Origin of the sequence: Flavobacterium tibetense, from assembly GCF_003293845.1 — a bacterium.
Lineage (GTDB): Bacteria > Bacteroidota > Bacteroidia > Flavobacteriales > Flavobacteriaceae > Flavobacterium > Flavobacterium tibetense.
The window spans coordinates 115,344-173,014 of record NZ_QLST01000002.1 but is presented as its reverse complement, the minus strand read 5'-3'; the positions used below and the strand labels follow the sequence as shown (position 1 = coordinate 173,014).

Below are 57,671 nucleotides of genomic sequence, written 5' to 3'. Positions count from 1 at the left end.
TTGATAATGAATAACGAACTTTCGCCCATTTCAAACAATCGGTCTTCGGCTTCTAACATTTGAGTAAAATTAGAAACTAATTGATTGTTGATTGCCATTTGTTTTGTAAATGAATTAATTTCCTGCTGTTGGGCATTAATTTTATTATTCAAACTTTGGGTTTCAAAATCCAATCCCAATTCGCTATCTTGAATTTTCAGTTTGGCCAACTTCAATTCGGCACGTTCTTTTCGAAGAAATAGCGGAAAATAGAAATTCACCCCAACTTTATAGTCCTGAAAACGATAATTTTCGAATGCACTGGGTTCTGAAAGATAGTTGTAACTCAAATCCACTTTGGGTAATAAACTATTGGCTTTCAGTTTTTGTTCTATTTTAAGCATGTCGATTTTAGTTAACATTGCATTGATTTTGGGATGATTTTCCAAAGAAATGTTTTCTAAATCCAATAGATTAAGCGTAGTTAAAAAAGTAGCTTTTAGCTTTTGCTCTGGAAAAAGTCTGTCTTCCAATTCTAATGGAATGTTGTCTTCGGTCCATAAGAAATTAGATAACTCTAATTTGGCTTTAAGCAATTTTAATTCTGAATTTTCTAGATTTAAAGCTCTTGTTCTAACTGTAATTCCTGCTTCAATGCTATCGATTGCTGGTTTATCGCCAAATTCAATCGATTTAATTACACCATCATAACGAATTTGCGCATTTTCCAGAAATTCTTTATACAACGCAACTTCGTCATAACTTCTTTTCCAATGAATGTAGCGGTTGCTAGCTTGAAATAACACTTCGGTAAGCATTAAATTTCTTTCGGCTTCATTCAGTTTTTGGAATAATTTAGCTTTTCTAATTCCAGCCATTCTTTCGTTAATCCAAAGTCCTTGACCAATTGGCACGGCAATTCCCACAGAAGTTAATCCTTGATTGGGTAACGTATTTTCTGGATTGATGTAAATTCCTTCGTTGTTGTCAAAAGCGGCTTTAATTTCGATTCCATACCAAGTTGGGATTTTAAAACTTCCATCAAAAATAGAGTAGTAGTTGGCATCTCCGTATTGTTTTTCGTTATAATTGGCTTCTAATTTTGGGTCAAAAGCACCACGCGCTTTCATCAATTCCGCTTGTGCTTCTGTGATTTTCAAGTTGGCTTGTTTGACCAGAGGATGAAATTTTTTCACATAGCCCAAATATTCTTCGAAAGTGAATTCATTTGGGTTGTTTTGAGCTCCAATCAAAACTGGAAATAACGCAATGAGATAAAATACATATTTCATTTCAATTATTTTTTAGCTGTTGCTGTTTGTGGTTGGTAGAAATTTGGTGGGAAACCGTTTAATGTTCGCCAAATTTCGAACCAAATTGGCACATCTTCTAAAAGTGCAATCGACTGTGTTCCAGCGCCAATGCTTAATTGTTCTGGCCATTTTTTATCTTCGGGATCTGGAGCTACTAGAATTCGGTATTTGCCATTTTCACTGATGAAATTTTCTTTAGCTACAATTACACCACCAAAAGTTCCATAAGAAACACCAGGCCATCCGCTGAAAACGATAGTTGGCCATCCATCAAACCAAACGCGTACTTTTTCTCCTTTATTAATTAATGGAAAATCAACTGGATCCACATAGGTTTCTACTGCAATTTCGAAATCTGCTGGCATGATACTCACCACAGGAGTTCCTTCTTTGATAGTTTCTCCCAAACCTGATTGTAATGCACGGTTTACGTAGCCATCTTGTGGAGCTGTAATATAGTACATGCCGTTTCTGATTTGGTAATTGGCATATTGATTTTTTAGTTTGTTTACTTGAGCCTCTGTGTCATATTGTGTACTTAGTGCTGTTTGTTTGTCGCTATTGGCTTTGGCTGATTTTTCTGCGTATTCGGCTGTAATTCTGTTGAGCTCCATAGTGGCATTTAAAACTTCATTTTTGCTAGTTAAATAGCTATTTTCTTGTGTAATGATTTTGGCTTGCATTTGTTGCAATTTTACACGTTTTTCTTCCACATCAGTCATTGGTTTTAAACCTTCTTTGTTTAAACTAACGGAACGATTGTATTGTGTTTCAGCAATTCGTAATTGTGTGGTAACAGCTTGCAAGTCGATACTATCACTTTGAACTTTTAAATACGCTTGTTTTAATTTGTTTTGGGCTTGTCTGAATTTTAAACTTTTCTCGCTTTCAATAGCAAAAAGCTGACTCTCTAAAGCAATTACTTTTTGTTCATAGGATTCAACTGCATTTTCCTTTGCCTTTACTTGATTTCCTGTATTTTCAACAAGATTTGGGTCGAAATAGTCATCCTTTACTTCCGACAAGAAGATGATGGTGTCGCCTTTTTTTACAAAATCACCTTCATTCACGTACCATTTTTCGATTCTACCAGCAATAGTAGTGTGAATGGTTTGTGGTCTTTGGTTGGGTTTCAATGTTGTGACAAATCCTGAACCTGGAATATTTTGCGTCCATGGGAGAAACAAAAAGATTAAGATTAAAATAGCAAAGGCCCAAATAAACTTTCGGATGGCTTTATATTGCTTGTTTTCAGCAAATATCTGAGTGGATTTGTATTTGTCTAAATCTACCCATTGATCGATTCTATTTTTAGTTATGTTTAGCATGTGTTTTTATTTTTTTGAAATGATTTCTCCTTTTTCTAAAACTATTTTCTTGTTTGATTTGGTTTCCCAATAGGAGTGATTTGAAATTACCACTAAGGTCCAATCATGAGCTTTGTTGGTTAAGTAATCAATAATTTTACTTGCCTGAACAGGATCTACTTTTTCTAAAGGTTCTTCTAAAAATAAAATTTTAGGATCATTAATAATACATCTCGCTAATAATATTTTTTGAATAATGGAAGAGTTTATTTGTTTTCCTTCAGCATATATTCTTGTGTCAAAACCAGCAGGTAAAGATTTGATATAATTTGTTAAATCTAATTTATCTAATACTTCGCTTAATTTTTGATTGGTTATTTTCTGATTTTTACAAGTTATGTTTTCTAAAATGGTTCCTTCAAATAATGTATCATTTACGGTTATTATTCCAATTTTGGACTGGTAATCTTCAGTTGTAAATTTCTTGTAATTTACATCGTTCACAAACACACTTCCTGCAGTTGGTTCTAATAATTTACTTAAAATTCGTAAAAGAGTTGTTTTGCCTGAACCATTTTTCCCTTGAATTAAAATGCAATCATTAGGTTCAATTTTAAGATTTATATTTTGTAGAACGGGGAATTCACTATCTGGAAATTTGAAACAAACATTGTTGGTTTCAATTATTAATTTATCGTCATTTAATTGGTAATTAGGATTTGATTTTTCGGTTTCAATTTCCATATCCACAACTGTTCCCAATTTTTCTAATGAAGTTAAGACATCATAAAATAATTCCAGACCTGAAAATAATTTTTCTACTGCAGTAATTATGGATAAGATGATAATTTCTGCCGCAACAAATTGACCAATATTCATTTGTTGGTTTAGTACTAAAACGCCACCAACAATCAATAATCCTGCAGTAATTAAAACCTTGAATCCAGTAAGTTGAATAAACTGCCTGCGTAATATAGTAAAGTGATTTTCACGTTGCTGCAAATATTTGGTAACAATTTTATCGTTTTTTCTTAACGAAAACTCAAAAACGCTTTTACTCTTAAAACTTAAATGATTTCTTGCAATTTCTTGAATCCAATGCGCTACTCGGTATTTGTATTTGGACTCTTTTAAGCTAGTTTCTAATCCAGCTAAAAAATTAATTTTGAAAATAAAATACAGTAATGACAGTAAAATAATCCCGAAAAATATAAAAAATGAATGGTAGAGCGATAGTAAAATAATACCAAATAAAATTTGTAAAATGGCTCCTGAAATATCCAAAAGTAGTTTGGAAAATCCTTTTTGTACGGTTAATGTATCAAAAAAGCGATTAGCTAATTCTGGTGCAGAAGAATTATACAATTGGTTGAATTTTATTTTTGGAAAACGATAAGCAAATTCGAAAGAAGATCGAACAAATATTTTTTGTTGTAAGTTTTCCGTAATTCGATATTGCATGATTTTTAATGTACCAACAAAAGCAACTCCAATAACTACCATTATAACTAGTACAATCCATGATGTACTAACTTTTCCGGCTTGTAAAAAGTTTACAATAGATTGAATACCAAGTGGTAATGACAAACTGATAACTCCAGCAAGAATAGAGTATAAAAAGATTTGATAAATGTCTTTTTTATCAATTTCAATTAAATTTTTAAATCGTTTTAGTGGTGTCATTATTGCAATGTTTTTTGAATCAGGTTACTGTAAAATTCTGAGATGCAATTGCTTTCAGAAGCATTGGTTATGGTTTTGAAATGCTCACTTAAAAAGTGCTGATGTAAAGCCCCTTCAACTACCGTAGATGCTAAACTTTTTGCATATAGATAGTTTGGATTTACTTCATTAATCATTTCAATAATTCTGTTGATTACTCTTTTATAAACTAAAAAATAACCTTGTTTATTTTCTTCGTCAACTTCTTTTGTTAAAAATGTCTTTGAAAATTCAGCTATAATAATTTTACTTAAGATAGATTCATTAATGTGTTTGGTTGTTAAATCATCTTCAATAGGTTGAGTTACAATTACAATGGCTTTTTCTAATTTTTCTATAGGATTAGAAATGTTTACAGTAGAAAAAACTAATTTGTATTCCATCCAGGACCAGTACCACGAAGACAGATATAACAGCAGTTTATGCTTGTTTTCAAAATAGCGATAAATAGAACTTTCATTGGATTTAATTCTCTCGCCTAGTTTCTTAAAAGTAAAAGCATCAAACCCAATTTCATCAATAAGAAGGATACTTTGCTCTATTATTTTTTTACCCAAATCAGAAGTTTCTGGGTTTTTAACATAGAGTTTTTCGTTAATGACAATATTGAAGTTGTTAAGTAAATTTTGCATTTTATAAAAATTACACTTGCAAATATAATAGTATTACTATTAATTCAAAATAGTTTAACTTTTAATTAATAATTGTTATGAAAAAAGGCTACTTAAAAAGTAGCCTTATAAATTATCTAATTAAGGAAAAATGTCCTCGAAATTCTTTAGAAATATTATTAATTTGATATTTCACAGTAAACCAGTAATCTGTTGATGGTAATGGCGTGTCATTAAATAAGCCATCCCATTCATCCGTTTGTGGATTCATGACTTTTAATAGTTTTCCGTATCTGTCAAATATTGAAACGGAAATAAAATCTACAATTGAGCTGCCTTTTAGTTTCCAAGTGTCGTTGTATCCATCCCCATTTGGTGTGAAAAATCTTGGATAATCTAAGATAATAAAGTTTTCACTTAAGTTTCCACAGCCAAATTTATTGGTAACTGTTAAGGTGTATTCTCCTTCAGGAATATTGGTAAAAACATTACTTTCTTGCCAATAAATACCGTCAATAGAGTATAAATAGTCATTTGATGGAGGTGATACTGTCGCAGAAATTGTGTTTTCAACTTCAAAAGCTATTAATTCGGAAGGATTTAATGTTAGGATTTCTGGAATTAATGATGTTTGAGCAGTAAAATTAAAAATACTACTACATAAAGCAGCATTGCTAATATTTGTAACTTTTACTGAATATTCTCCAACAGTAGAAGTGATAAATGAATTATTTGTTTCTCCAGCAATTTCATTTCCGCTTATTCCGTCAAATCCTGTGTACCAAGTGAAAGAATAGTCAGAACTATTTAAAAGTGTTTTTATTTCAACCGGATAAACAATATTATTACTTTGATCAATACAAATTGTATAAGGTTGGCTTAGTAAATTATTTTCAGGGAAAGGCCTTACATATAAATCAAGTTCTAAAATTTTAAAGCAAGCGAGCCCAGTTTCACTATCAATATTTGTTCGGCTGTTTAAACGAACATAAATTTTTTGAAAATTAATAGTTGTGTTAAGATAGTTTGATGGGTTAGTTATTCTATTGTTATTATTAGCTAATGCATCATTAAGTTCTCTGTAGTATATAAATTCAATTGTGCTTAATGGAGTTGCTCCTGCCATTTGACTTTCTCTAATTGTTAAGTCGAATTGTTCAAATCCAGAGTCGTTACATAATTCAATTGGTGTTGGATTGCTATTACTGCCAGGTAAACTCATTACCACTAAACTTAATGTTGTAAATGCTTCACAAGAATTATTTGTAGCATCAACAACCTTGCAAATAATAGTTGTTGAAGTACTTGTATAATTATCTGGGTTAGTTATTGGATTATCTATTAATAAATCAGCATTATTTGCATAGAAAGTAACTTGGTAATTTGCATTTCCATTTGTGATTTGAGTAATTCTACTGTTTAAATTGAAAGTTGCAGTAGTTTCTCCACACAATCGTATTGCTAAAGGCTGTGTCAAAACAGGATTTGGAAAAATACTTATATCAAAATCCACAATTGAACTACATTGAGTTAATGAATCAAATAATCGAACATAAATTCTACGTGTTCCCAAAGTTAATAGCAATGGGATATTTTTGTTAATTGCGAAAACATTATCTCGAGCATTTTCGAATGAATTAAAATAGGAAGCCACAACGGTTGGACTTTGTCCAGATAATACTTCAGCATCTTTAGTATTTAATAAATACGAATCTTGAAGACATATTAACTCTTCATTAATAACATTTTGTAAAGGTGCTTGAGTAACCGTTACTTCAAAAGTTCCAATTCCTTCACAATTTTGCGTTGCATTGGAAATAACTCGGGTGTAAATAGTTGTAGTTCCTACAGGAAGTTGACTTGCATTTGATAATGCATTTAAACCAGTAGAAGCATCTGATGTGTTTATATGAAACGAAATTGTAACATCTGAACTAGGAAAGAACATATTCTTAATCAAAACACGCTGCGCATCAAAATTTATAAAACCGAAATTTTGATTGATTTCTGGACAAACCGCAGCTATATTTGGGTAATTAGCAACACTTGTTGGGTTTATTCTAAGCGTAAAGCTTCCAGTGTTTTCAGAAGTACAATTAGGCGTAATATTTTCGTTGACTAACTTAACATATATGGTTTGGAAAAATGGAGAAGTTGTATTTATATAATTACTAGGATTTGTTATAAGCTGGGTTAAACCAATATCGGAATAAAAATATAAGGTTAATCCAGAAGTAGTATTTGTAAAGTAATTATAAAGTTGTAATAAATTAGTTTCTGCAATTCCGTCTAAAGTATTGTCAATATAATCACATTGTTCTAATGTAGTTGGAACAGTATTGATTATTGGCAAAGCATTAATGGTTATTGCAACACTATTTGAAATGTTTGTACAAGTGCCTTGTTCGGTAGTTTCTAAATAATATTGTGAAGTTGTGTTTACAGTATGATTGAATTTATTAACTAAAAGGGAAGCACTACTAGCTCCTGCAATTGCAATACCATCTTTATACCACTGGTAAGTTAAATTAGTATTTAAACTAGCATTAGAATTGTTTGAAGTAATAGTAAAAGAATCATTTTCACAAAACACATTGTCTGATGCAATTTGTATATTTGGACTTACAATTATTCTTATTGTATTGGATGTTCTAGCCGAGCAAGGAGCGTTAGTTACAATTACATAATAATCTCCTGGTAAAGTTGGAGTGAAAGTTGGATTTGTAGCTCCGTTTATTGGGTTGTTATTTATATACCATTGGTAGTTTAAAACATCTACTAATGGTGCCATATCGGTAAGGTTTGAAATTGCGGAAGTTAAAACAGGATTCGAATTTAAACAAACAGTATTTGAGTTAGAAATACTAACTTCAGGCTCTATATGAAATTTAAGTTCAATTGTTGCTTCACTTTCTCTTAATCCGGTTGTATCACCTGATGGATTTATTGAAATATCATAAACGGTAACAATTACTTTGTATACGCCACTTTCATTAGCATTTATTGTATTACTTGATAATAGTGAGTTATTCTCAGATTGAACTAATATGTCATCTTTATACCAAGAATAGTTAAAACGCAAGTCACTTGGTTGTCCAGGGAAATCCGTTATATCTACTAATGCTTTGATTTCTTTGATAAAAGGTTTGCAATAATCAAGTTGATTGATGGGGGTGTTGTTTGGTTCAACAATACTTACTGAGGATAAAAAATCACAATTTGTAGTTCCAGTTCCACCTGTTTGAGTAACTGTAATACTTCCAGGTTGACCTGCGTAATTGTCAATTAGTAAAACATATAAATCACCAACATTGCTATTTGGAATTGAAACTGTTTCTATAGCTGCTGGAGAATAACTACAATCAACTTCATTGGTGGTGTTAAGTTGGCTACAAATAGAATTAAGATTGCTAAATGGTCCCCATAGAACAAAATCCACATCAGTGCCAAAGCCAGCATTGTTGACTTGACTGATTTGCAGTATTACTGTTCCAGGATCTTTAATTTCTATAAAAAACCATGTTGGACCAACAAAGCTGGTTGGGATGCAAGTAGTGGTGTATGATTCACCGTTGCCTCCTGTAGAATTCGCAAAAGGTATACTTGTTGCACACGATTGATATTCACTAGGGTTAGCTTGAAGTATAGCACATGACGGTGCTCCTCCTTGACCAAAGGAAACCCAACTTGTGAAAAATAATAAAATGGTATAAAATGTAGTTTTTTTCATAACTTTATGATTGGGGACTAAAAGAATGATTTGCGTTCTAAACGAAAATTTGTTAAAATTATTATAACAATGAAAGTCTTGTCATCACAGCTGGTTTTTCAATTCCCATTAAATCTAGAATAGTTGGAGCAATGTCGCTCAAAACACCATCTTTAATTAAAGGTAATTCTTTGTCAATTAAAATAATCGGAACAGGATTTGTGGTGTGTGCTGTATTAGGAGAACCATCTTCATTTATCATCGTTTCACAATTTCCGTGGTCAGCTATTAATAATGTAGTATAATTGTTCGCTAAAGCAGTTTCAACAATTTCTTTCACGCAAATATCTACCGCTTCACAAGCTTTAATTGCGGCTTCCATAACTCCAGTATGACCAACCATATCGCCATTGGCAAAGTTTAGACATACAAAATCAACTTCTCCTTTTTGCAATTCTGGAAGTAAGGCGTCTTTTAATTCAAAGGCACTCATTTCGGGTTTTAAATCGTAAGTGGCAACTTTTGGTGAATTTCTCATAATACGAGTTTCTCCTTCAAAAGGCATTTCTCGTCCACCAGAAAAGAAAAAAGTTACGTGCGGATATTTCTCTGTTTCAGCAATTCGAATTTGTTTTTTGCCATGTTTTTCTAAAACTTCTCCCAATGTTTCGGTGATATTGTCTTTGTCGTAAATAACGTGAATGTTTTCAAAAGTATCGTCGTAATTGGTCATCGTTACGTAGTACAAATTCAACTTGTGCATATTAAATTCATGAAAATCACGTTGCGAAAGCACTTCTGTTAATTCTCTACCTCTATCGGTTCTAAAGTTGAAGAAAATAACTACATCACCTTCTTTTATAGTTGCAACTGGATTTTCATTTACATCGACCATGCAAATTGGTTTGATGAATTCATCGGTTATTTCAGCTTCGTAACTTTCTAAAATGCTTTTGCAAGCATCTTCGCTTTTGGTTCCCAATCCATTTACCACTAAGTCATAAGCTAATTTTACTCTTTCCCAGCGTTTGTCACGATCCATAGCATAATATCTTCCAATTACTGATGCTAATTTGGCATTGGTACTTTTGAAGAAAACGATTAAATCGTTAATGTAGCCTAAACTTGATTTTGGATCAACATCCCTACCATCTGTAAAAGCGTGAACAAACATATTTTGTACGCCTTTTTCTTGTGCCACTTCAATTAATCCTTTCAGATGCGAAGTATGTGAATGCACGCCACCATCAGAAACTAATCCTAAAAAATGAACATTTTTATTATTCTGTATAGCATAATCAAAAGCATCAGTCAATGATTTTTCGAATTTCATGGTTTTGTGTTCCACAGCTAAATTGATTTTAGCCAAATCTTGATATACAATTCTACCAGCTCCCAAATTCATATGACCCACTTCAGAATTTCCCATTTGACCTTCAGGTAAACCTACATTTAACCCATCTGTTCGTAATTGTGCATTTGGGTATTTTTGGTACAAACTATCAATAAAAGGGGTATGTGCTTGGTCAATAGCAGAAACTTTTGGGTCGGGAGATTTTCCCCAACCGTCCAAAATCATCAGAATTACTTTTTTGTTCATCTTTCAAAAATTTAAGCAAAGATAAACATTGGAAGAAGTAAAAAAGGTATAAAAACGGATTTTAAACTTTTTTAATCCAATTTTTTGCTTGGTTGTAATCGATAAAATAACGAATGCTAACTGAAAAAACGTGATTCAAATTGTCACCAATCAAAGTATTGAAGTTGCTTCCAAAATCGCGATTGATTTCTCTTGTGAACGTTCCAGCATTGTTTCGGTATAAAACAGAAAGCTGACTTCCAGGAGCAAACCACCATGAATATGTTAAATCCATGTTCCAAGTACTAAAATTGGAATTCCGATTGTTAGTATATGTTGAGGTTTCATTGAAAGTTCCGTCTTCGTTTAAAGTTAAAATGGTATTATTTTCTGCATAAGACCAATAATGACGCACGAGAAGATTAAAATTCATATCACTATTAATCGAGAATTTACTCGTGATACTATTGGTATAAGTATCTCTATCACGTTGTGCGAAATAAATAGAACTCACATCTCTGTCGATATAACCAATTTCATTGTTTTGTTTCGAATAATTGAAACGATAAATCATCGAAAATTTGTCACTAAAGCGGTATCTCGGACTCACACTGAACGCGTAATTGTATCGGTCTTTTTCGTAAGTATTCGTGAAACTCGGATTTAAATCTAAGGCGAATTTGTTGTTGTAATTAGAAGAAAAATAAACAAAACCGCCATAAGTTTGCGGATAAATCGCATATCTTCCAATGCTTCTTGGTTCGTAATAATCGTATGTTTCAAAAGGATTAAAATTCAGTCCAGCCCCGTAATAGTGGTTTTTTTTGTCAGTAGAGTTTAGGTTTAAATTGAAATTATTGGATTGAATTCTCCCTGTCTCGTTATTAAATTCTGAATATGAATTAAAATTCAATCGGAAGGTGTTGAATATTTTTGTTGGATTTAAAATACGATAACTGGCATTGGTGTAAACCGAACTAAAATTGGTTAAAAAATTGATTCCTAAATCGTTATTGTCAAAATCTTTTGAAACATAATTCCCGCCAATTCCAAAGCGAACTTTTCCGCTAGTTTCTGCGAAATATAAGGAAGTATTGATGCCACTTTTTACCGTTTCGCCATAAATACTACTCATTTTCATGTCGCCAGATAGATTGTAGGTGTTTTTTTTCGTGTTTAAATCGAATAACAAACCAGTAACATTAGCATCTCTAAAACTTCCATCTCTAGTTACATTGGTATTGATTAAAGTAACCGAAGAATTTTGATTGAAACGTTGATCAAATACAGTTACGTTGTAATTAGTAAGTGGAGAAACTACAACTTCTCTCGATTCGCCTGTTATTTCGTCTACTGCAGTTGCTGAAGTTCTCTCAGAAATAGCATTTAGAATCCCAATTCCTAAACCGTCTTTATCTCTACCAGAAACTTTTAAAGCATTTAAAAGATTAATACTGCCAGGATAATTAGTAAAAGATTCATTTTCTTCTAGAGGAATGTTTAATCTCGGTGTTTCACCAATTCTTCTAGAATATAAAAGATTTCCTTTATTGAATAAATCGGTTCCTTCAGTGAAAAAAGGTCTGTTTTCGTTGAATTGCTGTTCGAATGGACCTAAGTTTAAAATTACATCATCAAAACGCGTTTGACCAAAATCAGGAATTAAAATAGCGTCAAGCGTGTAAGCATCGTTGATGCCGTATTTAATATCTAATCCGCCTTTAAATTCTTTGGTAGTTTCGTTATTGTTGTGATTTACATAACTCGAAGCATAGGGAATTATGAACAATCGAGTTGGGGTTTTAATTTCGTTGATTCCTTTTAAAATTCCAGCCTGTTGAATAATTGCACCAATATTAGCATTTACAGGATTCCATGTATAAACTTGTCGGTCTCTTCTAAGTTCACGAACAAAGTTTAATCCCCAAGTTTGATTTTTTTCTTCCGAAAATCGCAAGGCCGCATAAGGAACCTTCATTTCTACAACCCAACCAAAATCAGTAATTTTTGCTTTGCTTTCCCAAATGGCGTTCCATGAAAAATCTTCACCTGTTTGTTCGGTTGCTACACAATCTAATTGTCCGCCAGCCGCAGTAACAAAAAACCGAAAATCTTGTTGGCCATCATTATACCCGTTAATAAAAATTCCGAAAACATCACTTACGCCAAAATTATCTCTTTCGGCTAGTTCTTTTAAAATTTTGTTTGGTTCATTATCGTATAAAATTGCTCCAACATAAATAGCATCGTTGTCATATAAAATTTTCACTTCTGTTCTCTTTTCAAAAGCAATTGGTCTGCCATTGTCTGGTTCAAACATAACGAAATCAGTAGCGGGTTGAACAGAAAGCCATTCGCTCTCATTCAATTGTCCGTCAATTGTCATAGTGCTAGAAATTCGCTGAGTAGTGATTTCTTTTTTTGGATAAGTTTGTAATTTATTGTCTACTTGTGCGTTAACAAAAAGGGTATTAGTTAAAACTGTTAGTAAAACAATTAAATTTCTAGACATAGATTTTGATTTTATGCAAATGTACATTTTTCAATGTAGTACAAAAATTTATTAGAAAATGTTTAACTTTTGTAGGGAATCACCGATTAAATGCATTTTTTTTCGATAAAATACATAAAAAAATTTGTTTCATAAATTTATTTAAATATATTTGGCAAACATAAAACAACAAATAACTACAAGATTAACAATGATTTACAAATTTTTGCCCCTAATTTTACTGGTTTCACTTTCATTCGTAGGAAAAGACACTTCATCTGAAACGGTTGAAGTAAAGTCAATAACTACGGATCCAAAATTAGTTGCAGAGAATTCTAAAGTTTCATTTGCAGCAAAATGTAAATCGTTTTATCAAGAATTGGTGGCAGAAGATTATTCACTTCCAAATTTTGAGAGTTTCTCTAAAGCATTTGAGGGTTATGAGCAACTGAAAAATCAAGGAAAAATTGAAAATGATATTTTAACCATTGTAGATTTTAGTTTACCTTCTACTGAAGAGCGCATGTGGGTTATTGATATGAAAACCAAAACCATTCTATTACAATCTTTAGTAGCTCATGGAAGAAATTCGGGAGATAATGTAGCTACAAGTTTTTCTAATGTTTCTGAATCTTTTCAAAGCAGTTTAGGTTTTTACACTACTGGCGAAGTTTACCAAGGAAAACACGGATTTTCGCTTCGATTAGATGGTTTAGAGAAAGGAATCAACGACAATGCTAGAAATAGAGCAGTTGTGATTCATGGAGCAGATTATGTTTCAAAAAGTTTCATTAAACAACACGGAAGATTAGGAAGAAGTCAAGGTTGTCCTGCTGTTCCTTATGAAGTTCATGAAACGCTAATTAACACGATAAAAAACAAATCTTGTTTGTTTATTTATCATTCTTCTAGAAATTATGTAGTAAAATCTAAGTTAGTTTCTTAGTTTGTTGAATACTTCTTTGTCTAAATTATAGCAATCTTCATAGAAAATTAATTGGTTTTTATCTAATGTGTTTGTCCAATAAAGTAGATGGACTTTTACGTCACTTTTTATTGGAACTAATTTGCTGTTTTTTTTAGCGATAATTTCATCAATTTTTTCCAATGACCAATCGTTATCCTCTTTTTTCATGATTTTTTTTGCCAATCGCAACGGATTTTCCACACGAACACATCCTGAACTCACTGCCCGATTTTCTCTAGTAAAATAACCGCGATTATTGGTATCGTGCAAATAAACCGAATGACGATTAGAGAAATTGAATTTAACTAATCCCAAAGAATTATCACTTCCTGGTCGTTGTACATAACGATACGAACGCGCATTTTCTGGTGACCAATCTTCAGCTGAAATAATTTCTCCTTTGTTGTTGTAAATGGTAATTCTGTTTTTTTCGAAGTAGCCACTACTTTTGCTCGCTGCCGGTGTTAAGTCTTCTTTTAAAATGGTTGGTGGTACGGTCCAAGTAGGATTAAAAACAAAATTCGTTAATTTGGAAGTTAAAATAGGCGTTTTTCTACTAGCTTTTCCAATAATGATGCGTTCAGTGGTTATTGTATCTTTGTTAACCACATAACTTAATTTATATTCGGGTAAATTCACTAGTAAATACGTTTCTCCAAAATCATTCGGAAACCATTTCCAACGTTCTAAATTGGCAATGATTTGTTCTCTTCTTTCATTTTTGGAGTAATTAAGTGCTTTTATGGTACCCAAACCAATAACGCCATCAGCTGCTAAATTATGTCGCCTTTGAAATCTTTTTACGGCCAAAACAGTTAAGCTATCATATACATTAGTAATAATGCTGTCACGATTTTGGTAATCTTTCCAATAAGCTAATCGTTTTTTTATATCTATGATTACATCAGTTGTGTCATTGACAACAATTTTATTTTTTAATGAAATTTTTCCAAACTTATAATCTGGATACTTTTCTAAAACCAATAAGCTTTTCTTGATTTTTCGATAAATTTCATCTTGAGGTTTGATGTTTTTGAACAAAGTAGCAACTTTATTTTCTTTTATGGCGTTTTCAAGTTTTTGGGATAAAGCAATTTCTTTTTTTTCTAAATCCCAATCCGAATAAAGTTTTTTTGGATTTAATTTTCCTGCATGAAGGTGATTGGCTAATTTTTCGAAATTGGTTGTTAGTAAAATGTCGTAGGCAATTATTTCATCATCCGTTAACTTTTCTCTTTTTTCTTCTAGTTTTTCAATCTCTTCTAAGTTGTAATCGCTTGGGTTCAATCCTTCTCTATAGCACAATTTAATCTCATTTATTAAATCTTTTCTATTGTTTGAATTATACCAAATCTCATAATTTTGAAGAACAGCATAGTATCTTTTTATAGAATCATTCACGGTTTTCAATTTTTCAATCGAGACAGGTCGAATGATTTCATTAGCACTCGTTTTCTTTTGTTGCGCATCTTCAATAGCTTCTTTTCTATTGTCTTCTTTTCCTTGGCAATTAGCAAGAAATAAGGCAAGTAGTACTATTATTAGTAGTTTTGGATTCATATATTTTTAAGAAATCTTTTTTAGAGTCGTTTGTACATAATATAATGTGTACCAATACCAGCAATATCAAAAGATGTACCATTAATTGTATAACCCATATTTTCATAGAATCCAACTGCATTTTCTCTGGCATTAAACCAGATAATTGCTTCATTTTCAGTTTTGCAATATTTTTCAGCTTCTAGCATTAGTATTTTTCCAAAACCATAGCCTTGGGCGCTCTCTAAAACCGCCATACCACGTATTTGAAATTGCTTCGTTTCATTAAAAACAGGATTTTTTTTCTCAAAAACAGAGACAACTCCCTTTAGTTCTTCATTATCAAATAAGCCAAAATGTTTAGTTGTTGGATTATCGTCGTTATCAAAAGAACAGGTTTCAATAGGTTTTCCTTTTCTTAAAACAGGATGTCGAACCGGATAAGTTGCTAAAGCTGTTATTTCTTTTAGGATTATCATTTTGTAACTTTTTAATTCTAAACAGTTTGCCAACTCAGTAGGGGAAGTGAAAATGGGTTTATAAAGATAAATCTAAAATTTTCAAAAAAAAATTTGCACGTAAATAAAGTTTTAGAGTATATTTGCACCCACAAAATGAGAGAATCATTCTGTATGCGGAAGTAGCTCAGTTGGTAGAGCTCCAGCCTTCCAAGCTGGTTGTCGCGAGTTCGAGCCTCGTCTTCCGCTCAAAAACCCGATAAAGTTTTAAAAAGTATCACCTGCGGAAGTAGCTCAGTTGGTAGAGCTCCAGCCTTCCAAGCTGGTTGTCGCGAGTTCGAGCCTCGTCTTCCGCTCTGCTAAAAAGCCTTGCATTTGCAAGGCTTTTTTTATTTTAAAGTGTTTAGTTCTGTTTCAGGTGCTACTTCATAAGCCGCGTTGTTTCTAGTAAAAATTCTCGCAGTCAGATTTCCTTTTAGTTTTATGGAATCACCAGTAACTTCTAACCAACTTCCCTCACGAAGTCCAATTACAGGTTGTGAATTGAACTGATGAAATTCATTGATTCTGGTTTCTCGAGTTTCTCCCATGTGCGTTGAGCCTTCTATTGGATCTAAATAATGAGGATTAATATTAAAAGGAACAAATCCAAACGTTTGAAAACTTGGCGGATATACGATGGGCATATCATTCGTTGTTCCCATAGTTAAACCGCAAATGTTACTACCAGCACTGGTTCCTAAGTAAGGAGTTCCATTTTTAACCGCTTTTTCTACGGCTAATAAAACATTGTTTTTGTAAAGTTGGCTCACTAATAAAAAAGTGTTCCCGCCACCAGTAAAAATACCTTGAGCTTGTTCCACAGCTTCGATTGGGTTTTCAAACTCGTGGATTCCTTTTATAGTAATGTTTATTTCGGAAAACGCTAATGCGACTTTACTAGTATAATCTTCATGTGAAATACCACTAGGTCGTGCGTAAGGAATAAAAAGAATTTCCGTTACATCTTTAAAGTGTAGTTTTAAATTGGGTAATAAATACTCAAGATATCCGCCATTGTGTAATGTTGAGGTACTCGCTATAATGATTTTCTTCATATTGTTTTTTTTGCGAAGTAATTAAGATTTACAAAATTACGAGTTTCTATTAACATAAGTTTATCATCTTTTTAGTATTTCATTCAGAGGAATAGAATTACTTTTACTCAGTTGTAAATAAAATGCATGAAAAAATTTTTACTCTTTCTTCTAGTAGCCAACTTCTGTTTTTCTCAAAAATCAGAGATCAAAGGAAAAATAATTTCTGAATCTACAAATTTAGAAGGCATTCACGTTATTAATAAAACCCAAAATAAAGGAGTTGTGACAACTTCTGGAGGTTATTTTACCATTCATGCCAACGAAAAAGATACTCTGATTTTTAGTGCGGTTCATTTAGAAGCTGTAAATCATGTAGTAAAAAAAGAAGATTTTTCAGCGGAATTACTTTTTGTTAAAATGAATGCTTTGGTTAGCCCATTGGAAGAAGTAACTATGACCAAATACAAAAATATAACTCCCGAAGCTTTAGGAATTATTCCAATAGGAATGAAAACCTATACACCAGCGGAAAGAAGATTAAAGGCTGCTTCTGAAATGAAAACTGAAATGACAGTGAATGCTGGAAATGAGTCTGGAGTTTCTTTGTCCTTTGATGCTATTATTAATAGTATGAGCGGAAGAACTAGAATGTTAAAAAAAGAGTTTAATGTTGAAAGAAAAGAGCTTTTAGAACAACAAATAATTCAAACATTTGGAAAAAAATATTTTATTGTGAAGCATAAAATTCCTGATGATTATGTTGATTCTTTTATTTTGTATTTAATTGATGATGCAAATTTTGAATTTGCTTTTTTAAATGAAAATAATTTAAGAATGGAGTTAATCTTAACTCAGAAGTCAATTGATTTTTTAAAGCTTTTAAATTCAAATTGAGATGAAGATTATTTTTTTGTTTTTTTTAATGACGGTTACAAATTTTGTCTTTGGACAAACATCGAAAAATGAGGCTTTGAAAGGAAAAATAGTTTCTGAATCTACCAATTTAGAAGGTATTCACGTTATCAACAAAACCCAAAATAAAGGAGTTGTTACTTCTGCGGGTGGCTACTTCACTATTTATGCTAACGAAAAAGACACTTTGATTTTTAGCGCGGTTCATTTAGAAGCCTTAAATCATGTAGTAAAGAAAGAAGATTTTTCAGAAGAATTACTATTTATTAAAATGAATGCTTTGGTGAGTCCATTAGAAGAAGTGACTATGACCAAATACAAAAACATTACTCCCGAAGCTTTAGGAATTATTCCAAAAGGAATGAAAACATATACGCCAGCAGAAAGAAAATTGAAAACGGCATCAGAAATGACAGTTGGTACCATAATTTCGCTGGATGCTATAATTAATGGGATTTCTGGGAGAACCGCCATGCTTAAAAAAGAACTCAAAGTAGAACGAAAAGAACTACTCATGCAGCAAATTCTAGAAAATTACGAAACAAAATACTTCAAAGAAGAACTAGGAATTCCTGAAGTGTATATTGATGGTTTTTTGTTTTATGCTGTTGAAAATGATGAATTGGCTAAAGCGATTAAAAATGGAAATAAACCTGTCACTGGATTGCTTCTAAGTGATTTAGCAATAAATTTTTTAGGCTTTTTGGAACAAGAAAAACAATAAATGGTAACTTTTTAGTTAATTTGCGACTAAATAGATAAAATAGTAATAATGAAATTGAAATATAAAATAGTTGTTTTTGGATTGTTTCTAACTTTAAGTGCATTTACTTGGCACAAATTTTATGTTTCTGTTACCGAAGTAGCTTATTCAGAAGACAAAAATCGCATAGAAATTTCAACCCGAATTTTTATTGATGATTTAGAAAAAGGCTTGGAGAAAAAATACAATAAAAAAATTAATTTGGCTACCAAAGAAGAAATTCCAGAAGCGAAAGATTTTATTAAAGGTTATGTTAGCCAACGTATTCAAGCCAATGTGAACAATAAAACCGCTGAAGTAGTTTTCCTGGGTTTTGAAACCGAAAACGATGTGTTAATTTGTTACCTTAAAATAGATTTCTCCGAAAAAATTACTACTTTCGAACTTTATAACAATATGTTAACCGAAATATACGCAGACCAACAAAATTTAGTTCATACCAACATCAATAATACCAAAAGAAGTTTTTTACTAACTAAAACTGAAAAAACAGCGCTAATCAAGTACTAAAAAGCATGAAAAAAAACATTTTCGCCTCAATAATAGTAGCATTTGCTACTTGTTTTTCGACTTTTGCTCAAGAAACAAAAACAGAAGAAAAACCAAGAGAACAGGGTCATTATAATACCAATAAGTTCCGACAAATGTACGACATTATGGCAACGCCAAATATGTTTCGTACGGCTTCAGGAGCGCCAGGACCAGCTTATTATCAGCAAAAAGCGGATTACAAAATGAATTTGGAATTAGATGATAAAAATTCCAAATTATACGGTGTTGAGACTATTACATATCACAACAATTCTCCAGAAAATTTAGAATATTTATGGGTGCAATTGGAACAAAATATCGAACGTCCAGATTCTAAAACACCTTTGGTAGAATCTCAAAACATCGACAAAGCAATAACTGCTGATCGTTTTGTAAAAAAATACATGGACAAACCTTTTGATGGCGGATTCAATATTGAATATTTGAAAGATGCTAAGGGAAAAGACATGAGTTATACCATCAACCAAACCATGATGCGTATCAATTTGAAGCAACCTTTGAAAAGTGGTGAAAAAATTACTTTTTCTATCAAATGGTGGTACAATATTGTGAACTATCAAGAAGGCGCAAATAACGGTCGTTCTGGTTACGAATTGTTTGAAGATGGAAACAAATTATTCGTTATTGCGCAGTTTTTTCCAAGAATGGCAGTTTATAATGATGTAGAAGGTTGGCAAAATATGCAATTCTGGGGAAGAGGCGAATTTGCTTTACCTTTCGGTGATTATGAAGTAAATATTACCGTTCCAGCTGATCACGTTATGGAAGCTACTGGTGTTTTACAAAACAGAAAAGAAGTTTTTACTGCGGAACAAATCAAACGTTGGGAATTAGCAGAAAGAACTTTCGATAACCCAGTGGTAATCGTAACGCAACAAGAAGCAGAAAAAGCAGAAAAAAGTTTCTCTAACCAAAAAAGAACTTGGAAATTCAAAGCGCAAAATGTTCGTGATTTCGGTTTTGCAACTTCAAGAAAATTTATTTTAGATGCCATGGCAGTCCAATTGGAAACGGCAAAACCAATGGCAATTTCATTATATCCGAAAGAAGGAAATCCACTTTGGGGGGAATATTCAACGAGAGCTGTTGCACATACTTTAAAAAGCTATTCGCATTACACATTTGATTATCCGTATCCAAAAGCAGTTTCTATTTCTGCTGAAGACCAAGGAATGGAATACCCAATGATTTGCTGGAACTACGGAAGACCAGACAAAGACGGAAAATATTCGGATAGAATCAAATACGGAATGTTAGGTGTAATTATTCACGAAGTAGGTCATAACTATTTCCCAATGATTGTAAATTCTGATGAAAGACAATGGAGTTGGATGGATGAAGGATTGAATACCTTCTTAGAATTTTTAACAGAACAAACGTTCGATCCTAATTTCCCAGCCAATAGAGGTCCAGCCAAAAATATTGTGCCTTATATGAAAGGTAACCAACAGTTTTTAGAGCCAATTATGTCGAATTCTGAAAACATTTACCAATTTGGCGCTAATGCTTACGGCAAACCAGCAACCGGATTGAATATTTTACGTGAAACGATTATGGGACATGAATTATTTGATCACGCATTCAAAACCTATGCTAATCGTTGGAAATTCAAACATCCAACACCAGAAGATTTTTTCAGAACAATGGAAGATGCTTCGGCAATGGATTTGGATTGGTTTTGGCGAGGTTGGTTCTACTCAACAGATTATACGGATATTGGTGTGAAAGATGTAAAGCAGTATTTTATTACCGAAAATCCATCAGCTGAAGTGAAAGAAATGTTCAACCGTAGAGGAAGAAAAATCGCTGATGCACAACCAATGATGTATTTGGTAACTGAAGGAACGGAAGATTTCAAACAAGAACTAGCCAAACCATTTGATTATAGCTCAGTAAAAATTGTTTCCGATTATGTAGATGCAAATTTCACGGCAGCAGAAAAAGCACAATTAAAAACGCCAAAATATTTCTACGAAGTAGAATTTGAAAAACCAGGTGGATTAATTATGCCAATTATAGCTGAATTGCATTTTGAAGATGGAACTACAGAATTACATAAGTTCCCAGCGCAAATTTGGAGAAGAAATAATGATACCGCAAAACGTGTTTTCGCAACGGAAAAGAAAATGGTAAAAATTCAAGTGGATCCAAAATTAGAAACTGCCGATATTGATACCACAAACAATGTTTGGCCAAGAGCAACTCAAGATAAATCAAAGTTTGACGAACTTGATAAAAAATAATTTTAACAAAGAAGGCACTTTTTTTTAAGTGTCTTTTTTGTTTTTAGCGGTTAAAAATTTGGTAACTTTGCTTCAAAATTAGAAAACAACTATGTTTGGAATTGGATTTTCAGAATTTTTCTTCGTCATATTAGCAGTATTGATGCTTTTTGGTTCCAAAGAGATTCCGCAAATTGCGCGATTTCTAGGAAAAACTATGGCGCAATTAAAACATGCTACCAATGATTTAAAAAGCGAAATTCAAAAAAGCGCAACTGATAACGGAATGGATATGAATTCCTTAACAGGCGGTATTTCAGAAGAAATTAATAAAGCCAAAGAAGGCATTACCAAAATGGTTAACCCAATGGATTCGATCACATCTTCGATTCAAAATCCTGTGGAACAAGTAAAAGAAGATATCGAAAATTTAACGGGACCAATAAAAAGACAATTGTAATTTTGGAAGAATTAATTAGCTTAGATAAAGAACTTTTTCTATTCCTAAACGGATTAGGCTCTGAAGCGTATGATGAATTTTGGAAAATAATAACCAAACAACTCAATTGGGCGCCATTTATCTTAGCTGTTTTTTACTTGATACAACGAAAAATTGGTTGGAAAAATTTTGGAATTGTAATCTTGTTTTTGGCTGTTTTAATTGCTTTCACAGACCAAATTACCAATTTATTCAAATATTCCTTCGAAAGATTACGACCTTGCAACGATACTGATGTAAACGGAATAGCTAGAATTGTAATTCATAGAGATTCCTTTAGTTTCTTTTCTGGTCACGCTTCAAATTCTATGGCGACTACAACTTTCATTTTTCTGTTATTAAGAAAACATTATAAGTTTGCTTTTTTACTTTTCTTATTCCCCTTGATTTTCGCTTTCAGCCGCATTTATCTAGGCTTGCATTTTCCAGGCGATATTTTGACTGGTTATTTGTTTGGAGCTACTTTTGGATTTGGATTTTATAAATTGTATACTTTTTTTGTTAAAAAATACAATTGGCAAACTGAGACTGTAAACTGAGACTGCCAACTATAAAACCCTAGTAACAGTCAAACCATCACGAATAGGCAACAAAACGGTTTCTACTCTTGCATCGTCATTGATTAATTTGTTGTATTCAACTAAAACTTGGGTACTTGTATCTTTTTCACTAATAGGTTCTAAAACTTTGCCGCTCCACAAAACGTTATCAGATAAAATAATCCCGCCTTTATTCATTAAAGGAACAATTAGATGAAAGTAATTGATGTAGTTTTCTTTGTCGGCATCAATAAAAACCAAATCGAATTTCTTGTTTAGTTTTGGTATAATTTCCAATGCATCGCCTAAATGCGAGAAGATTTGGTCTTTCCAAGGTGAAGCTTCAAAATATTTATTTTGGATACTAACCAATTCTTCGTTGATGTCAATGGTGTCTAAAGTGCCGTTTTCTTGCATTCCTTCTGCTAAACATAAAGCAGCATAACCTGTATACGTTCCAATTTCCAAAATATGTTTCGGACGAATAATTTTGGATAACATACTCAAAACTCTTCCTTGAAAATGCCCGCTAAGCATTCTCGGTTGCATGATTTTTTGGTAAGTTTCTTTGTTTAATTTAGTCAATAATTCTGGTTCAGCTTGCGAATGATTGGCTACGTAATCTTCTAAATCTTCTGAGATGAAATGCATGTTATAAACTTTTTATTGGATGTTGGAATGTATTAAAAACTCTAACAATATAGATCTCATTTTCAATGGAGTGATAGAGAATTTTGTAATTTCTGATAATTATTCTTCGGCAATCTTTTCGGTATTCATCAACTTGAAATTGTTCTAGAAAAGAAATTGTTTTTGGTGCTTTGTAGATTTCGTCAATAATTTTGTTCGCAGTTTCTAAAGAGAACTTTTCAGAAAGATAATAATGAATATTTGAAATATCTTCGAATGATTTTGAAGTCCAAATTATTTTAAAAGGCATTTACTTTTTTTTCAATTGTTTAATTTTTTCTAACATTTCTTCATTGGAAAGAACATTTCCTTTTTTAATGTCTTCAAAACCTTCTTCAACTTTTAGATTATATTCTTCAATGTTTAGAGCATATCCTTTTGAATCAAAAGCAACTGTTTCTTTTGAATATTCATTTAAAACCGAATCCACAATGCGAAGTACACGTTCATCAGCGTTTTCGAGTTTTAATTTGATTAATTCTTTTAATTCAGGAATTCCCATAACATCATTATTTATTACAAAAATACAAAAAGAATTCATCCAAATTTCTAATTCCTAAATTCTAATTTCTAAATTCCTTACTTTTGCACCATGCAAACCGAGAAAAAAGACATACGAGCATTAACGAAAGAACAACTACGCAATTTTTTTGTTACCAATGGCGATAAAGCGTTTCGTGGCAATCAGGTTTACGAATGGTTGTGGCAAAAACGAGCGTATTCGTTTGAAGACATGACTAGTATTTCAAAAGAAACGCGCGCTATGTTGGAAGCCAATTTCGTAATTAACCACATCAAGGTTGATACGATGCAGCGTAGTGAAGATGGAACCGTTAAAAATGCCGTTCGTTTACATGACGATTTAATTGTAGAATCGGTTTTAATTCCAACAGAAACTCGAACTACGGCTTGTGTTTCATCGCAAGTAGGTTGTAGTTTAGATTGTAATTTTTGTGCTACTGCGCGCTTAAAACGCATGCGAAATTTGGAACCTGGAGAAATCTACGACCAAGTAGCGGCAATAGATAACGAAAGTCGTTTGTATTTTGACCGACCGCTTTCAAATATTGTTTTCATGGGAATGGGTGAGCCTTTGATGAATTATCCCAATGTAATGAAAGCAATTGATATGATTACATCTTCGGAAGGATTGGGTATGTCGCCAAAACGAATCACAGTTTCAACTTCGGGAATTCCAAAAATGATTAAGAAAATGGCAGATGATGAGGTGAAATTCAAATTAGCAGTTTCGTTGCATTCAGCGGTTGAAGAAATTCGTAATGAAATTATGCCATTCACTAAAAACTTTCCATTAACAGATTTGCGTGAAAGTTTAGAATATTGGTACAGAAAAACAAAAAGTAAAGTTACTTACGAATATGTAGTTTGGAAAGGAATCAACGACGATAAAAAATCGATTGATGCATTGGTGAAATTCTGTAAATATGTGCCATGCAAAGTAAACCTTATCGAATATAACCCTATTGATGATGGTATGTTTCAACAAGCATCTGAAGAGGCAACTAATGCTTACATTACCGCTTTGGCAAAAAATAACATTGTAGCAAAAGTGAGAAGAAGTCGCGGTAAAGATATCGATGCGGCTTGCGGACAATTAGCGAATAAATCTTAAATTTTTGCCTTTAGCAATTGTTTTCGTACTTTTGTTATCCAAATGAAAATAACCGAACAAATAAAGCTACCCATAGCATCTGAAATGGAACTTTTTGAAGAAAAGTTTCGCGATTCCATGTCTTCCAAAGTGGCTTTATTAAACAGAATTACCCATTATATTGTAAACCGAAAAGGAAAACAAATGCGACCGATGTTTGTTTTCTTAACTGCAAAAATGGTTTCGGGTGGTTCCATTAACGAGCGAACGTATCGTGGTGCTTCGGTTATTGAATTGATTCACACGGCAACTTTGGTTCATGATGATGTGGTAGATGATAGCAACAAACGTCGCGGATTCTTCTCAATAAATGCACTTTGGAAAAATAAAATTGCGGTTTTAGTGGGTGATTATTTGTTATCTAAAGGTTTGTTACTTTCCATTGATAATAATGATTTTGACTTATTGAAAATCATATCAGTTGCCGTTCGCGAAATGAGTGAAGGCGAATTGCTTCAGATTGAAAAAGCTCGCAGATTAGATATAACCGAAGACGTTTACTACGAAATTATTAGACAAAAAACGGCAACTTTAATTGCAGCTTGTTGTTCGCTTGGCGCTTGTTCGGTTGCTCCAGATGATAAAGAATTGGTTGAAAAAATGCGCAAATTCGGAGAACTTATCGGAATGGCGTTCCAAATCAAAGACGATTTATTCGATTACACCGATGAAGCTATTGGTAAACCCACAGGAATTGATATCAAAGAGCAAAAAATGACATTACCTTTGATTTACGCTTTGAATAATTGTTTGCCTAAAGAAAAAAGTTGGGTCATCAACTCGGTGAAAAATCATAACAAAGACAAAAAGCGCGTAAAAGAAGTTATTCAATTTGTAAAAGACAAAAATGGTTTAAATTATGCTGAAGAAAAAATGGTTCAATTTCAGCAAGAAGCCTTACAATTAATTAGCGACTTCCCAACTTCTCCCTACAAAGACTCTCTTGTTTTAATGGTAAATTACGTTATTGAAAGAAAAAAATAATTACAAATAAATTCCAATAAATAAATCCCAAATCCCAAAGAATAATTAACGGTATTTGATATTCAAATCGAAATATGTTGGAATTTGGAATTTTTATTTTTGAAATTTTGTAAAATGATACAACCATTTTAAACTCATTCTCGTCTATATAATTAGAAGCAATAATTCAACAACAAGAGCAAGAAAAAAAATCAATTTCAAATAGTGTAAATTTGAGTTTGATATTGAACTTGACATTGAACTTGAAAAATGAAAGTTATCCAGTTACATCAAGAAGAAAAGCAACTCATCCTATTGGCAGTCGAAAACAATCGACAAGCCCAACAGCAGATTTATGCCAAATTTTCTTCCAAAATGTTAAGTGTGTGTCGTCAATACATCAAAGACATTCACCACGCAGAAGATGTAATGATTACCGGATTTATGAAAGTATTTACCAATCTGAAAAAATTCGAGCACAAAGGCAGTTTTGAAGGTTGGATTCGCCGAATTATGATTTATGAATGTATCGATTTTCTTCGGGTGAAAAAGAATAATTTTAATCACCAAGATATTGAAGATGTCACGATAAGTGAGAATGAATCGGTTTATGAAATGGAAGATTTTTCGGTAGACGATATCCAAAACATGATTGACAATTTGCCAGACGGTTATAAAATGGTGTTTAATTTATACGCAATAGAAGGTTATAAACATCAAGAGATAGCCGAAATGCTCCAAATAAGTGAAGGAACATCAAAGTCGCAATTGTCAAACGCTCGAAAATTATTGCAACAACAAATTGTTGAATTAAAAAAGAAACTCAATGGCACCAAATAAAATAGATAATCAAATCAAAGAAAAGTTGAATGCTAGAGAAATTCAGCCATCAGCTCCAGCTTGGGATCGATTAGACGCGATGCTTACAGTTGCGGAAGCTAAACAACCTAAACGTAATTTTACTTGGTTGTACATTGCAGCAGCGTTTTTATTGTTTTCTGGTTTAGGCTTTTTTCTTCTTAATTCCAATGAATCCGTTGCAATTGAAAATGTAATTCCCGTAGTTAATAATGAAATTACTAATGAGAAAATAGAGGGAAATCAATTACCAACAGAAATAAAATTTAATAGTAGTGAGGAAACGGTTTTGGTTGAGAACAATAAATTAAAGAATGAAGGCATCAAAATAAATGATGAAAATCAAGTTGACTTAAAAAATCAAGTGATTATTGATCACCCATCACCCATCACCCATCACCCATCGCCCAACAACTATAAATACCTTTCACCAGAAGAACTTTTAGCACAAATTGAGCAGCCTAGTAAAGTAGATACTAATAAAATTAAAATAAATCCAGCAACGAAGATTAAAGTTGATGCCAATGAGCTTTTAACCAAAGTGGAACAAGAAGTACATCAAAAACACAAAGAATCTACTATCGATAAATTACGAAGAAACTTCAATGAAGTAAAATCGGCAGTTGCCAACAGAAATTACGAGTAAATAATCAAATAATAATCATTTTAAATTTTATAATCATGCAAAAAATTATTTTGTACACTCTTGTTATTGCCTTAAGTTTTCTAAGTAAAGTAACTGCACAAAACAAAAAGAAAGCAGAAACTTTTGAGAAAAAAGTAGAATCAATTTCTAATAAAATGGATTTTCTACTATTTAGAGAAAAAACAGAACTAAAACTTAAAGTAGATTCATTAGAAAATGCTTTTAGTAACCAAAAAATTTCAGCTAATGAATTAAAGGATGCCAAATTAGCAGCAGCAGAAAAATCTGCAAATCGCATTGAAGAAGGAATGGATAAATACAAAAAAGAACTTGATGATTTGCTGCAGTCTAAACTAGATAATGAAAGCAAAAACATCACTTATAAAATAGACACAATCAACGGGAAAAAAGTTCTTGTTTATTTTAAAAAGGGTGAAGGTGGCCATACAGTAACTCTTGGTGGCGGTACTAACGATTCCATTGGAACACAAACCGAATATAATATAAGCTCTTTAAAAATATTTAAAGGAGAAAAAGACAAAATTGAGCGTAAATCAAAACGAACTACTTCTCAATTTGTGTTTGCAACAGGTTTAAACAATGTAATTACGGAAGGAGAAAGTTTGTCGGATTCAGATTTTAGAGTTTGGGGTTCACATTTCTACGAATGGGGATTTACTTACAATTCAAGAATTTTCAAAAACAACAATTTATTGCATGCTAAGTACGGACTTTCCTTAATGTATAACAATTTACGTCCAACCGAAAATCGTTATTTTGTTAGAAATGGGGAGCAAACCGAATTGGTAACTGGAGGTGTAAATTTTGACGAATCGCGTTTTAGAAATGTGTTTTTGGTGGCACCACTGCATTTAGAATTTGATTTTTCTCCAAAGAAAACCTCAAAAGATGGAGAAAGAACCTATTTCAAAACGCATGAATCCGTTCGTTTGGGAATTGGAGGTTATGCAGGTGTTCGCATCAAGTCAAAACAAATTTTAAAATATGAAATAGACGATTTAGATATCAAAGAAAGACAAAAAGGCGATTTCAATGTAAATGATTTTACTTACGGATTAAGCGCATACATTGGTTATAAAGCTACAAGTTTGTATCTGAAATACGATTTAAATCCAATGTTCCAAAACAATGCGGTTGATCAAAACAACATTTCATTAGGCGTTCGCTTCGATTTTAATTAAGTTTAGGGTTAGTATTTTATTTATGAGAAGGCACTTCAGTAATGAGGTGCTTTTTTCTTTCCTGCAAGGTTTCCAAAACCTTGTAGCTATATTATTCAAAAACTTTGTAACTTTGAATCCAATTTCAGAAAATCTGAACATCCGAAGTCCAAAAAATAAATGATTTCCAAATCCACCATAGAAAACGTGTTTGAAACCGCTCGAGTAGAGGAGGTGATTGGCGATTTCGTGAATTTAAAACGTGCAGGAAGTAATTTAAAAGGATTGAGTCCATTTGTGGATGAAAAATCGCCTTCGTTTATGGTTTCTCCGGTAAAGCAAATTTGGAAGGATTTCTCATCAGGAAAAGGCGGAAATGTAGTGACTTTCCTTATGGAACACGAACATTTTACGTATCCGGAAGCTATCAAATATTTGGCAAAAAAATACAATATTGAAATTGAGGAAACCATTCAAACTAATGAAGATTTAGCGGTTGCCAATGAAAAGGAAAGCATGTATTTGGTTTCCGAATTCGCTCAGAAATATTTTCATCACACTTTGTTAGAAACAGAAGAAGGAAAGGCAATTGGACTAACTTATTTCAAAGAACGCGGTTTTACTTCAGAAACTATAAAGAAGTTCGGATTGGGCTATTCTACCGATTCTTGGGATGCGTTTACCAAAGAAGCACTCGGGAAAGGCTATAAATTAGAATTTTTAGACAAAACAGGATTAACGATTGTTAAGGAAGAAGAAGGAAAAACGTTTGACCGTTTTAAAGGTCGCGTGATGTTTCCAATTCACAGCATGAGCGGCCGTGTTTTAGGTTTTGGTGGCCGAATTCTAACCAATGACAAAAAAGCGGCAAAATACGTGAATTCACCAGAAAGTGATATTTACCACAAAAGTAAAGTGCTTTATGGAATTTTTCATGCCAAACAAGCCATCGCCAAACAAGATAATTGTTATTTGGTAGAAGGTTATACGGATGTCATTCAGTTCAATCAAGCAGGAATTGAAAATGTAGTGGCTTCTTCTGGAACAGCTTTAACGCCAGACCAAATCCGTTTAGTAAGTCGTTTGACAAGAAATATTACCGTTTTATTTGATGGTGATGCAGCCGGACTTCGAGCGTCTATTCGAGGAATCGATTTGATTTTGGAAGCAGGAATGAACGTAAAAGTTTGTGCGTTTCCTGATGGTGAAGATCCAGATAGTTTTGCTAAAAAAACGCCATACAATGAATTAGTGAGTTTCTTGGAAGAAAATGCCAAAGATTTTATCCAATTCAAAGCCTCGCTTTTGGTAAAAGAAGCCAATAATGATCCCATCAAAAAAGCAGAACTAATTCGCGATATGGTGAACTCTATTGGTAAAATTCCAGATAGAATCAAACGTGAAGTTTACATTCAAGAATGTTCTAGAATTATGGATATTTCGGAAGAAGTGTTGTTTAATACTTTGGCACAAATTGATAAAAAAGAACTTACCGAAGCGAATAAAAAGTTCAAAGAAGAACAAAAAGCTTTTGATGTTATTAAAAATGATTTGCCTAACCAAGCTTCCTCTTTGCTTTCGTCAGTAGAAATTGCAACGCTTTTAGAAAGGAAAATTATTGAATTGGTAATTCTTTATGGAAATAGAGTAATTGAATTCGATGAACAATATCTAAAAATAAACGATGACGGAAATGAAGCAATTGTTACAGAAAAACGACAACTGAAAGTTTTTGAAAAGGTTTATTTGAGTTTACAAGAAGATGAAATTGAATTTTCAAATCCGCTATTTCGAAATTTAATTACCCAAATTTTAGAATTGTATTTGCAAGAAGGAAATTTTGAAAAAAACGAATTTTTGAACCAATTGGAAGCCGATGCCGAACAAATAGTTATCGATATTCTAATGAATGAAGACAAATATAAATTGGATGGATGGGAAGAAAAAAAGCAAGTTTTTGTAAAAGCAAAAGATAGCGATGAAGTCTTGAAAACCTTGATATCAGAAACCCTAATTTCGTACCGAGAATATTTAATTCAAAACTTGACCAAAGAATTACTAGCCGATTTTATGACACAAAAAAAATCGCTTACAATGGAAGAGCTAATGCAAATTGTAAACGATTATAATGCGTTAAAAGTGAAAATCAGTTCAAGTATTGGGAGAGTAAGAACCGATTATTTTAAATAATATCTAAACTTTTTGCTTTGTTTAGTAAATCTACTAAGTTAGTTACATTCAATTTTGCCAGTAAACGCAATTTATAAGTGCTAATTGTTTTTTCGTCTAAGCCTAAAATTTCAGCAACTTCTTTGTTTTTCTTTCCGTCGTTTAAATAACGTAAAACTTCTACTTCTCGAGTAGATAATTTTTTGAATAAGCGGTCTGCTTTTTTGCCTTTACTTAGTAATTCAATAGCTTTTTTGACATCTTCGCTAATTACAGTTTGACCTTGAGCAACTTTCGAAATTACACTTTCCAATTCTTTTAATGTAGCAGTTTTCATTACATAAGAAGAAACACCAGCTTTTACAGCAGTTGGCGCATACATTTTTTCAGATACAGCAGTGAATAGGATAATTTTAGAATCACTAAAATCTTTAACTAATCCTTTGATATCTCTAATGCTTGAAATTCCTAGTAAATCCAAATCTAAAACAACAATATCGATAGTCTTATCTTGTAAAAGATTTACTAAGTTTTCTAGGTTAGTAGCAGAAGCAACTACATCTATATGAGTGTTTGTCTCAAAATAAGATTTAATTCCCTGGATTACCACCGGATGATTATCAGCAACACATATTTTGATCATGACTTTAAAAATTTTTGGTTAAAATTTATAACTACTTCAAAGTTAATGAAAAAAAGGTAATTTCTTGTTAATTATTTTTAATTTATTTTAATTTTCTTTCAAATTTTTAGGAATTATACAAACTGGAATAGGATGCATCTTGTGTTGGTTGATTGTGTTGAGTCTTTTGTAGATTTGAAAAACAGTTGCGTCTCTATCAGAAAAATCAGAAATAGATTTGCCTAAATTGTCTTGAGCCATTGCCCATTCCAATTCATCATAAGTAGCACCAATTTGATCTTCATCACTTCTGTCGTCTTCAAATTCAGCATCGGTAAATAAACCGTCAGTTGGTTTAGCAATTAAAATGCTATTTGGAACATCTAAAAATGCAGCTAATTGCCTTACTTCGCTCTTTAGTAAATCAGCAATCGGACTTAAATCTACACCGCCATCGCCGTATTTGGTAAAAAAACCTACTCCAAAATCTTCAATTTTATTACCTGTTCCCGCCACTAATAAACCATGAATTCCTGCAAAATAATACAAAGTAGTCATGCGTAATCGTGCTCTAGTATTGGCTAATGACAACTGCAATGCGGCTTCGTTTTCTGAACTCGGAACTTGCAATTTGAAGCTTTCAAAAACAGGAGTTAAATCCGCTCTTTCGTTCCAAACATTTGGGAATCGTTTTTTTAACTGGTCAATATGTTCATTGGCTCTGTTTGCATGGCTTTTGGCTTGATGAATCGGTATTTCTATGCATAAGGTTGGTAAACCTGTTTGGGCACATAATGTCGAGGTTAAGGCGCTGTCAATTCCACCAGAAATTCCTATTACAAAACCTTTTACTTTTGCTTTAGTTGCGTAGTCTAAAAGCCATGAAACAATATGTTGGTTAATTTGCTCGGCTTGAAAATGATTGGATTTTGTCATTTTTATGAAAATTAAATGTACTTAAACTGTATATTTGTCGTTTATAAATTTGGACTAAAAATTCGCATAAAATTACTAAAAAATCACTTATGAAGAAGGTTTTCATTGTATTGCTTTTAATTGGATTGGTTTCTTGTAAAAAAGAAAGTAAAATTGAACGAGAAATCGAGAAAATTCCAGTAGTTTTTAAAGTAGAACGTTTTGATAAAATTTTTTATGAATCGCAGCCAAGTGATTTAAAACAGATTCAAAGTCAATATCCGTTCTTTTTTCCAGAAGGAAATGAAGATACAGTTTGGACAAACAAATTATCAAATCCATTGCTTCGTGAATTGTACAACGAAGTGCAATTTAGATATGGAAATCTTACATCTTTGGAAGAGGATTTGACATCATTTTTTGGTCATGTCCAATATTATTTTCCAAAATATAAAACACCTCGAGTAATCACGTTAATTAGTGAAGTTGATTTGGATGCCAAAGCAATTTATGCCGATTCTATTGCCCTAATCGCTTTAGATTGTTATCTAGGTAGTGAACACAGATTTTATGCTGATTTCCCTAAATTCAAACGAATTAATTTTGATGAAAATCAAATTTTACCTGATTTGGTAACGAGTTTTTCATATGGGAAAATTACGCCACCAATGGATAAAAATTTACTGTCAATTATGATTTATCAAGGAAAAGAGTTGTATCTAAAAGATAAATTAATTCCAAATTTTACTGACGCAGCCAAAATTGCTTACACCGAAGAACAAATGGCTTGGTGTAAAGAAAACGAAGAGCAAATGTGGCGTTACTTCATAGAAAATAATTTGTTGTATGAAGCCAATGTGAAAAACGAGCATAGATTTATAAACGATGCACCCTTTTCAAAGTTCTATTTAGAAATTGATAATGAATCACCAGGAAGAGTTGGACAGTGGTTGGGTTGGCAAATCGTAAGAAGTTATATGGAAAACAACGATACTTCATTAACCGACATGCTAGCAATGGATGCAAAAACACTTTTCGAAAGATCAAAATACAAACCAAAGAAATAATGGCAACAAAAACATCAGAAATTAAATTCATAGTTGAATTAGACGAAAATAGAATTCCAGAAAAATTAAGTTGGACAGCTCAAGACGGCGGAGTAGACGCTGAAGAAGCAAAAGCCATGCTAATGTCGGTTTGGGATGCGAATGCAAAAGAAACGCTTCGTATTGATTTGTGGACAAAAGATATGCCAGTAGATGAAATGAAGCAATTTTTTCATCAAACTTTAGTAGCTATGGCGGATACCTTTCAACGCGCTACTGACGATGAGAAAATGGCTGATACGATGCGTGATTTTTGTGCTTATTTTGCTGAAAAAATGGAGTTGCAATAGGTTTTATACAAAACCTTCATTTTTAAACATTTGTTGGTTCACATCATCAATAAAAGCTAAAACTTCTTCTCTTCCAGTAGATTCGGTAGATGAAGTTACGAAGTATTGTGGAAATTCAGCCCAATCACCAGCTAACAATTGCTTTTTGTAAGCCGCTATGTTTTTTTGTGCTTGTACTTTCCCAATTTTATCTGCTTTAGTGAAAATGATGCAAAAAGGAACTTCTGTTTCGCCTAAATAATTGATGAATTCAATATCGATTTTTTGTGCTTCCAAACGAATGTCAATCAATACAAATGCGCAAACTAATTGTTCTCTTTTTTCAAAATAATCAGTAATGAATTGTTGAAATACTTCTTTAGTTTTTTTGGAAACTCGTGCATAACCATAACCAGGTAAATCTACTAAAAACCAATTGCTGTTAATCTTAAAATGATTGATTAATTGCGTTTTTCCCGGTTTTCCTGATGTTTTTGCCAAATTTTTATGGTTCGTCAGCATGTTAATTAATGAGGATTTCCCAACATTAGAACGACCAATAAATGCGTATTCTGGTAAAGGTTCTTTCGGACATTTACTAACTTCAGAATTGCTAATAATAAATTCGGCGGTATTAATTTTCATCTTGTATCAAAATAAAATTCCCCAAAAGGGGAATAGTTATATTTTATTCTTTTGTAACCAATCAAACAAAACACGGTTAAATTCATCTGGATGTTCCATCATCGCAGCATGACCGCATTTGTCAATCCAAAATAGTTCAGAATTAGGTAATAATTTGTCAAATTCCTCAGCTACTTCTGGCGGTGTAACTTTATCGTTTTTTCCCCAAATAATGCAAGTTGGCGTTGTCATTTTTGGTAAATCTTTCGCCATATTATGACGAATAGCACTTTTGGCAATAGTTAATGTTTTAATTAATTTAATTCTATCATTTACAGTAGCAAAAACTTCATCAACAATTTCTTTCGTAGCTATTTCTGGATTGTAAAATACATCTTCACTTTTCTTTTTGATGTATTCGTAATCGCCACGTTTTGGATAACTTTCGCCCATGCCACTTTCGTATAAGCCTGAACTTCCAGTAATAACCAATCCTTTAACTAATTCAGGATACATTTTTGTAAAATACAAAGCAATATGTCCGCCCAAAGAATTTCCAACCAAAATCACTTGATCAAAACCTTTAGATACAATAAAATCTTTTACGTATTTAGAAAATGCTTTTACGTTGGTTTTTAAGATGTTTTGCGTATAAAGTGGTAATTCTGGTATAACAACTTTATAACCTTTCGTAGGAAAAAAATCAGCCAAACTACCAAAATTACTCAAACCACCCATTAATCCATGTAAAACGATGATAGGCGTGCCTTCACCTGCTTCAAAATAAGTATATTTTTTCTCTCTTTTTAACATATAGATTATCCCAAATTAATATTCAGAAATTTCCACAAATATAGCATTTTATCACTTAATTAAAAGCAAAATTACTTTTCTTGTATTCTTGTGGGGTTTGTTGAGGTGTAAAAGACTAGTTTTCAACAATTTTATTTTCATTTAAAAGGAAACTTAAACATTTCTTAATGTGTTTGTATTGAATTTTTAATCTCGAAAGATTCTTGTTTTCTTAGGTTTTCTGCTTTCTAGGAGTGGTTTTTCTCTAACTATTTGATTGTTAAAGTGTAAAAACTTATTAACAAAGTGGTATTTTGTGGTAAAAAGTGGTAATATTTTTTTAATTTTGTCATAAATCAAATCCAAAACGAATTGAACACCATCATTGGAACATACGAATGCAAAGTTGACGCTAAAGGAAGAGTAATGCTTCCAGTAGGGTTGAAAAAGCAATTGGGTAATCTGGAGGATGGCTTTGTGTTGAAACGTGCTGTTTTTCAGCCATGTTTGGAATTATATCCAATGACCGAATGGAACAAAATGATGGCTAAAATCAATAAGCTAAATCGTTTTGTGAAGAAGAATAACGACTTCATTCGAAGATTTACTGCTGGAGTGAAATTGGTAGAAATCGATGCAACAGGTCGTTTGTTAATACCAAAGGATTTGGTTGGTTTTGCTTCAATTGATAAAGATATTGTGCTTTCTTCAGCAGTGAATATCGTGGAAATTTGGGATAAAACCTTGTATGAAAATGCAATCGAAAATGCAACAGATGATTTTGCTGATTTGGCAGAAGAAGTAATGGGAAATTTAATTGACGACGAAGATGGAATATCATAACCCAGTTTTACTAAAAGAAACGGTGGACGGTTTGAATATAAAACCTGATGGAATTTATGTGGATGTAACTTTTGGCGGCGGCGGACATTCGAGAGAAATCATCTCGCGCTTAGGTGAAAATGGTAGATTAATTGCTTTTGATCAAGATGAAGATGCATTACGAAATGCTATTCAAGACGATAGATTCTTATTAATCAACGAGAATTTCAGAAATATAAAAAGGTTCTTACGCTTTCATGGCATTAAACAAGTAGACGGAATTTTAGCTGATTTAGGCGTTTCTTCCCATCAATTTGATGTTGCAGAACGCGGTTTTTCCACTCGTTTTGAGGCGGAATTGGATATGCGAATGAACCAAAAAGATGAATTGAGTGCATATCATGTTATCAATGAATACGAAGAGCAAGATATCAAGCGTGTTTTGATGAGTTATGGCGAATTGAAAAACGGTGGAGCTATGGCAAACGTAATTGTAAATGCTCGAAGAGATGCTAAAATTAAAAACTCGGAGCAACTAAAAGCGGTTTTGTCTAAGTTTTTGCCAGCGCATAAAAGCAATAAAATTTTAGCCCAAATTTATCAAGCCATCCGAATTGAAGTAAACCAAGAAATGGAAGCATTGAAAGAATTTTTAGAGCAATCGCTAGAAATTTTAGCACCAAAAGGAAGATTGAGTGTGATTTCGTATCATTCACTAGAAGATAGATTGGTAAAACGATTCATGAGAAACGGGATGTTTGAAGGCGAACCAGAACGCGATTTCTTTGGAAATTTTGAAGTTCCATTCCAAATTATCGAAAAATTAATAGTGCCAACAGCGCAAGAAATTGCAATAAACAACCGTGCCAGAAGTGCGAAATTAAGAGTAGCAGAAAAGAAATAAAAGGAATGAAAAACGGAGTTTACAGTTTGCTTAAAGCAAAGTTTTTAGTAAGCGATGACGCTTTAAAGAATTGGAAATTTATTGTATTTCTGATTGTTTTAGCCATGATTGCTATTGCTAACAACCATCGCTACGATGCTAAAAACTACCGAATTACAGAACTGACTAATCAAGTAAAAGAATTACGTTCGGAGTTTGTGGATAGACGCTCTGAATTGATGAAATTAAAAATGGAATCAACGGTGGCAAAAAAAATGGAGCAAAGAGAAATTTATCCAGCGAATACACCGCCAACAAAAATTATAGTAAAGTCAAACGAAACCGATAAAAAATCATTTTTAGACAAAATCAAAATATGGCAGTAGCAGATAAAAAAGTCTCTTACAGAATGTATTTAGTAGCTTTCACATTTTTTGTGATAGCTATCTTGGTTTTGGTTAAACTTAACAATATTCAATGGGTTGAAGGGGAATACTACCGCAAATTAGCTCAAGAAAGAACGGTAAAGAACTTCACTATTCCAGCAAATAAAGGGAATGTGTATTCTGCAGATGGAAGTTTATTAGCAACGTCAATTCCAGAATATACGATTCGTTTTGATGCTTTGTCACCTTCGCAAGAAAACTTTTCAGAATTGCTAAAACCTCTTAGTGACTCATTGGCTGTTATGTTTGGAAAAACACCAGGTTTCTATCAAGCGGAATTGCAGAAAGCAAGAAATAATAAAAATCGTTACTATTTGGTTGCCAAAAAATTGAGCTATACCGATTACATGCGAATAAAAAGCTTTCCATTATTCAATAAAGGACCATACAAAGGAGGAATTATCATTGAGCAAAAGACCGTTCGCGAACATCCTATTGGTTTGGTTGCTCAAAGAACTGTTGGTTATGAGCGTTCTGATAGCGATGGTAAAGGTTTGGAATATGCTTTTCGCGAATATATTAACGGCAAGAACGGCCATCGTATGATGCAAAAAATTGCCAAAAATCAATGGAAACCTATCAATGATAACAACGAATTAGAACCACAAGACGGTTACGATATCATTTCAACTATTGATGTTTATATACAAGATATTGCACACCATGCTTTGTTGAAACAACTAGAAATTTACGAAGCAGATCACGGCTGTGTAATTGTAATGGAAACCAAAACCGGACAAATCAAAGCTATTTCAAATTTAGGAAGAGCTTCAGATGGTTCGTATTATGAAACTCAAAACTATGCTGTTGCAGAATCGCACGAGCCAGGTTCAACATTCAAATTGTTTGACTTAATTGCTTTATTAGATGATAAAAAAGTAGATACGAGTAAAGTGTATGATACTAATGGCGGCGTAATTGAATACTACGGAAGAAAAGTACGTGATTCCAAAAAAGGCGGTTACGGGAAAATTTCGCTTGCCAAAGGTTTTGAAGTTTCATCCAACACCGTTTTGGTAAAAGCTGTAACCGATAGCTATGGAAGCAATCCAAAACAATTTGTTGATAGAATTAATAGCTACGGATTAAATAAACCATTAGGGATTCAGCTTTTGGGCGAAGGAAAACCAATTGTGCCACAACCAGGAGCTAAAGATTGGTACGGAACTACTTTGCCATGGATGGCTTTTGGGTACAATATTTCCTTAACGCCATTGCAAACGTTGACTTTATATAATGCAGTTGCCAATGATGGTGTAATGGTGAAACCGTATTTCGTGAAAGAAATTAAAGAATGGAACAACACCATTAAAAAATATGATACGGAAGTGATTCATCCAAAAATTGCCTCTGATGAAGCTTTAGTGCAAGTTAGAGCCATTTTAGAGAATGTAGTAAAACGCGGAACAGGCTCAAAATTGTATTCCAAAGATTTCTCAATGGCTGGAAAAACAGGAACGGCTCAAGTAAATTATAAAGACAAATCGCAGTTGCATTATGCTTCATCTTTTGCAGGATATTTTCCAGCGAAAGAACCCAAATATTCTTGTTTTGTTGTGGTACATAAACCAAAAGTGTCAACTGGATATTACGGTGCTGATGTAGCTGGACCAGTTTTCAAAAGAATTGCTCAAAAAATTTATACCGATTCTCCTCCAACAAACCATGTGAAAAATATTGAATCGAAAGTGGTAACGGTAGAAAAAAGTTATGCAGATTACTACAAAAAGACACAAAATACAACCGATTTTATTCCAAATGTAAAAGGAATGGAAGGAATGGATGCCATAGCACTTTTAGAGAATTTAGGATTGAAAGTGAAAGTGGTTGGTATTGGAAAAGTAAAAGCACAATCTATAAATGCTGGAGAAATTATCCAAAAAAACCAAGTAATAACCTTGCAATTATCATGAAAGTATTAAAAGATATATTGTACAAAGTAGCTATCGATGCCGTAAAAGGGCCAACCGATATTGCTGTGAATAAAATAGAATTCGACTCCAGAAAAATTGAGTTGAATGACGTTTTTGTAGCAATTAAAGGTTCGCTTTCAGATGGGCATGCTTTTATTGATAAAGCATTGGAATTAGGTGCTTCAGCAATTATATGTGAAACTTTTCCTGAAAGAATTGTAAACGGGGTAACGTATATTCAAGTAAAATCTTCCAATGAAGCCTTAGCGTTTTTAAGTGCTAATTTTTACGAAAATCCATCACAAAAACTACGTTTAGTTGGTGTAACCGGAACCAATGGTAAAACTACTATTGCTTCGTTATTATACCAATTATTCAAAAATGTAGGATATAAAGTTGGTTTGCTATCAACCGTTAAAATTTTGGTAGATGAAACCGAACATAAAGCTACACATACAACACCAGATTCATTAACTATCAATCATTTTTTGAATGAAATGGTAGAAACAGGTTGCGAATTTTGTTTCATGGAAGTGAGTTCGCACGGTGTGCATCAAAAAAGAACGGAAGCTTTGCATTTTGAAGGTGGCATTTTTACCAATTTATCGCACGACCATTTGGATTACCATAACACATTTGCGGAATATCGCGATGTAAAAAAATCATTTTTTGATCATTTACCAAAATCGGCTTTTGCCATTGTGAATGTGGATGATAAAAACGGAGCGGTTATGGTGCAAAATACCAAAGCCAAAAAAGTGACTTATGCGCTAAAATCATACGCCGATTATCGTGCTCAAATTTTAGAGAACCAATTCACAGGTTTGTTATTAAAAGTCAATAACCATGAATTGTGGACTAAGTTAATTGGTTCCTTCAATGCTTATAATTTGTTGGCGATTTTCGCTACAGCAATTGAATTGGGATTGGAAGAACAAGAAGCTTTGCGTTTGGTTTCTGCTTTAGAAAGTGTTTCCGGAAGATTTCAATATATCGTTTCTGAAAGCAAGATTACAGCTATTGTGGATTATGCACACACGCCAGATGCATTGGAAAATGTATTAAAAACCATTGAAAACATCCGAACTAGAAACGAACAATTAATCACAATTGTAGGTTGCGGTGGCGATAGAGATAAAACGAAGCGACCCATTATGGCAAAAATTGCTTCGGAATTAAGCGACAAAGTCATTTTTACATCGGATAATCCAAGAACGGAAAATCCTGAAACGATAATAGAAGAAATGGAAAAAGGAGTTGAGCCTCAAAATTTCAAGAAAACACTTTCCATTATCGATAGAAAACAAGCTATAAAAACGGCTTGTCAATTGGCAAATTCGGGCGATATCATTTTAATCGCTGGAAAAGGACATGAAACGTATCAAGAAATTAACGGCGTTCGTCATGATTTTGATGATATGAAGATTGTAAAAGAAATTCTCGAACAATTAAACAAATAACCACAAAAACGATTCACTTCTTTGGAATTTGATTTATGAACTTTAAACTAAAAAAAGTATGTTGTACTACATTTTTCAATATTTAGATAAAGCATTTGACGTTCCTGGAGCGGGAGTTTTTCAATACATAACGTTTCGTTCAGGTTTGGCATTTATTTTATCCTTGGCTTTTGCTACTATTTATGGAAAAAAAATAATTTCATTCCTTAAAAGACAGCAAGTAGGTGAAACCGTTAGAGAATTAGGACTGCAAGGGCAAAATGAAAAAGCAGGAACACCAACAATGGGTGGAATCATTATCATTTTAGCGACTTTAATTCCGGTTTTCTTATTGGCTAAATTGGAAAATATTTATGTGATTTTACTAATTGTAACCACGATTTGGATGGGGTCAATTGGTTTTTTAGACGATTACATCAAAATTTTCAAAAAAGATAAAGAAGGATTAAAAGGAAGATTCAAAGTTATTGGTCAAGTAGGTTTGGGTATAATTGTGGGTTCGGTATTGTATTTTCATCCAGGAGTAACGGTAAGAAAAGATACTTTGGGTGATAAATTCAAAGTTGAAAATGTAGAAGCTTCAAAATTGGAAGAAAAATCGACAGCAACAACAATTCCATTTCTAAAAAACAACGAATTTGATTATGCAGAAGTATTGTCATTCATGGGCGATGGTTATAAAGATTGGGCTTGGTTAATTTTTATTCCGGTTGTAATTTTTATCATTACAGCGGTTTCAAATGGAGCCAATTTAACGGATGGCATCGATGGATTAGCCGCAGGAACTTCAGCTATTTCGGTGTTGACACTTGGAATTTTCGCTTTCTTATCAGGAAACATCATTTTCTCGGATTATTTGAACATTATGTATATTCCAAATTCTGGTGAAATGACCATATTTATTGCAGCATTTACGGGGGCGTTAGTTGGTTTTCTTTGGTATAATACCTATCCAGCAACCGTTTTTATGGGCGATACAGGAAGTTTGACTATTGGTGGAATTATCGCAGTAATTGCCATCGCTATTCGTAAAGAATTAATGATTCCAATTTTATGCGGTATTTTCTTAGCTGAAAATCTTTCGGTAGTGTTACAGGTTAGTTATTTTAAATACACCAAAAAGAAATACGGTGAAGGTCGACGCATTTTCTTAATGTCGCCGTTGCATCATCATTACCAAAAAAAGGGGTATCACGAAAGTAAAATTGTAACCCGTTTTTGGATTGTTGGAATTTTATTAGCCATTTCATCATTAGTAATCTTAAAACTGAGATAATATGCGATTAGTTGTACTCGGTGGTGGCGAAAGTGGTGTAGGAACTGCCATTTTAGGAAAGAAAAAAGGATACGATGTTTTTGTGTCTGATTTTGGCAAGATTAAAGAAAATTACAAAGAAGTTCTTACCATTAATAAAATTCCTTGGGAAGATGAAAAGCACACAGAAGCATTAATTCTAAATGCCGATGTAGTAATGAAAAGTCCAGGAATTCCAGATAAAGCGCCAATTGTAAAGCAGTTGATGGAAAAGCAAATTCCCGTGATTTCAGAAATTGAGTTTGCCATGCCATTTACCGATGCTAAAATCATTGGAATAACAGGAAGCAACGGAAAAACAACTACTACTTTGTTGACGTATCATTTACTAAAACAAGGCGGTTTAAATGTAGGCTTGGCAGGAAATATTGGAAAAAGTTTTGCTTGGCAAGTAGCAGACAACAATCACGAGTATTATGTGTTGGAATTGAGCAGTTTTCAATTAGACGGAATTGTAAGTTTCAAACCACATATTGCAGTAATTACTAATATCAGCCCAGACCATTTAGATAGATACAATTACGATTACAATTTATATATCGCATCCAAATTTAGAATAACCGAAAATCAAACAGCAGCCGATTATTTAATCGTCGACAATGAAGATAGCGCGATTCAAAATTGGTTGCAGAACAACAAAACACAAGCAACAGTTTATCCATTTTCGCTACAAGAAGAAATAGAAAAGGGATGCTATTTAAAAGAAGATACCATTTACACCAACATTAATAACGAAGAATTTACTATGCCAATTAAAGAACTAGCTTTAGACGGAAAACACAATGTAAAAAACGCAATGGCAGCAACTGCTGTGGCGCAATTGTTGAAGATTAGAAAACAAACCATTAGAGAAAGTTTAAGCAATTTTCAAGGAGCAGAACATCGTTTGGAAAAAGTGTTGAAGATTCAAAATGTGCAGTACATTAACGATTCTAAAGCTACTAATGTAAATGCAACATTCTTTGCGTTAGATAGTATGAATACGCCAACGGTTTGGATTGTTGGTGGTGTAGATAAAGGTAACGATTACGATGAGTTGATGGCATTGGTAAGAGAAAAAGTAAAAGGAATTATATGTTTAGGTGTGGATAACCAAAAATTATTCAACACGTTCAATGGAGTAGTAGATGTTATGATTGAAACTACATCAATGACAGAAGCTGTAAAAATTGCACAACGCATGGCAGAAAAAGGCGATACGGTTTTGTTATCTCCAGCATGTGCAAGTTTTGATTTATTCGAAAATTACGAAGACAGAGGAAAACAATTTAAACAAGCGGTTCATAATTTGTAAACCAAAATGAATAAAGTAATATCCAGTTTAAGAGGCGATAAGGTAATTTGGGCAATAGTTTTTCTATTGGCGCTGATTTCCTTTTTACCTGTTTACAGCGCTAGTACCAATCTAGTATATGTAATCGGTAAAGGCTCTACAATGGGATATTTAGTAAAGCATCTCGGACATCTATTTTTGGGTTTTGTGATTATTTTTTTCATTCACAAAATGCCCTATCATTATTTTCGAGCGCTTTCGTTGGTTGGAATACCAATAGTCATTGTTTTACTGTTGTTCACGCTTTTTCAAGGAACAACAATTGGCGGTGCCAATGCCAGCCGATGGATTCAAATACCATTTGTTGGAATTAGTTTTCAAACGTCAACTTTAGCGTTCATTGTTTTAATGATTTATGTGGCGCGCTACTTGGCAAAAGTAAGCGATAAAGAATACAGTTTTAAAGAATCACTTTTAGAATTATGGTTGCCTGTTTTTGCAGTTTTAGCCTTGATTCTTCCTGCTAATTTCTCTACGACTGCTTTGATATTTTCGATGGTTTGTATGTTGGTTTTCATTGGATACTATCCCATAAAATATTTGGCATTCATCATCGGAGCCGGAATTGTAAGTTTAGCATTTTTTATTCTAGTAGCCAAAGCTTTTCCAGACGCTATGCCAAACCGTGTAGATACTTGGATTAGTCGCGTTGATAGTTTTATGGATGATACGCCTAAAGAAGATGCATACCAAATTGAAAAAGCAAAAATTGCTATAGCATCAGGCGGAATTAAAGGCTTAGGTCCAGGAAAAAGTGTGCAAAAGAACTTCTTACCACAATCATCATCCGATTTTATTTTTGCCATAATTGTTGAAGAATATGGTTTAGTTGGTGCGGTTGGTATAATGTTTTTGTATATGTTGCTCTTTGTTCGGTTTGTTATTAATGCCCAAAAAGCGAATAGTTTATTTGGGAAATTGTTGATTATTGGATTAGGTTTTCCTATTATATTTCAAGCCTTGGTTAACATGTCAGTTGCCGTAGAATTGCTGCCAGTAACCGGACAAACCTTACCATTTCTGAGCGCTGGAGGAACTTCCATTTGGATGACTTGTTTGTCTATTGGTATCATTTTAAGCGTAACCAAAAAAGATGAAGAAGTAGCATTAGATTTGGAAGAACAACGTAAAAGAGACGAAGCATTACAGCAAATAATTGATGCACAAGTAGCATTAAACGAAGAAAAAGAAGCCGATGAAAATCAGCAAAAAATAAATAGCATGAAAAGTTCAATTAGAGAGTCACTAGTTGAAGATGAAAATGGCGATGTGTTAGTAAACGGACAAAATCCAATGAACGCCGTTTTAAATAAAAAATAAAAGAATAAATCATAAAATTGTCCCCTTTAGGGGTGTAAAATGAGAAAACTAAAATTCATATTAAGCGGAGGCGGAACAGGCGGACATATCTATCCGGCAGTAGCTATTGCCAATGAGTTGAAAAGCATTTATCCAGATGCGGACTTTCTTTTTGTGGGTGCCAAAGATAAAATGGAGATGCAAAAAGTGCCTCAAGCAGGTTATCCAATCAAAGGACTTTGGATAGCGGGTTTGCAGCGAAAAATTTCGTTCAAAAATGCATTGTTTCCACTTAAGTTGTTGGCTAGTTTAGTGAAATCGTTTTTCATTTTGAAGCAATTCAAGCCCGATGTTGTGATTGGAACAGGAGGATTTGCAAGTGGTGCTGTTTTACAAGTAGCCCATTGGATGGGAATTCCAACGGTTGTGCAAGAACAAAATTCATATCCTGGAATTACCAATAAATTATTAGCTAAAAAAGCCAGTGCTATTTGTGTAGCTTATGAAGGATTAGATAAGTTCTTTCCAAAGGAAAAGCTCACTATCACAGGAAATCCAGTGCGTCAAGATTTAATTGAAATCGATGAAAAACGCATTCAAGCTTTGACTTACTTAGAATTGGACAGTACAAAAAGAACGTTGCTGGTTTTAGGCGGAAGTTTAGGGGCAAGAAGAATAAATCAGCTCATCGCTAAAGAAATTGATTTTTTATTGGATTTAGGATTACAAGTAGTTTGGCAATGTGGAAAATTGTATTTTAATGAATACAACCATTTCAATGAGAAGAAAAATGTACATGTGTTGGCATTTATAGATAAAATGGATTTGGCTTACGCGGCTTCCGATTTTATTATTTCGCGTTCTGGAGCATCTTCGGTTTCTGAATTGTGTATTGTGGGAAAACCAACCATTTTTATTCCATCACCAAATGTGGCGGAAGATCACCAAACGAAAAATGCCATGGCAATCGTAGAGAAAAAAGGAGCCATCATGTTAAAAGAATCTGAATTAGAGAACCAATTTAAAAACGAATTTGCCGACTTGGTTTCCAATGATGAAAAACAAGCGAAGCTGAGCAAGAAGATTCACAAATTAGCCTTGCCAAATGCAACAAAAGAAATTGTAAAAGAAATAGAAAAATTAATAAAATAACTAGAACAAAAGTCAAATTCAAAATTCAAGAACAAAAATCAAACTTGAAACCTGAAACTTGAAACCTGAAACAAAAAATGAATAGTAACCAAATACATAACGTCTACTTTATCGGAATCGGAGGAATCGGAATGAGTGCTCTTGCGCGCTATTTTGTTGCCTTAGGAAAAAATGTGGCAGGATACGACAAAACACCGACGCAACTTACTCAAGAGTTAGAAGCGCTTGGAATGACAATCCATTTTAATGATTCGGTAGAGGCTATTGGTACGGCATTTTTGAATAAAGAAAATACGTTGGTAGTTATTACGCCCGCTATTCCAAAAGACCATTCGGAGTGGAATTTCTTCCAAAAAAACGGTTTTCAAATCAAAAAGAGAGCCGAAGTCTTAGGAATTATAACCAAAGATACGTTCTGTTTCGCAGTAGCTGGAACACACGGAAAAACAACAACTTCGAGCATTTTAGGACATATTTTGCACCAAAGTGGCGTTGATGTTACGGCGTTTTTAGGCGGAGTTGTAGAGAATTATAATTCGAATTTAATTGGTTCAGGAAAAACAGTTACTGTGGTTGAAGCCGATGAATTTGATCGTTCGTTTTTGCATTTGCATCCTGATTTAGCTTGTATCACCTCAATGGATGCCGATCATTTAGATATTTATGGTGATGCAACAGCAATTGAAGCTTCTTTTACCGAGTTTGCAAATAAGGTAAGCTCAGAAAATTTATTTATTGCCAATGGCTTACCATTAACAGGAAATACCATTGGAATAGCTGCTAACACAACATTTTCAGCAAATAACAGCCGCATCGAAAATGGATTCTATGTGTTTGATATTCAAACGCCCAAAGAGGTAATTACCAACGTGCGTTTTGGTTTGCCCGGACATCACAATTTGATGAATGCGTTAACTGCTTTTGCCATGGCTTACACTTATGGAGTTGCTCCTGAAAAAATAGCAGCTGCATTAGCTTCATTTCCTGGAATTAGACGTCGTTTTTCTTTCCAAATTAGAGAGGAAAAATTGGTATATATTGACGATTATGCACATCATCCAACGGAAATTAACGCCGTACATCAAGCGGTTCGTGAGTTGTATCCGAATAAAAAGATTATTGCAGCATTTCAACCGCATTTGTTTTCAAGAACCAAAGATTTTATTGATGGTTTCGCAACCAGCTTAAGTCAATTTGATGAAATTTTGTTATTAGAAATTTATCCAGCAAGAGAATTGCCAATGGAAGGCGTGAATTCGAGTTGGTTATTAAGTAAAATTACCAATGAGAATAAAAAACTGGTAACACAAGAATCCTTGTTGGAAACTTTTAAAAATTCAGACGCCGATGTTTTTGTTACAATCGGGGCTGGCGATATTGGGGAACAAGTAAAAACAATTAAAGATTTACTCTATGAAAAGATTTAATTGGCAAAATATTCGATTGGTTTTAATTGCTTTTGCGATGGTTTTCCTGTATTCATTTGCATCAAAAAGAAATCAAAACAGACTAATTACGGATATAAATATATCATTTGCAGTAGGTCAGGATAATTTGTTTATAACTCATGAAATGGTTAATAACTTGTTAATACAAAATTGCGGAGGTGCTTTACCAATTAAAAAATATAGAGTAGATTTGAATACTTTAGAATCTGTTCTCGATGATCACGAGATGATAGAAAAAGCGCAAGTTTTTTCAAGTATAGATGGTTCTTTAAGTGCGCATATAAAACAAAAGACCCCAACCGTAAGACTACTGTCGGCTAATACTTCGTATTATGTTGATAGTAAAGGAACTAAAATGCCTTTGTCCGATAATTTTTCTGCTCGAGTACCGCTCGTTGTGGGAGAATTTCCTGATGAAGAGAAAGAGAATTATGTGTTTTTGTTTAATGAAATCAATAAAGATGATTTCTTAAAGAAAAACATAACTGGAATCAAGATTTTGCCTTCAGGAGGCGTAATCATGACCAATAGAAATTACGATTTTAAAATCGTTTTGGGTAAACCCATTCATGTAGAGCAAAAGTTAAAGAATTATAAAGCTTTTTTTCTGCATGCTGTGAAGGATACCTTGATTAAAGAGTATAAAGAAGTAAACTTAATGTTTGAAGAACAAGTAGTTTGTAAGAAATAAGTAGTGTTATGAACAAAGACAATATAGCAGTAGGACTAGACATTGGTACAACAAAGATTGTAGCCATGATTGGTAAGAAGAATGAATATGGTAAGCTAGAAATTCTTGGAGTAGGAAAATCTAAAAGCTTAGGTGTTCATAGAGGTGTTGTAAATAACATTACACAAACGATTCAATCGATTCAACAAGCAATTTTAGAAGCAGAAAATAACTCAGGTTATAAGATTAATGATGTTGTGGTTGGAATTGCGGGCCAACATATTCGCAGTATTCAACATAGTGACTACGTAAGTCGCCCAAATGCAGAAGAAGTAATTGGTGATGCTGATATTGATGCTTTGATTGGTCAAGTACATAAATTGGCAATGTTGCCAGGTGAAGAAATTATCCACGTATTACCACAAGAATTCAAAATTGACGGACAAGCGGAAATCAAAGAACCAATCGGAATGTATGGTGGAAGACTAGAATCTAGTTTTCATGTAGTGGTGGGTCAAGCGGCTTCTATTCGTAATTTAGGAAGATGTGTTAAAAGTGCGGGATTAGAATTATCTGGTTTAACTTTAGAACCATTGGCTTCAGCTGATGCTGTTTTAAGTCAGGAAGAAAAAGAAGCTGGAGTTGCTCTAATCGATATTGGTGGTGGAACAACAGATTTAGCCATTTTTAAAGACGGAATTATTCGTCATACTGCTGTAATTCCTTTTGGAGGAAATGTAATTACAGAAGATATTAAAGAAGGTTGTTCTATTATTGAAAAACAAGCGGAATTATTAAAAGTACGTTTCGGTTCAGCTTGGCCAGGAGAAAATAAAGACAATGAAATTGTTTCTATTCCAGGTTTACGAGGAAGAGAACCAAAAGAAATTTCGTTGAAAAACTTATCGAAAATTATTCACGCTAGAGTAGTGGAAATTATCGAGCAAGTATATGCTGAAATTAAAATTTATGGTCATGAAGACCCAAAGAAAAAATTAATTGCAGGAATCGTATTAACTGGTGGTGGAGCTGAGTTAAAACACATCAAGCAATTGGTAGAATATATTACAGGAATGGACACCAGAATTGGTTATCCAAACGAACATTTAGCTGGAAACTCAGACGAAGAATTGTCGAGCCCATTATATGCCACTGCTGTTGGTTTAGTGATGAATAGTGTTAGAAATAATACGAAAAGCGCTACGCCATTAGTAGAAATGAAAAAAGAAGAACCTGTAGCGGTTGCAGTTGAGCCGGTTGCAGAGGAACCTACTCTAGTAGCAGAAAAAGAAGTTGAAAAAACGGAAGAATCTACTGGAGATAGAATCAAAAAGTCATTTTTTGATAAGTACATAGAAAAGATTAAAGAATTTTTAGATAACGCAGAATAAAAAGTACCATTATGTCAGAATTAACAAGCATCGCATTCGATTTACCAAAAAACCAATCCAACGTTATCAAAGTAATTGGTGTTGGTGGAGGTGGAAGTAACGCCATTAATCACATGTTCCAACAAGGAATTAAAGGTGTTGATTTTGTTATTTGTAATACCGATTCGCAGGCATTGCAAAATAGCTCCGTTCCCAATAAAATTCAGTTAGGTGTTAGCTTAACCGAAGGACTTGGAGCTGGAGCAAATCCTGAAATTGGTCAACAATCTGCCATAGAAAGTATTGCTGAAATTGAGAAAATGCTAGATTCGAATACTAAAATGGTCTTCATTACTGCAGGAATGGGTGGTGGTACAGGTACTGGTGCTGCTCCTGTGATTGCTCAGTTAGCCAAAGAACGCGAAATTCTAACCGTTGGTATCGTAACAATTCCTTTCCAATTTGAAGGTAAAGTACGTTACGAACAAGCGATGAATGGAGTAGAAAGACTGCGTAAAAATGTAGATTCACTAATTGTTATCAATAACAACAAACTGCGTGAAGTTTATGGTAACTTAGGATTTAAATCTGGTTTCTCTAAAGCAGATGAAGTTTTAGCAACTGCTGCAAGAGGAATTGCTGAAGTAATTACCAATCACTATGCACTAAATATCGATTTACGTGATGCTAAAACCGTGTTATCAAACAGCGGAACAGCAATTATGGGATCAGCAACAGCAACAGGAGAAACACGTGCTAAAGACGCTATTGTAGCGGCTTTAGATTCACCATTGTTAAATGATAATAAAATTGCTGGCGCTAAAAACGTGTTGTTGTTAATCGTATTTGGAACAACCGAAATCACCATGGATGAAATGGGTGAAATCAATGAATATATCCAATCGGAAGCCGGTTATAGTGCTAATATCATTATGGGAGCTGGTGAAGATGCAAATCTTGGAGAAGCCGTTTCTGTAACTATCATTGCTACAGGTTTCAATGTAGAGCAACAAGCTGGAATTGTTAATGCAGAACCTCAAAAAATCATTCATTCATTGGAAGACGATCAAAAGTTGGTTCATGATTTAACAGCTAAAACAATAAACAATATTACGGTTGATAATCCTATTTTCGAAACTGCTCCAGAAGTAAAAAACGACATTATTAATCCCATTTGTGATGAAGTTACCAATGAAAAAGTTGTTTTTACTTTAGAAGAAGAGCCTGTTTTTGAAATTCAAGAAGTTAAGCCAGCAATGGATTTAATTCCAACGTCTGAATTTCTTAAAAATATCGATGTAACTTTTGAAGTGGTTACACCTAATGTAGCCCCAACATTCGAAATCATTACACCTCAAATTAGAGAAATTGAAGTAAAAGAACCAGAGTTTGTAGTTGCAACCGAAGACTTTTCGTTTTCTTTTGATTTATTTGAAGCTAAGCCAGCACAACAAAATACGATTTTTGAATTGACGGAAGAAACTAAAGCTATGGAAGTAAAAGATCCGATCAATGTAGTGCCAGTTACTGAAGTGAATCAAAATGGCGTAATCAGATATTCTTTGGAAGATTTTCCAGAAATAGAAGAAATCGTAGAAAAACCAGTTGCTCAAGTACAAGAACCAATTGACGAAGAGTTAAATTTTGGATTTAAAAAACAAGTAGAAAACAAACCAGCATATCCAGTTGCAGAGCAAGTTTCTCCTTTTGAAATGTCTATTGACGAAGTACGAGCACGAACAGAAGAACGCAAGCGAAAAATGAAAGAGTTTAACTATAAATTCAACAATAACGCTGCAAAAATTGATGAAATTGAAAGTATACCAGCATACAAAAGAGCGGGTTATGATGTAACATCGTTACCCAATCAAAACAACAATCAGTCTAGAATGTCATTAGGCGTTGATAGCAATGATGATGTGCAATTACGTTCAAATAATTCCTTTTTGCACGATAACGTAGATTAATCCCTGTAATACATAACCTACCACAAAAACCCGAGTCTAGTATTCGGGTTTTTTTTATTACTTTTGCAGGGTGTTTTTTTGAACCTATTTCCAGCTGTTCATTGCAAGTTTTTTGATTAGCCTACCATTTTTCTACTATTTTAAAAGAGCTTCTTAGGTCGCTTTTTAAAAAAAAGAAAAATTGGCATCCTAATTCAAAAAAGCTTTCCATTACCATCTGGGGTAGAGAAGAAGTTAGAAGCTAGAAATAAGAAGTTAGACGAAACTTGAAACCTGAAACTTGAAACCTGAAACCTGAAACAAATAACACAAACAACAAACCAATAACATTAAAAATAAAAATATGAGTTTAGAATCAAAAATCATGGACCAAATGAAAGATGCCATGAGAGCAAAAGACAGCATAGCATTAGAAGCTTTACGAGCGATAAAATCAGCAATTATTTTAGCAAAAACAGAAGTAGGAGCAGCTGAAGGCTTAACAGAAGATCAGGAAGTAAAAATGCTGCAACGTTTAGTTAAAATGCGTAAAGACAGTGCAGAAATTTTTACCAGCCAAAACCGTGCTGATTTAGCGGAGCCAGAATTGGCTCAAATTGCAGTTATTGAAAAATTCTTACCAGCACAATTATCAGAAGCAGAAATTGAAGCCATTATCCAAAAAATCATTTCAGAAACTGGCGCTTCAGGAATCGCCTCAATGGGAAAAGTAATGGGATTAGCATCAGCACAAATTGGCGGACAAGCGGAAGGAAAAGTAATTTCTGGAATTGTTAAAAAATTATTAGTTTAAAAAGAGGTTAGATTTTAGAAGTTAGAAATTAGACCAATTTACTGTCTATTCTCTAACTTCTATTTTCTGTTCTCTCAAAATGGCTGCGTAGTTCAACTGGATAGAATATCAGATTTCGGCTCTGAGGGTTGGGGGTTCGAATCCCTTCGCGGTCACTATTGTTCCCTATTTACAAGGCTTTGCAATTTTTTTACTAAACATTTACTAAACATTTACCAAAATGCCTTTTTTATTGGTCTAAAAACAGTCATTACATACGCGCGTCAGATTGTAATATAATTATTAAAAGTTACGTTTAAACACGCGTAACAGATAGTTAAATAATCAAAAAAGTAATTATTAATGATAATTTTAATCGATTAATTTTATACTACTTTAGTATATTAACTTATAATACGTTTTACACGCGTAACAGATAGTTGAATAAAGAAATAAACATTATATTTGTAATGGTTTTATGCAAAGCCTGTGTAACACTATTTAAACAAAAAAAGAGCAACTTTAAAAGGTTGCTCTTTTGTTTTTTTGTGTTTATAAATTACCAACCTTCAGACTTATTAGCTGTTGAAATTATACTTTCAGATAATGATTTATTTAGGTTATTAAAAAACATTGGTATTTCATTAATATACTTATAAGTAGCTCTCAAAGTACCGTCTTTTTTAAATACGTATGCTTTTACAAGGTCTTCATTTGTCATTTTTGATGTAAACATTTTAACATCATACCAACCACCTTGACTATAAGAACTTGCAAGTTTCAAACTTTGCATACTAATTAAATCAAATTTATATTTTCCGTCTTTAACATTAATTTCGATTTCGTATTTAGTCGGTTCATAATGTTTTCCCATTGCATTATAAGAATGTAAAGTTTCTGAATATCCTTCAAATCTTACATACTCATTTTCAATAGTCGAAAGTATTACTTTGTCAGGATTTTTATAAGTTACTTTAATCCATTCAATAACTTTTTTATAAATTTCGGGTGCAGTTTTTCCTTCAATTGGTGTAACAATAAAATCAGTCATTCCGTTTTCTGCAGTAAAAGTAAATTCTGTTTCTTGTGCACTTGAATAAAAACAGACTGCCATTAAAAGTCCTAAAAATAATTTCTTCATAATTTGTATAGTTTAATTTTAACAAATATAACCATTTATGTCATTGTTATATTTACGGTTTTCCGTATTTAAGTAATTTTTCTCAATTCGTTCCCGTGATAATCTACTAAATCAAACGTATTAATTAACTCCCAAATTTCGGGCGTGTGCTGTTCGATTCTGTGAATAGCTTGTTCAGTATTGGAATAAATACTTAAATCCTTAACGATTGGTTTATGCTGTATGTTTTTCACTTCATTTATGTAAACGTCTGCTAAATCCGTTCCAGCTTCAAACTCGTTTTGATTTTCCAACCAATCATTAACAACTATTTTAAAACCGACTGCATTGAGTTCGATTGCTATTTTCAACCAATCGTTATACTCACTTTTATCGGGAAACGAAATAATCTTAAAATCTTTAATAGGCTTCAAAAATTCGTACTTTAAACCTCCTTTGCTCCCTGTTGCCAACCAAACGTAATCGGGTTTAAATAAACTCATTATAACGGCTGTTTTTTCAGCTTCAACCAATGCAATTGTTTTAGTATTGGTTTCGTTAATTAGGTGCAAACCAAATAAACATTGACAAAGATTAAACTTTTCAAGTTTTAAAATACTTCGAACGCTGTTAATAAATCCTTTGCCGTCCTTGTTCTTTGTTCTTTTGCCTGTTTCAGAATTAAATAACATTACTTTGCCGTGCCTTACTTTGTTTTGGTTATCAATTTGCCAAAAAGTAGTTGCACCGCTCCAATACTTTGACGTTCCAATTAAGTAATTTATAATTGCCTGTTTAACCTCATCATTTGAAAAAATGGTTTTAAGGAACTGAACAAAATTATTTTCTTTAAAGTTCCGACCGCTTTGAGAAACCAAACTAAAATCGTGAAAACTTGGTTCGGGCGGTGGCGTGTTTATCACTTCAAAAGTGTTTTTAATTTCGCCTTTGGGTGTGCTGTGATAACCGCAATTTGTTTCACGGTCGCACCTTCCAAACTCATCATTTAAGTAATTCCTTGTTTCAGTATCAATGTATTTCACAAAGGTTCGTTTGTGGCACTTTGGACAAATAAATTTTTTACTCCCTTTGTCCAAACTAAATTTATATTGCTTCATAGGTTTAAGGTTTAAACCAGTTTAACTAGACCTTACAATCAAAGGTTTATCAGTTTATAAGCGTATATTTACGCTTAAACTAAACCGATAAGACAAATAAAATAAAGTAATAGTTAAACCGATTGATTTAATTAAATTTTATCTTCTTGAAATTTTCCAAGGGTGTAAGGTGCTTTAGTTTTTTCTTGAAGCAACCAACCATTATTTGAACAATCAGTAATTAAAAGTTTTGTTCTATTTGTTCCAATACTGCTATTAAATTGATTTTGATAAGCAATTATAATTTGTTCAACTAATTTGCCGTAACTGAAACTTTCGCCCTTACTGAAAACCTCCGTTAATAATTGATACTTTTTGAAGTCTTCCAAATTGGTAACATCAAACCTATTCTTTTTTGTTTCGGTTCTTACTTCAAAGTTTTCTGCAATTATCGGGATTCCGTATTCGTTAATTTCAAAGGCAAAAACTTCGGGTTCTATGTTTCTACATTGTTGAGGTGTAACAATTGAAATATTGGTATCGTTTTCAGCTTTTGCAACCTCTAAAACGGTTTCGGCTTTGTTTATTAATTCAGTTCCGATATGTCCACGGGCGTTGGTATCGCTTTTGTTTTGGTGCAATACGGTAACAATATGAATATTGCGTTCCTCCGTCCATTTCAGTAACTTACTTGCAATGTTTGTAGCTTGTTCCTCATCATTTATTGACGTTACTAAATCTTTGATTCCGTCAATTACTACAAATCCAACTTTATCATTGCTGTAAATTTCGTTTTCAATAAATTGCAACCTTTCGGACGGTGTTAAACTTCTAAGGTAATAAGTATGTAAATTAACGGGTTCGGGTTGGTTAATTTGTGCGCAAATACGTTTAACGGCTTTCTGAACGTGGTATTTACCTTGTTCGGTATCAAAGTATAACACTTCGTTTTTATCGTTCGGCAAATCGCTTTTAAATCGCTCCAAAATCAAATCGTTACTTAATGCGGTTGAAACTGCAATATTTACAAAAAATGATTTTTTAGCTTTAGCTTTACCAATTATAACGCTAAAGTTTCCAAGCGTTCCCAAAATTGCGTAACCTTCTGTTTTAGTATTTGCTAAACTAATTGCAATTTGTGGTTTTGGGATTGCTTCATTTACGTCAATCTTATATTTTGAACGCTCAATTTTATGCTGTTCGATTCTTTCGATTTTAATTTCGTTTTGACGTTGTTTAAATTCGGTTTCTGTAATGTGGCGTTGCTCATCATTTAACCAAATCATTTTTTCGCTTATTGGTTCGCTTAAAATTGCTTTATCTATTGCGGTGCTTAAATCTTTTAATTTATTCGTTTCCATAGCTTAAAACATTTTTAATTGGTTCGACTGTGGAAACAAATCGGGATTGGTTGTATAAGTACCAACTTTTGAGTTGCCTGTAATTTTGCACTTTCTGTAACCTACTAATGCAATTCTGTTTTCATTTCTTAATTCTGAAACATAACGACAAATGTTTTCACGCATTACATTTGTTTCAGCGTCAACTTCTTTCATTGTTTTAGGGTACTCATAAAAAGCGTTATAAACTGCTTTTAATTGCTTTTCTCTGCTGTTTGCCTGTGTACTCATAATCTTAATGATTAATAGGTTTAACAGCTTCTAAAACTTCGCTTTTTTTATACAAAACGCGGTTGCCTATGCCGTACGATTTTAATCGACCGCTACGTGTGTGTTTCCAAAGGCTTGTTTTGTTAAAATTTAGTAGTTTGCAAACCTCATCACGTGTAAGTAAATCGTTTGACGGCTCAACCTGTGCAACTTCTTTTTGTTGCAATAGGGGTGCAAGTGCTTCGGCTAACTCCTGTAAAGTAATGCCGTTTAAAAAAATGTTTGTGTTACTCATTGTACTTCATTTTAAAAGTGAAGTACAAATAGATATTAGGGTTTTTTTAGGGTTTCCCTAAATCGTTTCATTTAGATTCAAAACCAATATCAATAAGGTATTTAGTTACTTTATTTACTGGCTTTACAGAGTTCAAAGGATTATTTTTTTGTTCAACATTTTTGCCTAACATCGCGTTTAACATTGGTTGAATAGTTCCGCTTTTCGCTCCAGTAACAGCACTTAAAACAGTTGCTAAACTATTGGTTGAACTTTGAAATGGTTGTTGTTTTATTAAAAAGTCAATAACTCCGAGTTTATGTAAATAAATTATTTTTTCTGTTGCCGTGGTATCACTTAAATCAATTGCTTCGGGTTGAATAGTTACTTTTAAATTTTCTTTTTTGTCTTTCAGCAAGTTGATTTAAAGGATATGCATTATGCTGTTTAACAAATGTTTTAATTGATATTTGTTTTTCTTCGATTTCTTGAATTAAATTGAGTTCAATAAAGTCAAAAAAAGTATTTAAACTTTCATTTGATAAGCTATTGTAATTCCTTTCTAAAATTTCTTTAATTAAAATAAAATCATTTGTTTTCAGAATAGTAAGAATATCAATTTTAATACTATCTAATAAGTTATTATTATTCATTTTTTTGCCTGTGTAAATTGAATAAAGTTTTATTTTGTGCCTGTGTTATGTATAACCTCCAATTGAGGTGTTTTGTCTTTCGGTGCTAATTTACTGAAATACTCCAACATTTGATAAGCATTATCATAAGTTGTGTTTCCAATATAATGTAGAAAAATTCTTTCTGTTCCGTGTCCCGTGACATTCATTAACACGGGTGTTGGTATGCGTCCGTAAAAGTTAGTTGCAAACGAGCGACGGCAAACGTGTGAAGTAATGAATTTATACTTTGGCTTTGTTTCAACTTTCAAAGGGTTTCGGCTTGTTACTTTTATCTTTGCTGTAACGGGTTCGTTTATTTCAGCAATTTCGCAAACGTCTTTAATGTATTCGTTAAATCGAGCCAAAGATATTTTATAAGGCAAACCGCTTTCGATTATTTCAAGTGCTTCAGGTAGTAAAGGAATAGCAACCAATTTGCCTGTTTTTCGTTGCTTTAATTCAATTATTTTCATTCCGTTAACCTCTTTTATGTTTTTCCCTGTAATATTCAGCAAATCGCCTCCACGTTGCCCAATTAAGCAACCAAGCAACAACCATTTACGGGCGTTTATTAATGCTTCACGGAATAATTCAGCTTTTTTAATTTTTTCCTGTTCGGCTTCGGATAATGTTATAATTTCTTCAGGTGCTTTACTCTCTGAAATACTTTTAATGTTCTTTAATTGGGTTGAGGTTTCAATATCATTTTTAAAAGCGTCAAAACAGATAGTTTTAAGGTTATCAATATTTTTGCCTACATAGTTAACAGAATACTTTTGATTGAATAACCAAATTTTGTATTTTTCAACAAACTGCAAATTAATGTCTTTAATTAAAATACTTTTGCCTTTGTTGGTTTCGGCTTCATATCTTAAAATCGTGTTTTTAAATAGCTTTAAATTTTGCACACGTCCGTTACTCAATCCCGTTTCTTTTTTTTGATTCTGTTTGTACGGTGCTTCATCAATGTACTTTTGTATGTAGTTTGTAAGAACGTCCAATTCAATAACCTGTTTTTTATTATTGAAAATATCAATTTGCTCCTGTAACCAATCGCCTGTAATTGTTTCGCCTTGACTAACTGAAACATTAAAAGCGTTTTCAATTTCAGCACTTAATTTATCCAAAGTAAATTTTAAGGTTTTGAGTTCCTGTTTACCTTGTTTTGGTGTTCCCTGTATTTGGGTGTTCTTTGTGGTGGTTTTTTTCTTTGAAGCGTTTTTTATAGTAATCGCTTTTTTTGTTTCTTCGGGTTTCCAATCATTTGAATTTATTAAAAATCCCGTTTTTCTGTATAA

54 protein-coding genes and 3 tRNA genes (2 of these 57 cut by a window edge) are annotated in these 57,671 nt (G+C 33.1%); 32 read left to right on the top strand and 25 right to left on the bottom strand.

Annotation, left to right across the window (positions count from 1 at the left end; all coding sequences use genetic code 11):
• The 7 genes from DPN68_RS02500 to DPN68_RS02470 all read right to left on the bottom strand — a co-directional run.
• Positions 1-1,271, bottom strand: partial view of a TolC family protein gene (locus tag DPN68_RS02500; protein WP_113988016.1) — the 5' portion only. The gene continues 109 nt to the left of window position 1, outside the view; 1,271 of the gene's 1,380 nt are visible here — the first part of the coding sequence; its start codon is at positions 1,269-1,271; its stop codon lies beyond the left edge, outside the window.
• Between the two features lie 5 nt (positions 1,272-1,276).
• Positions 1,277-2,620 (bottom strand): HlyD family secretion protein, encoded by a 1,344-nt coding sequence (locus DPN68_RS02495; RefSeq protein WP_113988015.1) that lies wholly within the window; start codon positions 2,618-2,620, stop codon positions 1,277-1,279.
• 6 nt (positions 2,621-2,626) lie between these two features.
• Positions 2,627-3,286, bottom strand: coding sequence for an ATP-binding cassette domain-containing protein (locus tag DPN68_RS13370; protein ID WP_394336416.1), 660 nt, complete (start codon positions 3,284-3,286; stop codon positions 2,627-2,629).
• Positions 3,287-4,281: 995 nt separating this feature from the next.
• Complete coding sequence (locus DPN68_RS02485) at positions 4,282-4,953, bottom strand: TetR/AcrR family transcriptional regulator (RefSeq protein ID WP_113988013.1); 672 nt, start codon at positions 4,951-4,953, stop codon at positions 4,282-4,284.
• Positions 4,954-5,065: 112 nt separating this feature from the next.
• A complete protein-coding gene (locus tag DPN68_RS02480) occupies positions 5,066-8,662 on the bottom strand; it encodes a T9SS type B sorting domain-containing protein (RefSeq protein WP_113988012.1) in 3,597 nt (1,198 codons plus the stop codon).
• A gap of 61 nt (positions 8,663-8,723) precedes the next feature.
• A complete protein-coding gene (gene gpmI / locus DPN68_RS02475; RefSeq protein ID WP_113988011.1) occupies positions 8,724-10,241 on the bottom strand; it encodes a 2,3-bisphosphoglycerate-independent phosphoglycerate mutase in 1,518 nt (505 codons plus the stop codon).
• 61 nt (positions 10,242-10,302) lie between these two features.
• On the bottom strand, positions 10,303-12,732 hold the full coding sequence (locus DPN68_RS02470) for a DUF5916 domain-containing protein (protein ID WP_113988010.1): 2,430 nt from the start codon (positions 12,730-12,732) through the stop codon (positions 10,303-10,305).
• A gap of 190 nt (positions 12,733-12,922) precedes the next feature.
• Between DPN68_RS02470 and DPN68_RS02465 the strand changes: the two genes are divergently transcribed.
• Entirely contained in the window at positions 12,923-13,657 is a 735-nt protein-coding gene (locus tag DPN68_RS02465) for a murein L,D-transpeptidase catalytic domain family protein (RefSeq protein WP_113988009.1), read from the top strand.
• Here DPN68_RS02465 and DPN68_RS02460 read toward each other — a convergent pair.
• Both DPN68_RS02460 and DPN68_RS02455 read right to left on the bottom strand, forming a co-directional pair.
• Positions 13,646-15,238: a L,D-transpeptidase family protein gene (locus DPN68_RS02460; RefSeq protein WP_113988008.1), complete on the bottom strand. Its 1,593-nt coding sequence runs from the start codon at positions 15,236-15,238 to the stop codon at positions 13,646-13,648. The genes DPN68_RS02465 and DPN68_RS02460 overlap by 12 nt on opposite strands.
• Positions 15,239-15,258: 20 nt before the next feature.
• Positions 15,259-15,696, bottom strand: coding sequence for a GNAT family N-acetyltransferase (locus DPN68_RS02455; protein ID WP_113988086.1), 438 nt, complete (start codon positions 15,694-15,696; stop codon positions 15,259-15,261).
• Positions 15,697-15,851: 155 nt separating this feature from the next.
• On the opposite strand from DPN68_RS02455, the gene DPN68_RS02450 reads away from it, so the two are divergent.
• A tRNA-Gly gene (locus DPN68_RS02450) sits at positions 15,852-15,924 on the top strand.
• A gap of 34 nt (positions 15,925-15,958) precedes the next feature.
• A tRNA-Gly gene (locus DPN68_RS02445) sits at positions 15,959-16,031 on the top strand.
• 33 nt (positions 16,032-16,064) lie between these two features.
• On the opposite strand, the gene pepE is transcribed toward DPN68_RS02445, so the two are convergent.
• The gene (gene pepE / locus DPN68_RS02440; protein WP_113988007.1) at positions 16,065-16,772 is read right to left on the bottom strand and encodes a dipeptidase PepE; all 708 of its coding nucleotides are present in this window, start codon (positions 16,770-16,772) and stop codon (positions 16,065-16,067) included.
• Positions 16,773-16,898: 126 nt separating this feature from the next.
• Between pepE and DPN68_RS02435 the strand changes: the two genes are divergently transcribed.
• The 6 genes from DPN68_RS02435 (at position 16,899) to DPN68_RS02410 (ending at position 22,241) form a co-directional block, all read left to right on the top strand.
• Entirely contained in the window at positions 16,899-17,648 is a 750-nt protein-coding gene (locus tag DPN68_RS02435) for a carboxypeptidase-like regulatory domain-containing protein (protein ID WP_113988006.1), read from the top strand.
• 1 nt (position 17,649) lies between these two features.
• Positions 17,650-18,390 (top strand): carboxypeptidase-like regulatory domain-containing protein, encoded by a 741-nt coding sequence (locus DPN68_RS02430; protein WP_113988005.1) that lies wholly within the window; start codon positions 17,650-17,652, stop codon positions 18,388-18,390.
• 48 nt (positions 18,391-18,438) lie between these two features.
• Positions 18,439-18,939 (top strand): DUF6702 family protein, encoded by a 501-nt coding sequence (locus DPN68_RS02425; RefSeq protein WP_113988004.1) that lies wholly within the window; start codon positions 18,439-18,441, stop codon positions 18,937-18,939.
• Positions 18,940-18,944: 5 nt separating this feature from the next.
• Positions 18,945-21,224, top strand: a complete 2,280-nt coding sequence (locus DPN68_RS02420; protein WP_113988003.1) for a M1 family metallopeptidase — start codon at positions 18,945-18,947, stop codon at positions 21,222-21,224.
• Positions 21,225-21,315: 91 nt separating this feature from the next.
• Entirely contained in the window at positions 21,316-21,663 is a 348-nt protein-coding gene (locus tag DPN68_RS02415; protein ID WP_113988002.1) for a Sec-independent protein translocase subunit TatA/TatB, read from the top strand.
• Positions 21,663-22,241 (top strand): phosphatase PAP2 family protein, encoded by a 579-nt coding sequence (locus DPN68_RS02410; protein ID WP_113988001.1) that lies wholly within the window; start codon positions 21,663-21,665, stop codon positions 22,239-22,241. Before DPN68_RS02415 ends, DPN68_RS02410 begins: the two co-directional genes overlap by 1 nt.
• Positions 22,242-22,250: 9 nt before the next feature.
• Here DPN68_RS02410 and DPN68_RS02405 read toward each other — a convergent pair whose 3' ends face one another.
• From DPN68_RS02405 to DPN68_RS02395, 3 genes are read right to left on the bottom strand one after another with little or no spacing between them, the layout of a single operon-like run.
• A complete protein-coding gene (locus DPN68_RS02405) occupies positions 22,251-22,892 on the bottom strand; it encodes an O-methyltransferase (protein ID WP_113988000.1) in 642 nt (213 codons plus the stop codon).
• Position 22,893: 1 nt separating this feature from the next.
• A complete protein-coding gene (locus DPN68_RS02400; RefSeq protein ID WP_113987999.1) occupies positions 22,894-23,181 on the bottom strand; it encodes a type II toxin-antitoxin system RelE/ParE family toxin in 288 nt (95 codons plus the stop codon).
• A complete protein-coding gene (locus DPN68_RS02395; RefSeq protein WP_157958490.1) occupies positions 23,182-23,472 on the bottom strand; it encodes a hypothetical protein in 291 nt (96 codons plus the stop codon).
• A 51-nt stretch (positions 23,473-23,523) separates the two neighbouring features.
• Here DPN68_RS02395 and rlmN point away from each other — a divergent pair, with 51 nt between their 5' ends.
• From rlmN to dnaG, 6 genes are all read left to right on the top strand, one after another.
• Positions 23,524-24,564 carry a 23S rRNA (adenine(2503)-C(2))-methyltransferase RlmN gene (gene rlmN, locus DPN68_RS02390; protein ID WP_113987997.1) on the top strand — a complete coding sequence of 347 codons (1,041 nt, stop codon included), beginning with the start codon at positions 23,524-23,526 and terminating at the stop codon, positions 24,562-24,564.
• A 42-nt stretch (positions 24,565-24,606) separates the two neighbouring features.
• Positions 24,607-25,587: a polyprenyl synthetase family protein gene (locus tag DPN68_RS02385; RefSeq protein ID WP_113987996.1), complete on the top strand. Its 981-nt coding sequence runs from the start codon at positions 24,607-24,609 to the stop codon at positions 25,585-25,587.
• Positions 25,588-25,836: 249 nt separating this feature from the next.
• Complete coding sequence (locus DPN68_RS02380; RefSeq protein ID WP_113987995.1) at positions 25,837-26,406, top strand: RNA polymerase sigma factor; 570 nt, start codon at positions 25,837-25,839, stop codon at positions 26,404-26,406.
• On the top strand, positions 26,393-27,070 hold the full coding sequence (locus DPN68_RS02375) for a hypothetical protein (RefSeq protein WP_113987994.1): 678 nt from the start codon (positions 26,393-26,395) through the stop codon (positions 27,068-27,070). Before DPN68_RS02380 ends, DPN68_RS02375 begins: the two co-directional genes overlap by 14 nt.
• Before the next feature lie 35 nt (positions 27,071-27,105).
• Positions 27,106-28,272 carry a hypothetical protein gene (locus DPN68_RS02370; protein WP_113987993.1) on the top strand — a complete coding sequence of 389 codons (1,167 nt, stop codon included), beginning with the start codon at positions 27,106-27,108 and terminating at the stop codon, positions 28,270-28,272.
• Between the two features lie 159 nt (positions 28,273-28,431).
• Positions 28,432-30,441 carry a DNA primase gene (dnaG, locus tag DPN68_RS02365; protein ID WP_113987992.1) on the top strand — a complete coding sequence of 670 codons (2,010 nt, stop codon included), beginning with the start codon at positions 28,432-28,434 and terminating at the stop codon, positions 30,439-30,441.
• Here the strand turns inward: dnaG and DPN68_RS02360 are convergent.
• Entirely contained in the window at positions 30,434-31,063 is a 630-nt protein-coding gene (locus DPN68_RS02360) for a LuxR C-terminal-related transcriptional regulator (RefSeq protein ID WP_113987991.1), read from the bottom strand. The two genes, dnaG and DPN68_RS02360, sit on opposite strands and share 8 nt — an antisense overlap.
• Positions 31,064-31,150: 87 nt before the next feature.
• The gene (nadE, locus tag DPN68_RS02355; protein ID WP_113987990.1) at positions 31,151-31,978 is read right to left on the bottom strand and encodes an NAD(+) synthase; all 828 of its coding nucleotides are present in this window, start codon (positions 31,976-31,978) and stop codon (positions 31,151-31,153) included.
• Between the two features lie 89 nt (positions 31,979-32,067).
• On the opposite strand from nadE, the gene gldB reads away from it, so the two are divergent.
• Positions 32,068-33,024, top strand: a complete 957-nt coding sequence (gene gldB, locus DPN68_RS02350) for a gliding motility lipoprotein GldB (RefSeq protein ID WP_113987989.1) — start codon at positions 32,068-32,070, stop codon at positions 33,022-33,024.
• The gene (gene gldC / locus DPN68_RS02345; protein WP_113987988.1) at positions 33,024-33,353 is read left to right on the top strand and encodes a gliding motility protein GldC; all 330 of its coding nucleotides are present in this window, start codon (positions 33,024-33,026) and stop codon (positions 33,351-33,353) included. The genes gldB and gldC overlap by 1 nt, the downstream gene beginning before the upstream one ends.
• A gap of 3 nt (positions 33,354-33,356) precedes the next feature.
• On the opposite strand, the gene yihA is transcribed toward gldC, so the two are convergent.
• Both yihA and DPN68_RS02335 read right to left on the bottom strand, forming a co-directional pair.
• Positions 33,357-33,977: a ribosome biogenesis GTP-binding protein YihA/YsxC gene (gene yihA, locus DPN68_RS02340; protein WP_113987987.1), complete on the bottom strand. Its 621-nt coding sequence runs from the start codon at positions 33,975-33,977 to the stop codon at positions 33,357-33,359.
• A 36-nt stretch (positions 33,978-34,013) separates the two neighbouring features.
• A complete protein-coding gene (locus DPN68_RS02335; protein ID WP_162298389.1) occupies positions 34,014-34,769 on the bottom strand; it encodes an alpha/beta fold hydrolase in 756 nt (251 codons plus the stop codon).
• 351 nt (positions 34,770-35,120) lie between these two features.
• On the opposite strand from DPN68_RS02335, the gene mraZ reads away from it, so the two are divergent.
• From mraZ to DPN68_RS02260, 15 genes are all read left to right on the top strand, one after another.
• Entirely contained in the window at positions 35,121-35,591 is a 471-nt protein-coding gene (gene mraZ / locus DPN68_RS02330) for a division/cell wall cluster transcriptional repressor MraZ (RefSeq protein WP_113987985.1), read from the top strand.
• Positions 35,566-36,474, top strand: a complete 909-nt coding sequence (gene rsmH, locus DPN68_RS02325; protein WP_193477824.1) for a 16S rRNA (cytosine(1402)-N(4))-methyltransferase RsmH — start codon at positions 35,566-35,568, stop codon at positions 36,472-36,474. The genes mraZ and rsmH overlap by 26 nt, the downstream gene beginning before the upstream one ends.
• Positions 36,475-36,479: 5 nt before the next feature.
• Complete coding sequence (locus DPN68_RS02320) at positions 36,480-36,839, top strand: FtsL-like putative cell division protein (protein WP_113987983.1); 360 nt, start codon at positions 36,480-36,482, stop codon at positions 36,837-36,839.
• Positions 36,830-38,812: a penicillin-binding protein gene (locus tag DPN68_RS02315; protein ID WP_113987982.1), complete on the top strand. Its 1,983-nt coding sequence runs from the start codon at positions 36,830-36,832 to the stop codon at positions 38,810-38,812. The genes DPN68_RS02320 and DPN68_RS02315 overlap by 10 nt, the downstream gene beginning before the upstream one ends.
• A complete protein-coding gene (locus DPN68_RS02310; protein WP_113987981.1) occupies positions 38,809-40,272 on the top strand; it encodes a UDP-N-acetylmuramoyl-L-alanyl-D-glutamate--2,6-diaminopimelate ligase in 1,464 nt (487 codons plus the stop codon). Before DPN68_RS02315 ends, DPN68_RS02310 begins: the two co-directional genes overlap by 4 nt.
• A 58-nt stretch (positions 40,273-40,330) precedes the next feature.
• Positions 40,331-41,548 (top strand): phospho-N-acetylmuramoyl-pentapeptide-transferase, encoded by a 1,218-nt coding sequence (mraY, locus tag DPN68_RS02305; RefSeq protein ID WP_113987980.1) that lies wholly within the window; start codon positions 40,331-40,333, stop codon positions 41,546-41,548.
• 1 nt (position 41,549) lies between these two features.
• Complete coding sequence (gene murD, locus DPN68_RS02300; protein ID WP_113987979.1) at positions 41,550-42,881, top strand: UDP-N-acetylmuramoyl-L-alanine--D-glutamate ligase; 1,332 nt, start codon at positions 41,550-41,552, stop codon at positions 42,879-42,881.
• A 6-nt stretch (positions 42,882-42,887) separates the two neighbouring features.
• Complete coding sequence (locus DPN68_RS02295; RefSeq protein ID WP_113987978.1) at positions 42,888-44,240, top strand: FtsW/RodA/SpoVE family cell cycle protein; 1,353 nt, start codon at positions 42,888-42,890, stop codon at positions 44,238-44,240.
• Between the two features lie 39 nt (positions 44,241-44,279).
• On the top strand, positions 44,280-45,371 hold the full coding sequence (gene murG, locus DPN68_RS02290) for an undecaprenyldiphospho-muramoylpentapeptide beta-N-acetylglucosaminyltransferase (protein ID WP_113987977.1): 1,092 nt from the start codon (positions 44,280-44,282) through the stop codon (positions 45,369-45,371).
• Positions 45,372-45,448: 77 nt separating this feature from the next.
• Positions 45,449-46,798, top strand: coding sequence for a UDP-N-acetylmuramate--L-alanine ligase (gene murC, locus DPN68_RS02285; RefSeq protein ID WP_113987976.1), 1,350 nt, complete (start codon positions 45,449-45,451; stop codon positions 46,796-46,798).
• Positions 46,785-47,510, top strand: coding sequence for a cell division protein FtsQ/DivIB (locus tag DPN68_RS02280; protein ID WP_113987975.1), 726 nt, complete (start codon positions 46,785-46,787; stop codon positions 47,508-47,510). Before murC ends, DPN68_RS02280 begins: the two co-directional genes overlap by 14 nt.
• 8 nt (positions 47,511-47,518) lie before the next feature.
• The gene (gene ftsA, locus DPN68_RS02275) at positions 47,519-48,880 is read left to right on the top strand and encodes a cell division protein FtsA (RefSeq protein ID WP_113987974.1); all 1,362 of its coding nucleotides are present in this window, start codon (positions 47,519-47,521) and stop codon (positions 48,878-48,880) included.
• Positions 48,881-48,891: 11 nt separating this feature from the next.
• Positions 48,892-50,826: a cell division protein FtsZ gene (gene ftsZ / locus DPN68_RS02270; RefSeq protein ID WP_113987973.1), complete on the top strand. Its 1,935-nt coding sequence runs from the start codon at positions 48,892-48,894 to the stop codon at positions 50,824-50,826.
• A 343-nt stretch (positions 50,827-51,169) separates the two neighbouring features.
• On the top strand, positions 51,170-51,619 hold the full coding sequence (locus tag DPN68_RS02265) for a GatB/YqeY domain-containing protein (protein WP_113987972.1): 450 nt from the start codon (positions 51,170-51,172) through the stop codon (positions 51,617-51,619).
• An 81-nt stretch (positions 51,620-51,700) separates the two neighbouring features.
• Positions 51,701-51,774: transfer RNA gene (locus DPN68_RS02260), tRNA-Arg, on the top strand.
• Positions 51,775-52,157: 383 nt separating this feature from the next.
• Here the strand turns inward: DPN68_RS02260 and DPN68_RS02255 are convergent.
• The 8 genes from DPN68_RS02255 to DPN68_RS02220 all read right to left on the bottom strand — a co-directional run.
• Complete coding sequence (locus DPN68_RS02255) at positions 52,158-52,739, bottom strand: DUF4468 domain-containing protein (RefSeq protein WP_113987971.1); 582 nt, start codon at positions 52,737-52,739, stop codon at positions 52,158-52,160.
• Positions 52,740-52,807: 68 nt separating this feature from the next.
• Complete coding sequence (locus DPN68_RS02250; protein ID WP_113987970.1) at positions 52,808-53,836, bottom strand: DUF6371 domain-containing protein; 1,029 nt, start codon at positions 53,834-53,836, stop codon at positions 52,808-52,810.
• Between the two features lie 131 nt (positions 53,837-53,967).
• A complete protein-coding gene (locus DPN68_RS02245; protein ID WP_113987969.1) occupies positions 53,968-55,176 on the bottom strand; it encodes an AAA family ATPase in 1,209 nt (402 codons plus the stop codon).
• Positions 55,177-55,179: 3 nt separating this feature from the next.
• Entirely contained in the window at positions 55,180-55,446 is a 267-nt protein-coding gene (locus DPN68_RS02240) for a hypothetical protein (protein WP_113987968.1), read from the bottom strand.
• A gap of 4 nt (positions 55,447-55,450) precedes the next feature.
• The gene (locus DPN68_RS02235) at positions 55,451-55,720 is read right to left on the bottom strand and encodes a helix-turn-helix domain-containing protein (protein ID WP_113987967.1); all 270 of its coding nucleotides are present in this window, start codon (positions 55,718-55,720) and stop codon (positions 55,451-55,453) included.
• Positions 55,721-55,787: 67 nt separating this feature from the next.
• Entirely contained in the window at positions 55,788-56,117 is a 330-nt protein-coding gene (locus DPN68_RS02230; protein WP_113987966.1) for a hypothetical protein, read from the bottom strand.
• Positions 56,062-56,352 (bottom strand): hypothetical protein, encoded by a 291-nt coding sequence (locus DPN68_RS02225; protein ID WP_113987965.1) that lies wholly within the window; start codon positions 56,350-56,352, stop codon positions 56,062-56,064. Before DPN68_RS02225 ends, DPN68_RS02230 begins: the two co-directional genes overlap by 56 nt.
• A gap of 29 nt (positions 56,353-56,381) precedes the next feature.
• A protein-coding gene (locus DPN68_RS02220) for a phage integrase SAM-like domain-containing protein (RefSeq protein ID WP_113987964.1) crosses the window boundary here: on the bottom strand, positions 56,382-57,671 show its 3' portion. It continues 84 nt past the right edge of the window; the window shows 1,290 of its 1,374 coding nt (coding positions 85-1,374); the start codon falls outside the window, past its right edge — the gene reads right to left on this strand; its stop codon occupies positions 56,382-56,384.

Excerpts from the sequence above, each read along its gene's own strand:
- DPN68_RS02235 (WP_113987967.1), bottom strand. The coding sequence starts at position 55,720 with ATGAGTAACACAAACATTTTTTTAAACGGCATTACTTTACAGGAGTTA.
- DPN68_RS02380 (WP_113987995.1), top strand. The coding sequence starts at position 25,837 with ATGAAAGTTATCCAGTTACATCAAGAAGAAAAGCAACTCATCCTATTG.
- DPN68_RS02370 (WP_113987993.1), top strand. The coding sequence starts at position 27,106 with ATGCAAAAAATTATTTTGTACACTCTTGTTATTGCCTTAAGTTTTCTA.
- DPN68_RS02395 (WP_157958490.1), bottom strand. The coding sequence starts at position 23,472 with ATGAATTCTTTTTGTATTTTTGTAATAAATAATGATGTTATGGGAATT.
- gpmI (WP_113988011.1), bottom strand. The coding sequence starts at position 10,241 with ATGAACAAAAAAGTAATTCTGATGATTTTGGACGGTTGGGGAAAATCT.
- yihA (WP_113987987.1), bottom strand. The coding sequence starts at position 33,977 with ATGAAAATTAATACCGCCGAATTTATTATTAGCAATTCTGAAGTTAGT.
- DPN68_RS02310 (WP_113987981.1), top strand. The coding sequence starts at position 38,809 with ATGAAAGTATTAAAAGATATATTGTACAAAGTAGCTATCGATGCCGTA.
- dnaG (WP_113987992.1), top strand. The coding sequence starts at position 28,432 with ATGATTTCCAAATCCACCATAGAAAACGTGTTTGAAACCGCTCGAGTA.
- DPN68_RS02420 (WP_113988003.1), top strand. The coding sequence starts at position 18,945 with ATGAAAAAAAACATTTTCGCCTCAATAATAGTAGCATTTGCTACTTGT.
- DPN68_RS02265 (WP_113987972.1), top strand. The coding sequence starts at position 51,170 with ATGAGTTTAGAATCAAAAATCATGGACCAAATGAAAGATGCCATGAGA.
- gldB (WP_113987989.1), top strand. The coding sequence starts at position 32,068 with ATGAAGAAGGTTTTCATTGTATTGCTTTTAATTGGATTGGTTTCTTGT.
- DPN68_RS02470 (WP_113988010.1), bottom strand. The coding sequence starts at position 12,732 with ATGTCTAGAAATTTAATTGTTTTACTAACAGTTTTAACTAATACCCTT.
- DPN68_RS02385 (WP_113987996.1), top strand. The coding sequence starts at position 24,607 with ATGAAAATAACCGAACAAATAAAGCTACCCATAGCATCTGAAATGGAA.
- DPN68_RS02405 (WP_113988000.1), bottom strand. The coding sequence starts at position 22,892 with ATGCATTTCATCTCAGAAGATTTAGAAGATTACGTAGCCAATCATTCG.
- DPN68_RS02315 (WP_113987982.1), top strand. The coding sequence starts at position 36,830 with ATGGCAGTAGCAGATAAAAAAGTCTCTTACAGAATGTATTTAGTAGCT.
- DPN68_RS02360 (WP_113987991.1), bottom strand. The coding sequence starts at position 31,063 with ATGATCAAAATATGTGTTGCTGATAATCATCCGGTGGTAATCCAGGGA.
- rlmN (WP_113987997.1), top strand. The coding sequence starts at position 23,524 with ATGCAAACCGAGAAAAAAGACATACGAGCATTAACGAAAGAACAACTA.
- DPN68_RS02485 (WP_113988013.1), bottom strand. The coding sequence starts at position 4,953 with ATGCAAAATTTACTTAACAACTTCAATATTGTCATTAACGAAAAACTC.
- DPN68_RS02375 (WP_113987994.1), top strand. The coding sequence starts at position 26,393 with ATGGCACCAAATAAAATAGATAATCAAATCAAAGAAAAGTTGAATGCT.
- murC (WP_113987976.1), top strand. The coding sequence starts at position 45,449 with ATGAATAGTAACCAAATACATAACGTCTACTTTATCGGAATCGGAGGA.
- murG (WP_113987977.1), top strand. The coding sequence starts at position 44,280 with ATGAGAAAACTAAAATTCATATTAAGCGGAGGCGGAACAGGCGGACAT.
- ftsA (WP_113987974.1), top strand. The coding sequence starts at position 47,519 with ATGAACAAAGACAATATAGCAGTAGGACTAGACATTGGTACAACAAAG.
- DPN68_RS02480 (WP_113988012.1), bottom strand. The coding sequence starts at position 8,662 with ATGAAAAAAACTACATTTTATACCATTTTATTATTTTTCACAAGTTGG.
- DPN68_RS02430 (WP_113988005.1), top strand. The coding sequence starts at position 17,650 with ATGAAGATTATTTTTTTGTTTTTTTTAATGACGGTTACAAATTTTGTC.
- DPN68_RS02250 (WP_113987970.1), bottom strand. The coding sequence starts at position 53,836 with ATGAAGCAATATAAATTTAGTTTGGACAAAGGGAGTAAAAAATTTATT.
- DPN68_RS02465 (WP_113988009.1), top strand. The coding sequence starts at position 12,923 with ATGATTTACAAATTTTTGCCCCTAATTTTACTGGTTTCACTTTCATTC.
- DPN68_RS02460 (WP_113988008.1), bottom strand. The coding sequence starts at position 15,238 with ATGAATCCAAAACTACTAATAATAGTACTACTTGCCTTATTTCTTGCT.
- ftsZ (WP_113987973.1), top strand. The coding sequence starts at position 48,892 with ATGTCAGAATTAACAAGCATCGCATTCGATTTACCAAAAAACCAATCC.
- nadE (WP_113987990.1), bottom strand. The coding sequence starts at position 31,978 with ATGACAAAATCCAATCATTTTCAAGCCGAGCAAATTAACCAACATATT.
- DPN68_RS02225 (WP_113987965.1), bottom strand. The coding sequence starts at position 56,352 with ATGAATAATAATAACTTATTAGATAGTATTAAAATTGATATTCTTACT.
- DPN68_RS02435 (WP_113988006.1), top strand. The coding sequence starts at position 16,899 with ATGAAAAAATTTTTACTCTTTCTTCTAGTAGCCAACTTCTGTTTTTCT.
- DPN68_RS02295 (WP_113987978.1), top strand. The coding sequence starts at position 42,888 with ATGAATAAAGTAATATCCAGTTTAAGAGGCGATAAGGTAATTTGGGCA.
- DPN68_RS02245 (WP_113987969.1), bottom strand. The coding sequence starts at position 55,176 with ATGGAAACGAATAAATTAAAAGATTTAAGCACCGCAATAGATAAAGCA.
- murD (WP_113987979.1), top strand. The coding sequence starts at position 41,550 with ATGCGATTAGTTGTACTCGGTGGTGGCGAAAGTGGTGTAGGAACTGCC.
- DPN68_RS02415 (WP_113988002.1), top strand. The coding sequence starts at position 21,316 with ATGTTTGGAATTGGATTTTCAGAATTTTTCTTCGTCATATTAGCAGTA.
- DPN68_RS02400 (WP_113987999.1), bottom strand. The coding sequence starts at position 23,181 with ATGCCTTTTAAAATAATTTGGACTTCAAAATCATTCGAAGATATTTCA.
- DPN68_RS02320 (WP_113987983.1), top strand. The coding sequence starts at position 36,480 with ATGAAAAACGGAGTTTACAGTTTGCTTAAAGCAAAGTTTTTAGTAAGC.
- pepE (WP_113988007.1), bottom strand. The coding sequence starts at position 16,772 with ATGAAGAAAATCATTATAGCGAGTACCTCAACATTACACAATGGCGGA.
- DPN68_RS02240 (WP_113987968.1), bottom strand. The coding sequence starts at position 55,446 with ATGAGTACACAGGCAAACAGCAGAGAAAAGCAATTAAAAGCAGTTTAT.
- mraY (WP_113987980.1), top strand. The coding sequence starts at position 40,331 with ATGTTGTACTACATTTTTCAATATTTAGATAAAGCATTTGACGTTCCT.
- DPN68_RS02280 (WP_113987975.1), top strand. The coding sequence starts at position 46,785 with ATGAAAAGATTTAATTGGCAAAATATTCGATTGGTTTTAATTGCTTTT.
- DPN68_RS02455 (WP_113988086.1), bottom strand. The coding sequence starts at position 15,696 with ATGATAATCCTAAAAGAAATAACAGCTTTAGCAACTTATCCGGTTCGA.
- DPN68_RS02425 (WP_113988004.1), top strand. The coding sequence starts at position 18,439 with ATGAAATTGAAATATAAAATAGTTGTTTTTGGATTGTTTCTAACTTTA.
- DPN68_RS02255 (WP_113987971.1), bottom strand. The coding sequence starts at position 52,739 with ATGAAGAAATTATTTTTAGGACTTTTAATGGCAGTCTGTTTTTATTCA.
- gldC (WP_113987988.1), top strand. The coding sequence starts at position 33,024 with ATGGCAACAAAAACATCAGAAATTAAATTCATAGTTGAATTAGACGAA.
- DPN68_RS02335 (WP_162298389.1), bottom strand. The coding sequence starts at position 34,769 with ATGTTAAAAAGAGAGAAAAAATATACTTATTTTGAAGCAGGTGAAGGC.
- DPN68_RS02495 (WP_113988015.1), bottom strand. The coding sequence starts at position 2,620 with ATGCTAAACATAACTAAAAATAGAATCGATCAATGGGTAGATTTAGAC.